Origin of the sequence: Streptomyces sp. NPDC048392, from assembly GCF_043200575.1 — a bacterium.
Taxonomy (GTDB): domain Bacteria; phylum Actinomycetota; class Actinomycetes; order Streptomycetales; family Streptomycetaceae; genus Streptomyces.
Genome location: NZ_JBICYB010000001.1, coordinates 718,597 through 775,699 on the forward strand (window position 1 = coordinate 718,597; position 57,103 = coordinate 775,699).

49 protein-coding genes and 2 pseudogenes (1 of these 51 cut by a window edge) are annotated in these 57,103 nt (G+C 72.1%); 28 read left to right on the forward strand and 23 right to left on the reverse strand.

The genetic code is table 11. The features are described from left to right. Positions 1-113: 113 nt before the first annotated feature. From ACGFYH_RS03120 to ACGFYH_RS03140, 5 genes are all read right to left on the reverse strand, one after another. Positions 114-1,352, reverse strand: coding sequence for a branched-chain amino acid ABC transporter substrate-binding protein (locus ACGFYH_RS03120; protein WP_393801374.1), 1,239 nt, complete (start codon positions 1,350-1,352; stop codon positions 114-116). 287 nt (positions 1,353-1,639) lie between these two features. Beyond that, a complete protein-coding gene (locus ACGFYH_RS03125; protein WP_393801375.1) occupies positions 1,640-2,239 on the reverse strand; it encodes a Tat pathway signal sequence domain protein in 600 nt (199 codons plus the stop codon). After that, positions 2,236-2,658, reverse strand: coding sequence for a hypothetical protein (locus ACGFYH_RS03130; protein ID WP_393801376.1), 423 nt, complete (start codon positions 2,656-2,658; stop codon positions 2,236-2,238). The genes ACGFYH_RS03125 and ACGFYH_RS03130 overlap by 4 nt, the downstream gene beginning before the upstream one ends. 123 nt (positions 2,659-2,781) lie before the next feature. Beyond that, entirely contained in the window at positions 2,782-3,270 is a 489-nt protein-coding gene (locus ACGFYH_RS03135; protein ID WP_393801377.1) for a PaaI family thioesterase, read from the reverse strand. A gap of 79 nt (positions 3,271-3,349) precedes the next feature. Further along, a complete protein-coding gene (locus ACGFYH_RS03140; RefSeq protein WP_393801378.1) occupies positions 3,350-5,629 on the reverse strand; it encodes an FdhF/YdeP family oxidoreductase in 2,280 nt (759 codons plus the stop codon). A gap of 211 nt (positions 5,630-5,840) precedes the next feature. Here ACGFYH_RS03140 and polA point away from each other — a divergent pair, with 211 nt between their 5' ends. Continuing rightward, positions 5,841-8,564: a DNA polymerase I gene (gene polA, locus ACGFYH_RS03145; RefSeq protein ID WP_393801379.1), complete on the forward strand. Its 2,724-nt coding sequence runs from the start codon at positions 5,841-5,843 to the stop codon at positions 8,562-8,564. Between the two features lie 487 nt (positions 8,565-9,051). After that, positions 9,052-9,399 carry a hypothetical protein gene (locus ACGFYH_RS03150; protein WP_393801380.1) on the forward strand — a complete coding sequence of 116 codons (348 nt, stop codon included), beginning with the start codon at positions 9,052-9,054 and terminating at the stop codon, positions 9,397-9,399. Here the strand turns inward: ACGFYH_RS03150 and ACGFYH_RS03155 are convergent. Further along, entirely contained in the window at positions 9,320-10,177 is an 858-nt protein-coding gene (locus ACGFYH_RS03155; protein WP_393801381.1) for a DUF4184 family protein, read from the reverse strand. The genes ACGFYH_RS03150 and ACGFYH_RS03155 overlap by 80 nt on opposite strands. Before the next feature lie 249 nt (positions 10,178-10,426). Between ACGFYH_RS03155 and ACGFYH_RS03160 the strand changes: the two genes are divergently transcribed. Then, positions 10,427-12,304, forward strand: coding sequence for a lytic murein transglycosylase (locus ACGFYH_RS03160; RefSeq protein ID WP_393801382.1), 1,878 nt, complete (start codon positions 10,427-10,429; stop codon positions 12,302-12,304). A 55-nt stretch (positions 12,305-12,359) separates the two neighbouring features. On the opposite strand, the gene ACGFYH_RS03165 is transcribed toward ACGFYH_RS03160, so the two are convergent. Beyond that, the gene (locus ACGFYH_RS03165) at positions 12,360-15,128 is read right to left on the reverse strand and encodes an ATP-dependent RNA helicase (RefSeq protein WP_393801383.1); all 2,769 of its coding nucleotides are present in this window, start codon (positions 15,126-15,128) and stop codon (positions 12,360-12,362) included. A gap of 82 nt (positions 15,129-15,210) precedes the next feature. Continuing rightward, positions 15,211-16,095: a class I SAM-dependent methyltransferase gene (locus tag ACGFYH_RS03170; protein WP_393801384.1), complete on the reverse strand. Its 885-nt coding sequence runs from the start codon at positions 16,093-16,095 to the stop codon at positions 15,211-15,213. A gap of 311 nt (positions 16,096-16,406) precedes the next feature. Here ACGFYH_RS03170 and rpsA point away from each other — a divergent pair, with 311 nt between their 5' ends. From rpsA to ACGFYH_RS03190, 4 genes are all read left to right on the forward strand, one after another. Beyond that, complete coding sequence (gene rpsA, locus ACGFYH_RS03175) at positions 16,407-17,927, forward strand: 30S ribosomal protein S1 (RefSeq protein ID WP_393801385.1); 1,521 nt, start codon at positions 16,407-16,409, stop codon at positions 17,925-17,927. A gap of 188 nt (positions 17,928-18,115) precedes the next feature. Beyond that, entirely contained in the window at positions 18,116-19,054 is a 939-nt protein-coding gene (locus ACGFYH_RS03180; RefSeq protein ID WP_393801386.1) for a PAC2 family protein, read from the forward strand. A 32-nt stretch (positions 19,055-19,086) separates the two neighbouring features. Then, entirely contained in the window at positions 19,087-19,689 is a 603-nt protein-coding gene (gene coaE / locus ACGFYH_RS03185; RefSeq protein ID WP_393801387.1) for a dephospho-CoA kinase, read from the forward strand. A 49-nt stretch (positions 19,690-19,738) separates the two neighbouring features. After that, positions 19,739-20,119, forward strand: a complete 381-nt coding sequence (locus tag ACGFYH_RS03190; RefSeq protein ID WP_393801388.1) for a tetratricopeptide repeat protein — start codon at positions 19,739-19,741, stop codon at positions 20,117-20,119. Between the two features lie 28 nt (positions 20,120-20,147). On the opposite strand, the gene ACGFYH_RS03195 is transcribed toward ACGFYH_RS03190, so the two are convergent. Beyond that, entirely contained in the window at positions 20,148-20,405 is a 258-nt protein-coding gene (locus tag ACGFYH_RS03195; RefSeq protein WP_393801389.1) for a DUF6343 family protein, read from the reverse strand. 194 nt (positions 20,406-20,599) lie between these two features. On the opposite strand from ACGFYH_RS03195, the pseudogene ACGFYH_RS03200 reads away from it, so the two are divergent. Further along, positions 20,600-20,686: pseudogene (locus tag ACGFYH_RS03200) on the forward strand (SAM-dependent methyltransferase); the annotation flags it as partial. A 273-nt stretch (positions 20,687-20,959) separates the two neighbouring features. On the opposite strand, the gene ACGFYH_RS03205 reads toward ACGFYH_RS03200, so the two are convergent. After that, positions 20,960-21,499 (reverse strand): RNA-binding S4 domain-containing protein, encoded by a 540-nt coding sequence (locus ACGFYH_RS03205; protein WP_393801390.1) that lies wholly within the window; start codon positions 21,497-21,499, stop codon positions 20,960-20,962. A gap of 126 nt (positions 21,500-21,625) precedes the next feature. On the opposite strand from ACGFYH_RS03205, the gene ACGFYH_RS03210 reads away from it, so the two are divergent. Both ACGFYH_RS03210 and pip read left to right on the forward strand, forming a co-directional pair. After that, complete coding sequence (locus ACGFYH_RS03210) at positions 21,626-22,339, forward strand: uracil-DNA glycosylase (protein WP_393801391.1); 714 nt, start codon at positions 21,626-21,628, stop codon at positions 22,337-22,339. Between the two features lie 54 nt (positions 22,340-22,393). Further along, on the forward strand, positions 22,394-23,359 hold the full coding sequence (pip, locus tag ACGFYH_RS03215; RefSeq protein ID WP_393801392.1) for a prolyl aminopeptidase: 966 nt from the start codon (positions 22,394-22,396) through the stop codon (positions 23,357-23,359). A 192-nt stretch (positions 23,360-23,551) separates the two neighbouring features. Here pip and ACGFYH_RS03220 read toward each other — a convergent pair whose 3' ends face one another. After that, the gene (locus ACGFYH_RS03220; protein ID WP_393801393.1) at positions 23,552-23,965 is read right to left on the reverse strand and encodes a RidA family protein; all 414 of its coding nucleotides are present in this window, start codon (positions 23,963-23,965) and stop codon (positions 23,552-23,554) included. A gap of 363 nt (positions 23,966-24,328) precedes the next feature. On the opposite strand from ACGFYH_RS03220, the gene ACGFYH_RS03225 reads away from it, so the two are divergent. The 3 genes from ACGFYH_RS03225 (at position 24,329) to ACGFYH_RS03235 (ending at position 27,539) form a co-directional block, all read left to right on the forward strand. Then, entirely contained in the window at positions 24,329-26,206 is a 1,878-nt protein-coding gene (locus ACGFYH_RS03225) for an FUSC family protein (RefSeq protein ID WP_393801394.1), read from the forward strand. Positions 26,207-26,508: 302 nt separating this feature from the next. After that, entirely contained in the window at positions 26,509-27,198 is a 690-nt protein-coding gene (locus ACGFYH_RS03230; RefSeq protein ID WP_393801395.1) for a DUF899 domain-containing protein, read from the forward strand. 155 nt (positions 27,199-27,353) lie between these two features. Further along, a complete protein-coding gene (locus tag ACGFYH_RS03235) occupies positions 27,354-27,539 on the forward strand; it encodes a hypothetical protein (protein ID WP_393801396.1) in 186 nt (61 codons plus the stop codon). A 30-nt stretch (positions 27,540-27,569) separates the two neighbouring features. On the opposite strand, the gene ACGFYH_RS03240 is transcribed toward ACGFYH_RS03235, so the two are convergent. The 3 genes from ACGFYH_RS03240 to ACGFYH_RS03250 all read right to left on the reverse strand — a co-directional run bounded on the left by ACGFYH_RS03240 (position 27,570) and on the right by ACGFYH_RS03250 (position 30,786). After that, positions 27,570-29,435 (reverse strand): ABC transporter ATP-binding protein, encoded by a 1,866-nt coding sequence (locus ACGFYH_RS03240; protein ID WP_393801525.1) that lies wholly within the window; start codon positions 29,433-29,435, stop codon positions 27,570-27,572. Between the two features lie 269 nt (positions 29,436-29,704). Continuing rightward, positions 29,705-30,145, reverse strand: a complete 441-nt coding sequence (locus ACGFYH_RS03245; RefSeq protein WP_393801397.1) for a hypothetical protein — start codon at positions 30,143-30,145, stop codon at positions 29,705-29,707. Continuing rightward, positions 30,136-30,786 (reverse strand): ATP-binding protein, encoded by a 651-nt coding sequence (locus ACGFYH_RS03250; RefSeq protein ID WP_393801398.1) that lies wholly within the window; start codon positions 30,784-30,786, stop codon positions 30,136-30,138. Before ACGFYH_RS03250 ends, ACGFYH_RS03245 begins: the two co-directional genes overlap by 10 nt. 268 nt (positions 30,787-31,054) lie before the next feature. Here ACGFYH_RS03250 and ACGFYH_RS03255 point away from each other — a divergent pair, with 268 nt between their 5' ends. The 3 genes from ACGFYH_RS03255 to ACGFYH_RS03265 all read left to right on the forward strand — a co-directional run bounded on the left by ACGFYH_RS03255 (position 31,055) and on the right by ACGFYH_RS03265 (position 33,087). After that, positions 31,055-31,915, forward strand: a complete 861-nt coding sequence (locus tag ACGFYH_RS03255; RefSeq protein ID WP_393801399.1) for a helix-turn-helix transcriptional regulator — start codon at positions 31,055-31,057, stop codon at positions 31,913-31,915. Further along, entirely contained in the window at positions 31,916-32,191 is a 276-nt protein-coding gene (locus ACGFYH_RS03260; protein WP_393801400.1) for a DUF397 domain-containing protein, read from the forward strand. Between the two features lie 89 nt (positions 32,192-32,280). After that, positions 32,281-33,087: an SAM-dependent methyltransferase gene (locus ACGFYH_RS03265; RefSeq protein ID WP_393801401.1), complete on the forward strand. Its 807-nt coding sequence runs from the start codon at positions 32,281-32,283 to the stop codon at positions 33,085-33,087. A gap of 277 nt (positions 33,088-33,364) precedes the next feature. Here the strand turns inward: ACGFYH_RS03265 and ACGFYH_RS03270 are convergent, their stop codons facing one another. Beyond that, positions 33,365-34,855, reverse strand: a complete 1,491-nt coding sequence (locus tag ACGFYH_RS03270; RefSeq protein ID WP_393801402.1) for a glutamate synthase subunit beta — start codon at positions 34,853-34,855, stop codon at positions 33,365-33,367. 520 nt (positions 34,856-35,375) lie between these two features. On the opposite strand from ACGFYH_RS03270, the gene ACGFYH_RS03275 reads away from it, so the two are divergent. Further along, positions 35,376-36,008 (forward strand): uridine kinase, encoded by a 633-nt coding sequence (locus ACGFYH_RS03275; protein ID WP_393801403.1) that lies wholly within the window; start codon positions 35,376-35,378, stop codon positions 36,006-36,008. 115 nt (positions 36,009-36,123) lie between these two features. On the opposite strand, the pseudogene ACGFYH_RS03280 reads toward ACGFYH_RS03275, so the two are convergent. Next, positions 36,124-36,324 (reverse strand): annotated as a pseudogene (locus ACGFYH_RS03280) (CorA family divalent cation transporter); the annotation flags it as partial. Between the two features lie 283 nt (positions 36,325-36,607). Here ACGFYH_RS03280 and ACGFYH_RS03285 point away from each other — a divergent pair. Further along, positions 36,608-37,402, forward strand: a complete 795-nt coding sequence (locus ACGFYH_RS03285) for a methyltransferase domain-containing protein (protein ID WP_393801404.1) — start codon at positions 36,608-36,610, stop codon at positions 37,400-37,402. 51 nt (positions 37,403-37,453) lie between these two features. Here the strand turns inward: ACGFYH_RS03285 and ACGFYH_RS03290 are convergent, their stop codons facing one another. After that, on the reverse strand, positions 37,454-38,389 hold the full coding sequence (locus ACGFYH_RS03290) for a carbohydrate kinase family protein (RefSeq protein ID WP_393801405.1): 936 nt from the start codon (positions 38,387-38,389) through the stop codon (positions 37,454-37,456). Continuing rightward, entirely contained in the window at positions 38,386-39,291 is a 906-nt protein-coding gene (locus ACGFYH_RS03295) for a pseudouridine-5'-phosphate glycosidase (RefSeq protein ID WP_393801406.1), read from the reverse strand. The genes ACGFYH_RS03290 and ACGFYH_RS03295 overlap by 4 nt, the downstream gene beginning before the upstream one ends. Positions 39,292-39,429: 138 nt before the next feature. Here ACGFYH_RS03295 and ACGFYH_RS03300 point away from each other — a divergent pair, with 138 nt between their 5' ends. Continuing rightward, positions 39,430-39,852, forward strand: a complete 423-nt coding sequence (locus ACGFYH_RS03300; protein WP_393801407.1) for a VOC family protein — start codon at positions 39,430-39,432, stop codon at positions 39,850-39,852. 20 nt (positions 39,853-39,872) lie between these two features. Here the strand turns inward: ACGFYH_RS03300 and ACGFYH_RS03305 are convergent, their stop codons facing one another. Both ACGFYH_RS03305 and ACGFYH_RS03310 read right to left on the reverse strand, forming a co-directional pair. Then, positions 39,873-40,427 carry a methylated-DNA--[protein]-cysteine S-methyltransferase gene (locus tag ACGFYH_RS03305; protein WP_393801408.1) on the reverse strand — a complete coding sequence of 185 codons (555 nt, stop codon included), beginning with the start codon at positions 40,425-40,427 and terminating at the stop codon, positions 39,873-39,875. Between the two features lie 37 nt (positions 40,428-40,464). Then, positions 40,465-41,334, reverse strand: a complete 870-nt coding sequence (locus ACGFYH_RS03310) for a glycerophosphodiester phosphodiesterase (RefSeq protein ID WP_393801409.1) — start codon at positions 41,332-41,334, stop codon at positions 40,465-40,467. Between the two features lie 291 nt (positions 41,335-41,625). On the opposite strand from ACGFYH_RS03310, the gene ACGFYH_RS03315 reads away from it, so the two are divergent. The 6 genes from ACGFYH_RS03315 to ACGFYH_RS03340 all read left to right on the forward strand — a co-directional run bounded on the left by ACGFYH_RS03315 (position 41,626) and on the right by ACGFYH_RS03340 (position 50,113). Then, positions 41,626-42,507, forward strand: coding sequence for an MHYT domain-containing protein (locus ACGFYH_RS03315; RefSeq protein WP_393801410.1), 882 nt, complete (start codon positions 41,626-41,628; stop codon positions 42,505-42,507). 40 nt (positions 42,508-42,547) lie between these two features. Then, a complete protein-coding gene (uvrB, locus tag ACGFYH_RS03320; RefSeq protein ID WP_393801411.1) occupies positions 42,548-44,686 on the forward strand; it encodes an excinuclease ABC subunit UvrB in 2,139 nt (712 codons plus the stop codon). Between the two features lie 141 nt (positions 44,687-44,827). Then, complete coding sequence (locus ACGFYH_RS03325; RefSeq protein WP_393801412.1) at positions 44,828-45,406, forward strand: TerD family protein; 579 nt, start codon at positions 44,828-44,830, stop codon at positions 45,404-45,406. A 109-nt stretch (positions 45,407-45,515) separates the two neighbouring features. After that, a complete protein-coding gene (locus tag ACGFYH_RS03330) occupies positions 45,516-47,558 on the forward strand; it encodes a TerD family protein (RefSeq protein ID WP_393801413.1) in 2,043 nt (680 codons plus the stop codon). A 253-nt stretch (positions 47,559-47,811) separates the two neighbouring features. Continuing rightward, positions 47,812-48,813 carry a TerC/Alx family metal homeostasis membrane protein gene (locus ACGFYH_RS03335; RefSeq protein ID WP_393801414.1) on the forward strand — a complete coding sequence of 334 codons (1,002 nt, stop codon included), beginning with the start codon at positions 47,812-47,814 and terminating at the stop codon, positions 48,811-48,813. 199 nt (positions 48,814-49,012) lie between these two features. Next, positions 49,013-50,113, forward strand: a complete 1,101-nt coding sequence (locus ACGFYH_RS03340; RefSeq protein WP_393801415.1) for a calcium:proton antiporter — start codon at positions 49,013-49,015, stop codon at positions 50,111-50,113. 12 nt (positions 50,114-50,125) lie between these two features. Here ACGFYH_RS03340 and ACGFYH_RS03345 read toward each other — a convergent pair whose 3' ends face one another. After that, positions 50,126-51,172, reverse strand: a complete 1,047-nt coding sequence (locus tag ACGFYH_RS03345) for a S66 peptidase family protein (protein WP_393801416.1) — start codon at positions 51,170-51,172, stop codon at positions 50,126-50,128. 104 nt (positions 51,173-51,276) lie between these two features. On the opposite strand from ACGFYH_RS03345, the gene aroQ reads away from it, so the two are divergent. Then, positions 51,277-51,750 carry a type II 3-dehydroquinate dehydratase gene (gene aroQ / locus ACGFYH_RS03350; RefSeq protein ID WP_393801417.1) on the forward strand — a complete coding sequence of 158 codons (474 nt, stop codon included), beginning with the start codon at positions 51,277-51,279 and terminating at the stop codon, positions 51,748-51,750. Between the two features lie 199 nt (positions 51,751-51,949). On the opposite strand, the gene ACGFYH_RS03355 is transcribed toward aroQ, so the two are convergent. Further along, a complete protein-coding gene (locus ACGFYH_RS03355; protein WP_393801418.1) occupies positions 51,950-52,606 on the reverse strand; it encodes an MBL fold metallo-hydrolase in 657 nt (218 codons plus the stop codon). 42 nt (positions 52,607-52,648) lie between these two features. Further along, complete coding sequence (locus tag ACGFYH_RS03360) at positions 52,649-53,335, reverse strand: maleylpyruvate isomerase family mycothiol-dependent enzyme (RefSeq protein ID WP_393801419.1); 687 nt, start codon at positions 53,333-53,335, stop codon at positions 52,649-52,651. A gap of 223 nt (positions 53,336-53,558) precedes the next feature. Between ACGFYH_RS03360 and uvrA the strand changes: the two genes are divergently transcribed. Then, positions 53,559-56,597 (forward strand): excinuclease ABC subunit UvrA, encoded by a 3,039-nt coding sequence (uvrA, locus tag ACGFYH_RS03365; RefSeq protein ID WP_393801420.1) that lies wholly within the window; start codon positions 53,559-53,561, stop codon positions 56,595-56,597. Positions 56,598-56,681: 84 nt separating this feature from the next. Further along, positions 56,682-57,103, forward strand: the 5' portion of a protein-coding gene (locus tag ACGFYH_RS03370; RefSeq protein WP_393801421.1) for a hypothetical protein. 61 nt of this gene lie beyond the right edge of the window; 422 of the gene's 483 nt are visible here — the first part of the coding sequence; the start codon lies at positions 56,682-56,684; its stop codon lies beyond the right edge, outside the window.

Consider the following 57,103-nt stretch of genomic DNA (forward strand, 5'->3'; position numbering starts at 1 on the left):
GTCGTCGGTGTGTTGGGGGGGGGGGGGGGGGGGGGGGGGGGGGGTGGGGGGGGGGGGGGCGGGGGGCCCCGCCCCCCCCGCGGCTCGTGGGCTGTGGTGCGGGAGGGGGAGTGTCAGTCGGTGAGGGTGCCGGACTTCACGGAGCCCCACGCACCGTTCTCGACGGCGTACACGGTGAGCTGCTTGTTGGTGGCGTCACCGAACTCGTCGAAGGAGACCTTGCCGGTCACACCGTCGAAGGAGACGTCCTGCATGGCGTCCACGACCTTGGCGCGGGCATCGCCGGGGAGCTTCCCGTCGTTGCCCTCGACGACCTTCTTGACGGCCTCGATGATCGCCCAGGCGGAGTCGTAGGAGTAGCCGCCGTAGGCCTCGTAGGCCTCCTTGTAACCCTCGGCCTTGTAGTTGGCGACGAACTCCTTGGCGGAGGGGAGTTCCTCGACCGGCGCGCCGACGGAGGTCGCGAGGTCGCCGGTGCCGCTGGCACCGGCCAGCTTGATGAAGTCCGCGCTGTAGATGCCGTCACCGCCGACCAGCGGGATCTTCGCACCGGCGGCCTTGATCTGCTTGCTGAGCGGACCGGCCTGCGGGTATTCGCCGCCGTAGTAGACGACGTCGGCGCCGGAGTTCTTGACCTTGGTGGCGACCGCGTTGAAGTCCTTGGTGTCCGGGTTGATGTGCTCGGTGCCGACGACCTTGCCGCCGAGCTTCTTGAACTCCTCGGTGAAGGTCTTGGCGAGGCCGGCGCCGTAGGTCTTCTTGTCGTCGATGACGAAGACCTTGCGCTTCTTGGAGTCGTTGTAGACGTACTGCGCGGCGAACGGGCCCTGGATGGCGTCCGTGGTCGCGGTGCGGAAGTACGACTTGTACGGCCGGACCTTCTTGGTCTGCCAGTCCACGCCCTGGGTCAGCGAGGGGTTGGTGTTGGCCGGGGAGACCTCGACCAGTTTGGCCGTGTCGAAGACCTTCTGCATGGACTCGCCGACCGAGGAGTTCAGCGGGCCGACGACGCCGAGAACCTCGTCGTCGGCGACGAGCTTGGTGGCGTTCTGCTGGCCCACGGAGGGCTGGCCCTGGTCGTCGAGAGCGTCGATCTTGAAGGTGACGCCGTCGACGAACTTCTCCTTGTTGGCCGTCTTGGCCGCGAGGTCCACCGAGTTCTTGATGCCGAGGCCGAGCGCGGACAGGTCGCCGGTCAGCGGGGCGTCGACGCCGATGACGACGGTGGTGCCACCACCGCCGCCGTTGCCGGAGTCCGAGCCGCCGTCGTCGTCGCGCGAGCCGCAGGCGGTGAGGGTGAGCGCTCCCGCCGCCAGAGCGGCGGTGATGGCGATGAGCGAACGTTGACGCACGATCAGTCCTTTCCCTGGCACGGCCGCTTCCCCGTGGAGGCGGTCGAGTCGAGCGCTGGGCCGAAGTGACAATCCGACGGCGCGGTGACTGGCCGTGACTCTAAGCGGGTGTGGGGAAGGTGGAGGAGAGTCTGACTCATGCTGTGACTCTCTTGTTATGACACCAGGTAATGCAGAGCGGTACTGGCTGGGAAGAAGGGCTGAATTCAGGCCGATTCGCCCTGTCCGCATGCTGAGAACCCGCAGGACCGACGGTACGCGTTCAGGCGTCTGGAGCGTTTTGGTGATTACCGGGAATCGTCGCCGCAGGCGAGCTCAAGAGCCTGGGAGAGGTCCTGCGCATAGCGCGTCCCCAGGATGAAACTGTGCCCTTGTATTGCGCGCGCATTACGCAGCGTTACATCCAGGAAAGGGAACCCGGGATTCCGGGGGGCTTTTTCACATTCCGTCACCCGGAGGGTGAGAATGATCTTGCGGGCGGAGTGTGATTCCGTCTGGAAAGGTGCCGCGGGGGAGGACGTGACCGACAGACCGTCGTAGGGCTGGGTCAGCCGCGTCACGGTGACGGGCGGGCCGGACCGCACGCTCAGCAGCACCGCGAAGCGGAAGCCGCCGGTCCGGGTTCCGGGTGCACCGGTGACAGGGGCCACGTAAACCAGGTCGACCGCCTGCGACGGGTAGGGCGGCGGGGGAGCGGGCGGCGGTTCCGGCCGGCTCGCGTACAGGTAGCCGCCACCCGCCAGTACGACGAGGGCCCCGGCGGACGCGAGGACGGCCCGGCGGTGGCGGCCGTAGCGCCGGGCGAGGCGCCCGCGCGGCCGGGGCCGCCGGGTGTCCCGGGCGTGGGTCTCCTCGCCCGGCTCGACGGGTCCGATGCCGCTCGTCACCGCCAGGGGCCGTCGCTCGGACCGCCGTCGCGGTATCCCTCGGCGCACGCCTGCCGCACCTGGCGGTCGATCGACGTCCCGGCGGCCCGGGCGCCTCGGTCCCGCTCCGTGGCACGCGCCGCGTCCAGGACCTCCCGCAGGACGCCGTACTGCCGGTCGGACAGCCCCATCGACTGATAGTCGCCGTAGGACTCCCGGCCGTCCAGCGTCTCGCGCGCCCAGTACCCGACGGCGCTCACGCACAACTGCTCGCCGGACACGGCTCGCGGTGGCGCGGACGTGCTGTGCGCCGCTCCGGAACCGCCCGCTCCGTCGCCGGAGCCCCCGCAGCCGACGGCCGCTGCGGCGATCAGCAGCGTCAGCACCAGCGCCGGTGTCGGCGCCGCCTGCGCCCGCCGAAGGGCCCCTCCCCGTCCCATGCCCCGACGTTAGGGGGCCGGGTGGCCGGGAGCAATGCCACGACGGACGGTGCCGTGGGCCGGGGAGGGCGGGACGCGCCCGGACGGGGCCCGGGGTGATGCCCTGCCCACGTGCGGGCCCGCTCAGCCCGCCGCGCCCGCCCGGGCTCCGTCGCCGGGGTCCACGTCCCGCAGCAGGCAGGTCAGCCGGGCGGTGCACACCCGCCGGTCCTGCTCGTCGCTGATCACGATCTCGTACGTCGCCGTCGACCGGCCCCGGTGCACCGGCGTGGCCACGCCGGTGACCAGACCGGAGCGGGCCCCGCGGTGGTGGGTGCAGTTCAGGTCGACGCCGACGGCGATCTTGGAGACACCGCCGTGCAGCATCGAACCGACCGACCCGAGCGTCTCGGCCAGCACGGCCGAGGCACCGCCGTGCAGCAGACCGTACGGCTGGGTGTTGCCCTCCACCGGCATGGTGCCGACGACCCTGTCGGCCGACGCCTCGACGATCTGGACGCCCATGCGGGTCCCCAGGTGCCCGGCCGAGAACAGCGCGGGCAGGTCGACGCCGAGCGCGGCGTACTCGTCGATGACCTCCTGCGGGAACTGCGCCTGCTGCTGCTCGCCCATGGGCCGGCTCCGTTTCGTCACTCCGTCTGCGTGGTCCGCCGGCCGGCCGCTGCGGCCGTCGGCTCCGCTGAGCAAACGCTCAGTCGGTCGCCGATTGTTCCAGACGGACCACCACGGACTTGCTGGCCGGGGTGTTGCTGGTGTCCGCGGTGGCGTCCAGCGGCACCAGGACGTTGGTCTCCGGGTAGTACGCCGCCGCGCAGCCCCGGGCCGTCGGATAGTGCACGACGCGGAAGCCGGGCGCCCGCCGCTCCACACCGTCCCGCCACTCACCGACCAGATCGACGTACGAACCGTCCTCCACCCCCAGCCTCCGTGCGTCCTCCGGGTTGACCAGGACGACCCGGCGGCCGTTCCTGATCCCCCGGTAGCGGTCGTCCAGGCCGTAGATCGTGGTGTTGTACTGGTCGTGCGAGCGCAGCGTCTGGAGCAGCAGCCGCCCCTCGGGCAGCTCGGGGTACTCCACCGGCGCGGCGGTGAAGTTGGCCTTGCCGGTGGCCGTCGGGAAGCGGCGCTCGTCGCGCGGGGCGTGCGGGAGGGCGAACCCCCCGGGGCGCGCCACCCGCGCGTTGAAGTCCTCGAAGCCCGGCACGACCCGCCCGATGCGGTCGCGGATCGTCGCGTAGTCCTTCTCGAACTCCTCCCACGGCGTGCGGCTGTCCTCGCCCAGCACCCGGCGCGCCAGCCGGCACACGATCGCCGGCTCGGACAGCAGCTGTGCGCTCGCGGGCTCCAGCCGGCCCCGGGAGGCGTGCACCATGCCCATCGAGTCCTCGACGGTGACGAACTGCTCGCCGCCGCCCTGGAGATCGCGCTCGGTGCGGCCCAGCGTCGGCAGGATCAGCGCCCGCGCGCCCGTGACGGCGTGCGAGCGGTTCAGCTTCGTCGACACGTGCACGGTGAGCCGCGCGCGGCGCACGGCCGCCTCGGTGACCTCCGTGTCGGGCGAGGCGGCCACGAAGTTGCCGCCCATGGCGAAGAAGACCTTCGCCTCCCCGTCGCGCAGCGCGCGGACGGCCCGTACGACGTCGTAGCCGTGCTCGCGCGGCGGGGCGAAGCCGAACTCCTTCTCCAGAGCGTCCAGGAAGGCGGGCGCGGGCCGCTCGAAGATGCCCATCGTGCGGTCGCCCTGCACGTTGGAATGGCCGCGCACCGGGCAGACACCCGCGCCCGGACGGCCGATGTTGCCGCGCAGCAGCAGGAAGTTGACGACCTCGCGGATGGTGGGCACCGAGTGCTTGTGCTGGGTCAGGCCCATCGCCCAGCACACGATGATGCGCTCGGAGGCGAGCACCATGCGCAGCGCTTCCTCGATCTCCGCGCGCGTGAGACCGGTCGCCGCGAGCGTCTCGCCCCAGTCGGCGGCGCGTGCGGCCTCGGCGAACTCCGCGTAGCCGTGCGTGTGCTCCCCGACGAAGGCCTCGTCGACCGCGCCCCCGGTCTCCAGGATCAGCTTGTTGAGAAGCCGGAACAGGGCCTGGTCGCCCCCGAGCCGGATCTGCAGGAACAGATCGGTGAGCGAGGCGCCCGCGGTGAGCCCCTTGGGGGTCTGCGGGTTCCTGAAGCGCTCCAGGCCGGCCTCGGGCAGCGGGTTGACGCTGATGATCCGCGCGCCGTTCGCCTTGGCCTTCTCCAGGGCGGAGAGCATCCGCGGGTGGTTGGTGCCCGGGTTCTGGCCTGCGACGATGATCAGGTCGGACTCGTAGAGGTCCTCCAGCAGGACGCTGCCCTTGCCGACGCCGATGGTCTCGGACAGTGCCGAGCCGGACGACTCGTGGCACATGTTGGAGCAGTCCGGCAGGTTGTTGGTACCCAGCTCGCGCGCGAAGAGCTGATAGAGGAACGCCGCCTCGTTGCTGGTGCGGCCCGAGGTGTAGAAGACCGACTCGTCGGGCGAGTCAAGCGCGGCGATCTCCTCGGCGACGATGTCGAAGGCGCGCTCCCAGGTCACCGGCTCGTAGTGCTCGCCACCCTCCGGCAGGTACACCGGGTGCGTCAGCCGGCCCTGCTGGCCCAGCCAGTAGCCACTGCGCGTCGCGAGGTCGGCCACGGAGTGCGCGGCGAAGAACTCCGGGGTGACGCGGCGCAGCGTGGCCTCCTCGGCCACGGCCTTCGCGCCGTTCTCGCAGAACTCCGCCCTGTGCCGGTGTTCCGGCTCCGGCCAGGCGCAGCCCGGGCAGTCGAAGCCGCCCTTCTGGTTGACGCTCAGCAGCGTCAGCGCCGTCCGCTTCACACCCATCTGCCGCTGCGCGATCCGCAGGGTGTGGCCGATCGCCGGGATGCCCGCCGCCGCGTGCCGGGGCTCCGAGACCTGCGGCGCGTCCTGAACCGGATCACCCTTGGGCGGCTTGGTCGCCATCGCGCGCTCCTTCGCTTACGCGTTGTGAAGTACGTCTCCGATCCTCGCACGCCCCGCCGACACCGAGGCCCGCCGGCCGGGGCGGAGACGGTGAACAAAGCTTGCGGGACCTGCGGCGTCGCCGCCGCGCGCCCGGCGCGGGACGGCGTGGAGGCCGCGGGACGGCGAGGGCGGGGCCGCACTGTCAGTGGCACGTGGCAGGATCGGGGTTGTGGCGAAGACAGCATCGAAGAAGACCGACAGCACCTCCGGCGGCCGACCGCGGCTGATGCTCATGGACGGGCACTCGCTGGCGTACCGCGCGTTCTTCGCGCTGCCCGCGGAGAACTTCACGACCGCGACGGGCCAGCCGACCAACGCGATCTACGGCTTCGCGTCGATGCTGGCCAACACCCTGCGTGACGAGGCGCCCACGCACTTCGCGGTGGCGTTCGACGTCTCCCGCAAGACCTGGCGGTCCCAGGAGTTCACCGAGTACAAGGCGAACCGCTCCAAGACCCCGGACGAGTTCAAGGGGCAGGTGGAGCTGATCGGCGAGCTGCTCGACTCCATGCACGTCCCCCGTTTCGCCGTCGACGGCTTCGAGGCGGACGACGTCATCGCCACACTGGCGACCCAGGCCGAGGCCGAGGGCTTCGACGTGCTGATCGTCACCGGCGACCGGGACTCCTTCCAGCTGGTCAGCGAGCACACCACGGTCCTCTATCCGACCAAGGGCGTCTCCGAGCTGACCCGCTTCACGCCCGAGAAGGTCTTCGAGAAGTACGGACTGACTCCCGCCCAGTACCCCGACTTCGCGGCGCTGCGCGGCGACCCGTCCGACAACCTGCCCGGCATCCCGGGCGTCGGCGAGAAGACGGCCGCGAAGTGGATCAACCAGTTCGGGTCGTTCGCGGAACTGGTCGAGCGCGTCGACGAGGTCAAGGGCAAGGCCGGGCAGAATCTGCGCGACCACCTGGAGGCCGTCAGGCTGAACCGCCGGCTCACCGAGCTGGAGCGGCGGGTGGAGCTGCCGAGGGCGGTCACCGACCTGGAGCGGACGGCGTACGACCGCAAGGGCGTCGCGGTGATCCTCGACAGCCTGGAGATCCGCAACCCCTCCCTGCGCGAGCGGCTCTACGCCGTCGACCCGGGCGCCGAGGAGGCCGAGACCACCCCGGTGGTGGCGGACGGCGTGGAGCTGGACGGCACGGTGCTGGGCACCGGCGAGCTGGCCGGCTGGCTCGCCGAGCATGGCGCCCGGCCGCTCGGCGTGGCCACGGTCGACACCTGGGCGCTGGGCACCGGCTCGGTCGCCGAGGTCGCGCTCGCCGCGTCCGACGGGAAGGCCGCCTGGTTCGACCCGACGGAGATCGACGAGGCCGACGAGACGGCGTTCACGACCTGGCTCTCCGACCCGGACCGGCCGAAAGTCCTCCACAACTCCAAGGGCGCGATGCGCGTTTTCGCCGAGCACGGCTGGAGCGTCGCCGGTGTGGGCATGGACACCGCCCTCGCCGCCTACCTCGTCAAGCCGGGCCGCCGCTCCTTCGACCTGGACGCGCTGTCCCTGGAATACCTGCACCGCGAGCTGGCCCCCGCCGCCGCGGCCGACGGCCAGCTGGCCTTCGGCGCGGACGAGGGCGCCGAGGCCGAGGTGCTGATGGTGCAGGCCCGCGCGATCCTCGACCTGGGCGACACCTTCGAGAGCCGTCTGGCGGACGTCGGCGCCGCGGACCTGCTGCGCGACATGGAGCTGCCCACGTCCGCGCTGCTGGCCCGCATGGAGCGGCACGGCATCGCGGCCGACCGGGAGCACCTCCAGGCCATGGAGCAGATGTTCGCCGGTGCCGTGCAGCAGGCGGTGAAGGAGGCGCACGCGGCGGCCGGACGCGAGTTCAACCTGGGCTCGCCCAAGCAGCTCCAGGAAGTCCTCTTCGGCGAGCTGAATCTTCCCAAGACCAAGAAGACCAAGACCGGCTACACCACCGACGCCGACGCCCTGGCCTGGCTCGCGGCCCAGACGGACAACGAACTGCCGGTCATCATGCTCCGCCACCGCGAGCAGGCCAAGCTGCGCGTCACGGTGGAGGGCCTGATCAAGGCGATCGCCGCCGACGGCCGCATCCACACCACGTTCAACCAGACGGTCGCCGCCACCGGCCGCCTCTCCTCCACGGACCCGAACCTGCAGAACATCCCGGTCCGCACCGACGAGGGCCGCGCGATCCGCCGCGGCTTCGTGGTCGGCGAGGGCTTCGAGTCCCTGATGACGGCCGACTACAGCCAGATCGAGCTGCGCGTGATGGCCCACCTGTCCGAGGACGCGGGCCTGACCGAGGCGTTCACGTCCGGCGAGGACCTGCACACCACCGCCGCCGCCCAGGTCTTCTCCGTCGAGCAGTCGGCCGTGGACGCGGAGATGCGCCGCAAGATCAAGGCCATGTCCTACGGTCTGGCGTACGGGCTGTCGGCCTTCGGCCTCTCCCAGCAGCTGAACATCGAGGCGGCCGAGGCCCGCGGCCTGATGGACGCCTACTTCGAGCGGTTCGGCGGCGTACGGGACTATCTGCGCCGGGTCGTCGACGAGGCGCGGGCCACGGGCTACACGGCGACTCTCTTCGGCCGCCGCCGCTACCTGCCCGACCTCAACAGCGACAACCGGCAGCGCCGCGAGGCGGCCGAGCGCATGGCCCTGAACGCGCCGATCCAGGGCACGGCGGCCGACATCGTCAAGATCGCCATGCTCAACGTGGACAAGGCGCTGCGCGAGGCCGGCCTCGGATCCCGCATGCTGCTCCAGGTCCACGACGAAATCGTCCTGGAGATCGCGCCGGGCGAGCGCGCGGCGGCGGAGGAACTCGTCCGCCGCGAAATGGCGAACGCGGTACGGCTCAGGGTACCCCTGGGCGTCTCGGTGGGCGCGGGCCCGGACTGGGAGTCGGCAGCGCACTAGCCTCCGGCGGTCGGCGGTCGGCGGTCGGCGGTCGGCGGTCGGCGGTCGGCGGTGCTGGGCGCGGGGGTGCGGGGTGCGAGGGCCGGGGGTGCGACGGTCGGCGGGGCGGGGGCGGGCGTGCAGCGGGCGACGAGCACGTCCGTCCGCCGGCACGCGGCCTGCCGGTCCGCCCGGGCCCCGGCGGGCTCAAGGCGCCCGCGGACCCGCGCTCTCTGGAGGGCGTGGGCCCGCCCCCGCCGTGAGGGCTTCGGCCCTGCGGCGGGAGGCGCGCTCGTCCTTCCGTCCCGGGCGGGGGCGAGGGGAGAAGCCGGGTGGCGGCGCTACGGCATCCGCCCGTCCCCGCCCGCCTGCCCGCAGGGCCCGTCACTCCGGTGGCCCCCGCGAAAACGCCCCGGTCCCGGTCTCCCGTGAGGATGCGGGCATGGGTATACGCATGCTCCACCACCGGACGACACCGGCACGGGCAAGCACACACGGACCCGCCCGCGTGCCACTCCTCCCGGTCCCGGTCTTCGCACCGGGCGCAAGTACCGGCCGCATCCCCGCCACCCTCGCGACGGCCCTGCGCCGTACCGCGACGGACCTCCACCGCAGACTCACCCACCGGTTCCCGGGGGCCGCCGCCCCGCACGCGACGCCTCCCTGGCGCCAGTGGGCCGAGATGGCCCGCGGTTACCTCGCGCTGGTTCTCGCCCTGCTGCCGCGCCCACGGCCCGCCCACACCTTCACCGTGTTCGTAGCGGCCGCCGACACCGTCAGCGCGCGACCCGCCGGTCCGGCTCCGTACCGGCGCTCCACCGGCTGGTGGGAACCGGGGCCGGACGCCGCACCCTGACCGCCACGGCGTACAGCAGCAGCGCTGGGAGAAGACCCGCGCCCGCCCCGAAGCACACCGTCGGGATCAGCTCCCAGGGCCTCGCGGCGTCCCCCCGGCGGCCCCACCACGGGGCCGCCCGGCGCACCGCCCCGGCCACCGCGCAGCCGCCGAGGACCGCCCCGGCACACCACCGGTCCCGTACCGAGAGGACCGGGACGCCCGGCGGCCCGGCCCTCCGGGGCGCCAGCCGCAGCACCCGCGCCAGGAACACGGCGATCACCACCGCGGCCACCGCCGAACCGCCGTACTGCAGGTACCAGTACAGCGGTGAGCCCGCGATCTCGCGCCCCAGGACGGGCAGCACCCGCGTCCCCCAGCGGTCGAGGTGTGTGAACGCGTCCCACACCACGTGCGTCAGCGCCCCCAGCGCCGCCGACACGTACCACCGCACCACCGGGGACGGCGCCACGCGCGCGCGTGGCGCCCCGCAGCGCAGCAGGGCGGCGACGCGGCCCTGCCCGGCCCCCGGCAGCAGCGCCACCAGCGGCTCGCGCACCAGCAGCCACAGCCCCACCAGTGCCCAGGCGATGATCACATCGACGGTGAAGACGCCCGGGAAGGAGTGCGTGACGCGCCCGAACTCCATCGCGCCGGGCAGAAAACTCGCTGCGTAGTAGGTCAGGTCGGGCGCGAACGAACCCGCCACCAGCACGGCCGGTACCAGCCGTCCGCGGCCGGTACCGTCGCCCCGCACCGCCGGCAGCACGGCGGCCGCATGACTGAGGGTGAACGGCAACAGAACTCCTCATATGGCCAACCGGTGAATATCGGGAACGAACGGGTGCCCGTGCAAAGCAAGTTGTCGTAGGGTCGCCTGCGGCACCGTACTGGTCGAACAGACGAACATCGTGCCCGGGAAGTCGCGGTGCGACCGTCGGCACGGATTTGTCGTCACAACAGGGCGGGCACGGCAGGCAACAGGCGAGTACGGCAGCCGGAGACGGACGGAGACGGACGCGTGAGCGTCCACGGGAGGGGTTTCTCTATGGCGGCGCATTTCGACAGGAGGCTCCGCAAGGCGGCGGTCACCACCACCGTGGCGGCGGTGGCGGTCGCAGCCCTGTCCGCGTCCCGGCCCCCCGAGGTGACGGCGGACGGCAACGGCAGACAGACCGCTGCCGACAACGTCCCGACGTCCGACACGCCCTCCGAGAACAGCGCCACCGGCAACTCGCCGTACTACACCGACCTGCCGCCGCTCAACAGCCCCAGCCCCGCGCCGACCATCGGCACCCCCGCCTCCCGGGGCCCGGCCGAGGCCGGCATCCCCGCGACCGTCCTCGACGCCTACAGGAAGGCCGAGTCGGAGCTGCGCGGGTCCAAGCCGGGCTGCAACCTGCCGTGGCAACTGCTCGCCGCCATCGGCAAGGTGGAGTCCGGTCAGGCCCGCGGCGGCCGCGTCGACGCGGGCGGCACCACCATCGGCCGCATCATCGGCCCGCAGCTCGACGGCAACGGCTTCGCCCTCATCAAGGACACCGACAACGGTGTCTACGACGGCAACAGCAGCTATGACAACGCCGTCGGCCCCATGCAGTTCATCCCTTCCACCTGGGCGTGGGCCGGCCGCGACGGCAACGGCGACGGCAAGGAAGACCCCAACAACGTCTACGACGCCGCGCTCGCCGCCGGCCACTACCTGTGCCGCAACGGCTGGGACCTGTCCGACCAGGCCGACCTCAACCGCGCGGTCCTCAGCTACAACAACTCGCAGGACTACCTGAACACGGTCCTGTCGTGGCTGGAGCACTACCGCAGGGGCAGCCACGAGATCCCGGACGGCACCGGCAGCCTCCCCGTCGGCCGCAGTGACGACACGTCCGGCTCGGGCACAGGCACCTCTCCGGGCAGGACGGGTGCGAGCACCCCGCCCCGGGCTCCCGGCACGGCCACGCCCAGCCCGGCCCCGAGCCCGGCGAAACCGTCGGAGCCGTCGGAGCCGTCGGAGCCGGGCAAGCCCACCAGCCCCGGGACCCCGAACCCCAAGCCTCCGGCCGACCCGGAGCCCCCCACCGGGACGCCGCCCCCGAAGCCCACCCCCACCGACACGGTCCACCACCTGGAGAACGCCGGCACCACGGGGCTCACCGCGATCGCGGGCGACACGTTCGCCGAGAAGATCAGCGCCCGCGCCGAGACCAGGGCCGGAGAGGCCGTCGGCAAGGTACGCATCCGCTTCACCGTCCTCGGCGACACGGACGCCACGTTCACCGGCGGCGAGAAGGTCGCCGCGGTCACCACCGACGCCTCCGGCGTGGCCGTCGCGCCCGCGCTGGTGGCGGGCGAACGGACCGGCGAGTTCACCGTCCGCGCCACCGTGATCGGCCGTACCGTCGGTGGCCTCGACTACGAGGCCACCGTCACCGAGCGCGTCGCCGATGCCCTCACCCGCACCGGCGGGGCCGACCTGACGTGCACGCCCGGCGGCGAGTTCGCCGACCGGGTCGAGGTGAAGGCCACGCACAAGGGCGCCGCCGCGGACAAGGTCGCCGTCACCGCCACGCTCGTCAAGTCGGCTCTCGACCCGACGGAGAACGACAAGGGCCCCTACTTCAAGGGGGACGCCGACGGAAAGACCGTCCGTACACTGAGCCTGAAGACCGACGCCAAGGGCCTGTTGAAGCTGCCGGAGCTGTACGCCGACGACGCCGAGGGCTCGTACATCCTCCGCCTCACCACGGCGGGTGGCGCCGCGCTCGACGTCACGCTGAAGGTGGCCGGGGCGGCCGGACCGACGGCGGAACCGTCGACCGGACCTTCGGCGGAACCGTCGACCGGACCTTCGGCCGAACCGTCGACCGGACCTTCGGCCGAACCGTCAGGGAGCCCCTCCGCCGAGCCGTCGACCGAACCGGAGGCGTAGGCATTGTCCCGCCCGGCTGGGCGTCCTCCGTCCCCTTCCCCGTCGCCCGCCGCCGTCATGTCCCGAGCCGCGCCTTCGTGTACCGGGTCGGCTCCGCCGTGGCCGGGTCCTCGGGCCACGGATGCTTCGGATACCGGCCGCGCAGCTCCGCCCGTACGCCCTTGTAGCCCTCCTTCCAGAAAGAGGCCAGGTCGGCGGTGACCGCGGCGGGACGGCCGGCCGGGGAGAGCAGATGGACCAGGAGCGGCACCCCGGCGATCTCCGGCGACCGCTGGAGCCCGAACATCTCCTGCAACTTCACCGCCAGCACCGGCTGCTCGGGGTCGCCGTAGTCGATCCGGATCCGGGACCCACTGGGGACCACGATCCGCTCGGGGGCCAGCTCGTCCAGCCGCGTCGCCTCCCCGCAGGCCCAGGGCAGCAGCCGCGCCAGCGCCTCCCCGGCGTCGATCCGCCCGAGGTCGGCGCGTCGCCGGGCCCGGCTCAGCTCGGGTTCGAGCCATTCGTCCACGCGTGCGAACAGTGCGTCGTCGGTGACGTCCGGCCAGGGCTCGCCGAGATGCCGCCGCAGGAACGCGAGCCGCTTGCGCAGTACGTCCGCCTCGGCCGCCCGGCGCAGTAGCGCCAACCCCTCCCGCCGCAGCCCCTCCAGCAGCGCGCCCCGTACGAGACCGGGGCCGGCGTCCGCGAGCGGCCGCACCGTCAGTTCCACCGCCCCGAGCCGCTCGACCCGCCGGGCCACCACGTCACCGTCGGCCCAGTGCACCTCGTCCCGCTCCGTCAGCAGCGCCCCCGCCGCGAGCCGGGCCGTCCCCTCGTCGATCACCGCGCCGAGCTGCACGCGCGCGTGCCCCTTTCCCACGGGCCGGTCGGCCACGGCGACGGCGATCCACGGTGCCCCGCGCAGCGCGGACGCCTCCGGCAGTTCGGCCCGGGTGCCCGAGACCATCAGATACGACCCGCCGTCCTTCCTTGCCACCCGCTCGGGAAACGCCAGAGCGGCCACCAGTCCGGCGAGGGCGTCCTCGGCGACCCGCTGCGCCCGTCCGCCGCCCCCGGGCTCCACGGCGGCCCGCAGCCGCCGCACCTCGGCCCGCCACCGCGCTCCGTAGGCGTCTCCGCCGCGCCGTGCGGTCCGCAGTACGGACACCAGGTCGTCCCCGTACTCACGCGGCGCCTCCTCACTCAGCAGTCCGACCACCTCGGCGACCACTGCCGGCCCGCCGCGCCCGGAGCGGTCCGTCCCGGAGCCGCCCGTTCCGGAGGTGTCCGTCTTGGAGCCGCCCGTTCCGGAGGTGCCCGCTCCGGTGCGGCCCGCATCCGGCGCCCCCGTGCCGGAGGCGGCCGGTCGTGCGGTGCCACCACTGGGGTGCGGTGTGTCCGAGGCCGGCGCTGCCGAAGGACGGGCCCGGGGCCCCGCTCCGGTGCGGCCCGCTTCCGGCGCCCCCGTGCCGGAGGCGGCCGGCAGCGAAACCTCCGCGTCCGGTTCCCCCGCGTCCAGCAGCGCCCGGCCCAGCCGGGGGTGCAGCCCGAGGCGGGCCAGGCGTGCACCGCGGTCGGTGGCCCGGCCCGCGGAGTCCACCGCGCCGACCGCGGTCAGCACCGACCGCGCGGCCGTCATCGCCCCGCCCGGCGGCGGATCGAGCAACGCCAGACCGGACGCGTCCGGATCGCCCCAGCAGGCCGCCTGCAGCGCGAACGCCGTCAGGTCGGCCACCTTGATCTCCGGCGCGGGGAACCGCGGCAGACGGGCATCCTCCGCCTCCGCCCAGCAGCGGTACACCGCCCCCGGTGCCTCACGTCCGGCCCGGCCCGCCCGCTGGCGCGCCGCGGCCCGCGAGGCCCGTACCGTCGTCAGCGCGCTCAGCCCCCGCGCGTGGTCAACCCGCGGTTCCCGGGCCAGCCCCGCGTCCACGACCACCCGTACGCCCGGAACCGTCAGCGACGACTCGGCGACCGAGGTCGCCAGCACCACCCGGCGCCGCGCCCCGGGCACCAGCACCGCGTCCTGCACGGCCGACGGCGCCCGACCGTGCACCTGGAGCACGTCCACGTCGCCGAGGCCCCCCAACTGCCCGGCGACCCGGGCGATCTCCCCGACCCCAGGCAGGAAGCACAGCACGTCCCCGTCACGCTCGGCCAGCGCCCGCCGCACCACCGACGCCACCTGCGTGAGCAGCGCCGGATCCACCCGCATCCCGTGCGGCGGCCGCACCGGCCGCGCCGGTGGTGCCCACACGACCTCCACGGGGTACGACACGCCCCGCGCCTCGACGACCGGCGCCCCGCCCAGCAGCCCGGACCAGCCCTCGGCGTCGGTCGTGGCCGACGCGGCCACCAGCCGCAGCTCCGGCCGCAGGGTCTGCCGCACGTCCCACAGGAACGCCGCCGTCGTGTCCGCGTCCAGATGCCGCTCGTGGCACTCGTCGAGCACCACCACGTCGACGCCCGGAAGCTCCTGGTCCCGCTGGAGCCGCTGCAGCAGCACGCCGGTCGTGACGACCTCCACGCGCGCGTGACGCCCGACCACCCGCTCGCCGCGAACGGTGTACCCGATACTCGCGCCCGGCCTCTCACCCAGCAGCCACGCCATGCGCCGGGCCGCCGCCCGCGCGGCGATCCGCCGCGGCTCGGCCACGACCACACGCCGCGCGGGAGCCCGAGCCCCACTCAGCAGCCCGGCCAGGGCCAGCGGCACCAGCGTCGTCTTTCCGGTGCCGGGCGGTGCGACCAGCACCGCCGTGCCGTGCCCCTCCAGGGCGTCGTGCAGAGCGGGCAGGGCACCGCGCACGGGCAGCGCGTCCAGAGCGTCGTAACGGATCACGCCCCCAGTGTCGTACGCCCGCGTGTGTCGTACGCCCGCGTGCCCTCCCACGCGCGCGTGGACCCGCGCCCCCGGCAGGGCTTCAGTCGCGCTCGCAGACGAAGATCGCCGTCCCCGGGACCAGATGCCCGCGCAGCGGCGACCAGCCGCCCCACTCGGAGGTGTTCCAGTCCGGCCACTCCGGCTCCACGAGGTCCAGCAGCCGGAACCCCGACGTCACCACGTCCCGCACGCGGTCCCCGAGCGTCCTGTGGTGCTCGACGTACACCGCCAGGCCCTCGTCGTCCTGCTCCACGTACGGCGTGCGGTCGAAGTAGGAAGCGGACACCGTCAGCCCCTCGGGCCCCGGCTCGTCCGGGAACGCCCAGCGCAGCGGGTGCGTGACGGAGAAGACGAAGCGGCCGCCGGGCCGCAGCACCCGGCGCACCTCCCGCAGTACCAGCCGCGGGTCGGCGACGAAGGGCAGCGCCCCGTACGCCGAGCACGCCAGGTCGAACGAGCCGTCCGCGAAGGGCAGCACAGCCGCGTCCGCGCAGACCAGGGGGAAGGAGGAGCCGATGCGCAGGGCGTGCTGAAGCTGTCGGTGGGAGAGGTCCAGGGCCACCGGACGGGCCCCCCGGGCGGTCAGCCAGCGCGAGCACTGGGCCGCGCCGGCCCCGATCTCCAGGACGTCCTTGCCCTTCAGGTCCTCCTGCGGGCCGAGCAGCTCGGCCTCCACCTCGTCCAGTCCCTCGGGACACCACACGAAGCGGTCGTCGCCGAGGAAGGTGCCGTGCTCGGTCTGGTACCCGTCAGCGTTCCGGTCCCACCAGCCGCGGTTGGCGCGGGAACTCTCCGTGACCCCGGCGGCACGCCGGGTGGCCTCGGGCTCGACTCCTTCGGCCTCGGACGTTTCGGGCTCTTGGATGACCGGCTCCCTCGTACTAGTCTGCGGGCTCTTCCGTGCCGCCTGTCCCGTGTCGCGCAAGGGGCGTCCGGGTTCCACGTGGCCTCGGGAGACGGCTCTTGTGCCGGGTATGCGACGATCCGCCCCGGGTGTGCGGCTTCGCGCATTGACCCTGCCCGGCCGCCCCCGTATGCTACAAGTTGCGCTGCGGGCCTGCGCACCTCAGACGTAGCAGGTCGCGCTCGCATCTGTTGTATGTCCCCTCGGTTCACGAGGCGTCACCTCCGGTTTGGGTGACGCTTCCTAGGCTGTCCGGCTTCGGCAGAGCGAAACGGGCTCCCGGCGTAAGCAGTACCTACGACTTCAATGTCCGTACCGGAGCCCTTTCCCACATGACGAGCAGCACCGAGACCACCGCCACCACCCCGCAGGTTGCGGTCAACGACATCGGTAACGAGGAAGCCTTCCTCGCCGCGATCGACGAGACGATCAAGTACTTCAACGACGGCGACATCGTCGACGGCGTCATCGTGAAGGTCGACCGGGACGAGGTCCTGCTCGACATCGGTTACAAGACCGAAGGTGTCATCCCGAGCCGCGAGCTCTCGATCAAGCACGACGTCGACCCCAACGAGGTCGTCGCCGTCGGTGACGAGATCGAGGCCCTTGTTCTCCAGAAGGAGGACAAGGAAGGCCGCCTGATTCTCTCGAAGAAGCGTGCCCAGTACGAGCGGGCCTGGGGCACCATCGAGAAGATCAAGGAAGAGGACGGCATCGTCACCGGTACCGTCATCGAGGTCGTCAAGGGTGGTCTCATCCTCGACATCGGCCTCCGTGGCTTCCTCCCGGCCTCCCTGGTCGAGATGCGCCGCGTCCGCGACCTCCAGCCCTACGTGGGCAAGGAGCTCGAGGCGAAGATCATCGAGCTGGACAAGAACCGCAACAACGTGGTCCTGTCCCGCCGTGCCTGGCTGGAGCAGACCCAGTCCGAGGTCCGCCAGACGTTCCTCACCACCCTCCAGAAGGGGCAGGTCCGTTCCGGCGTCGTCTCCTCGATCGTCAACTTCGGTGCCTTCGTGGACCTGGGTGGCGTCGACGGTCTGGTCCACGTCTCCGAGCTGTCCTGGAAGCACATCGACCACCCGTCCGAGGTTGTCGAGGTCGGCCAGGAGGTCACCGTCGAGGTCCTCGACGTCGACATGGACCGCGAGCGTGTCTCCCTGTCGCTGAAGGCGACCCAGGAAGACCCGTGGCAGCAGTTCGCCCGCACCCACCAGATCGGCCAGGTCGTGCCCGGCAAGGTCACGAAGCTGGTGCCGTTCGGTGCGTTCGTCCGCGTGGACGAGGGCATCGAGGGTCTGGTCCACATCTCCGAGCTGGCCGAGCGTCACGTGGAGATCCCGGAGCAGGTCGTCCAGGTCAACGACGAGATCTTCGTCAAGGTCATCGACATCGACCTCGAGCGCCGCCGCATCAGCCTCTCGCTGAAGCAGGCCAACGAGGCCTTCGGTGCCGACCCGTCGGTGGTCGAGTTCGACCCGACCCTGTACGGCATGGCCGCGTCCTACGACGACCAGGGCAACTACATCTACCCCGAGGGCTTCGACCCCGAGACCAACGACTGGCTCGAGGGCTACGAGACCCAGCGCGAGGCCTGGGAGACGCAGTACGCCGAGGCCCAGCAGCGCTTCGAGCAGCACCAGGCGCAGGTCATCAAGTCCCGCGAGGCGGACGAGAAGGCCGCTGCCGAGGGTGTCGACACCGCGGGTGCGGCTCCGGCCGCGTCCGGTGGCGGTGGCGGCGGTGGCGGCGGCGGCTCGTACTCCTCCGAGGGCGGCGACAACTCCGGCGCCCTGGCGTCGGACGAGGCGCTGGCCGCGCTGCGCGAGAAGCTGGCCGGCGGCCAGAGCTGAACGACGGCCGCTGAAGCACGGCGGTTGACCGACAGCGGATGACTGAGGGGCCGTACCTTTCGAGGTGCGGCCCCTCAGCCGTTCCGGGGCGCCGGTCCACGACGTCGAGATCACGGCCTCCCCCTCCGGGAATGCCCCACCCCGTAAGGGCGTTATGAGGTGGGAACACGAGGAGGGGAGCGGTCACTGTGCTTGATCCGCAGGACCTGTACGCATGGGAGCCGAAGGGCCTGGCCGTCGTCGACATGGCACTCGCCCAGGAGTCGGCCGGACTGGTCATGCTGTACCACTTCGACGGATACATCGACGCCGGCGAGACCGGCGACCAGATCGTCGACCAGGTGCTGGACTCGCTGCCCCACCAGGTCGTCGCCCGCTTCGACCACGACCGGCTCGTCGACTACCGCGCGCGTCGGCCGCTGCTGACCTTCAAGCGGGACACCTGGACGGACTACGAGGAGCCCACCATCGAGGTGCGGCTCGTCCAGGACGCCACCGGGGCGCCCTTCCTGCTGCTGTCGGGCCCCGAGCCGGACGTCGAGTGGGAGCGCTTCGCGGCCGCCGTGGGGCAGATCGTGGAGCGGCTGGGCGTCCGCCTGGCGGTGAGCTTCCACGGCATTCCCATGGGCGTCCCGCACACCCGCCCGGTCGGCATCACCCCGCACGGCAACCGCACCGACCTCGTGCCGGGTCACGGCAGCCCCTTCGAGGAGGCGCAGGTCCCCGGCAGCGCGGAGGCGCTCGTCGAGTACCGGCTCGCGCAGGCCGGCCACGACGTGCTCGGCGTCGCCGCGCACGTCCCGCACTACATCGCCCGCTCCGCCTATCCGGACGCGGCGCTCACCGTCCTGGAGGCGATCACCGGGGCGACCGGCCTGGTCCTGCCGGGCATCGCGCACTCCCTGCGCACGGACGCCCACCGGACCCAGACGGAGATCGACCGGCAGATCCAGGAGGGCGACGAGGAACTCACCGCCCTCGTCCAGGGCCTCGAGCACCAGTACGACGCCGCCGCGGGCGCCGAGAGCCGGGGCAACATGCTCGCCGAGCCCGTCGAGATCCCGTCGGCGGACGAGATCGGCCGCGAGTTCGAACGGTTCCTGGCGGAGCGGGAGGGCGACAACTGACGCCGTAACCGGCAGGCCCTAAGCTTCCGCTCATGCTGAAGGTGGGCCTGACCGGCGGGATCGGCGCCGGCAAGAGCGAGGTGGCGCGGCTGCTCGTCGAGCACGGCGCAGTACTGATCGACGCGGACCGGATCGCACGCGAGGTCGTCGCGCCGGGCACCCCGGGGCTCGCCGCGGTCGTGGCGGCGTTCGGTGCGGAGGTCCTCGCCGAGGACGGCAGCCTGGACCGGCCGAAACTGGGTGCGATCGTGTTCGCCGACCCGGAGAGGCTGGCCGTCCTGAACGGGATCGTGCACCCTCTGGTCGGTGAGCGCTCCCGCGCCCTCGAAGAGGCCGCCCCCGAGGACGCCGTCGTCGTCCACGATGTCCCCCTGCTCACGGAGAACGGCCTGGCGCCGCTGTACGACGTCGTGGTCGTCGTGGACGCCGACCCCGCCACCCAGCTCGACCGGTTGGTGCGGCTGCGCGGCATGACCGAGCAGGACGCACGAGCCCGTATGGCGGCCCAGGCCACGCGCGAGCAGCGCCGGAAGAGCGCGGACGTGGTGGTCGACAACGACGTGCCGCTGGACGAGCTGCGGCGCCGCGTGAAAGAGGTGTGGGCCGAACTGGTGCGCAGGGCGCGCACGGAATAGCGGCTCCCGCGCGCGCGTTGATCCGTTCCAGTGAGGGAAGGACTCTGCCGTGCCCGAGACCAGCGGTTCGACCGGACGTACTCCGGAGACGGATGTCATCGACTTCCGTGCCGCCGAGCAACTGCTCGCGGCGCGGGACCCGCGCGGCGCGGTGAAACTCCTCGACGGGGTCATCGGCGCCCATCCCGAGAACACCGCGGCGCGGCTGCTGCGCGCACGTGCCTTCTTCGCGGCGGCGCAACTGCGACCGGCCGAGCTGGAATTCACCATCGTCCTCGAGCGCGAGCCGGACAACGCCTTCGCGCACTTCGCGCTCGCCCGCACCTACGAGCGCCGCGGCTGCCCCGACCAGGCCCGGCGCCACTTCCGGCTGGCGGCGGCTCTGGACCCGAACCCGGAATACCTGCAGCAGGCGCGGTTCGACTGCTGACGGTCGGCGCCGTGGCGTTCCAGGACCGTCAGCGCTTCGGCGGCGAGTACGGCGGGACGTCCCGTCCCGGCTGGTAGTGCGGGCCTTGGCGGATGCGCCGGAGGATCACGGTCAGGTCGACCGTGACGACGAGCCACAGCACTCCGCAGGCGAGCGCCCATCCGAAGCGCCCGGTGAGCGCGAAGGCCGCCGTGCCGAAGACCGCCCAGACCAGCCCCCACAGGCTCAGCCAGAGACGCGCCCGCAGGGCACTGCGCGCGGTGGCCGGTTCACTGCCTGTACGCATCGGTTCACGACTCCTGCAACGAACGTACTCCGGCAGCTCGCGAGGGGGAAACGAGGCGTACCGCCGCACCGGACGAACCCGGTCGCACCGCCGACCGGTAGTACCGGTCCTACCGCGGACCAGGCGCGTTCACTTGGTCGGGTGAATCGGTATCGAGTGGGAACGGCTGTGCGAGGACGGGCCGTTGGAAGGGCATGGAGCTGAAGATGCGAGAGGGCTATCAGGGGACGGGTCCCGGGGCCATCACCCCGGACGGCTGCGCGGTAGAGCTCTACGCACGGGACGTGGGTGAGGGCCGTACCCGCACGGCGGAGCGAGCGACAGAGGCAGAGATAGCGGCTCGGTGGCGGCGACGGCACTGAGCGCGCTGATGACGGGCACGTTCGTCGTCCAGCACACCTGCTTCGACGGGGGCGAACGCGGCGACACCGCTCCTCCTGACGGTGCCCCTCCTGATCTCGTGGCCCGGACCCGCCGCGGGCACAGCGAGGAGCCGCGCCGACTGGTACGAGTCCGGAGCGGCTGATCGGGCACGACCGCCCCGCGGGACGGACTCAGGGCCTGGTCCCGGCGTCCCTCCGGGAGCTGCTCAGGCCCTCCAGCCCGCGCAGCCGGTCCATCTCGCGGCGGTCGCGCTTGGTCGGGCGCCCCGCGCCGCGGTCACGGATACCGGCCGGGGCGACGGCCTCGCGGGGCGGGGGCGGCGGGGAGTTGTCGACGTAGCACTGGACGGCGACCGGCGCACCGACGCGCTTGCGGATCAGCCGCTTCACGACGACGACGCGTTCCCGGCCCTCTTGCCGCAGGCGCACCTCGTCGCCGACGCGCAGGGAGTACGCGGGCTTCACACGCTCGCCGTTCACCCGGACATGGCCGCCGCGGCAGGCGGTCGCGCCCAGCGAGCGGGTCTTGACGAGGCGGACGGCCCAGATCCAGCTGTCCACCCGGACGCTCTCGCCGTTCTGCGGCCCGGCCGCCTCGGCCGCGGCGACCGCCGCGGCGGTCTTCGGGTCCGGCGCCCCGGCGGCGGCAGCGGCGCCGTCCCGCGGTTCGGCCACCCGGCCGTCCCTGCCTTCGTCATGCTCGGAAGCCATGGCTCGACCTTAACCGCCCGGCACAGTGGAACGGGGCGCGATTCCCGCGGCCGGCCGACGGGCCCGGTCGAGCCCCTGGAAACCCTCCCGGCCCGGGGCTGTCCTCCAAGGCCCTACGGTGGACGCATGGACACCGGCGGACTCTCCGATCTCGACCGGCGGATCGCGGGGTGCCGGGCCTGCCCGAGGCTGGTCGAGTGGCGGGAGGAGGTGGCCCGTACCAAGCGGGCGGCCTTCTCCGACTGGACGTACTGGGGCCGGCCGGTGCCGGGCTTCGGCCCGCCGGACGCCCGCCTCCTGATCGTCGGGCTGGCCCCCGCGGCCCACGGCGGCAACCGCACCGGCCGGATGTTCACCGGCGACCGCTCCGGAGACGTGCTGTACCAGGCGTTGTACGACGTGGGCCTCGCCTCCCAGCCCACCGCGGTCCGTGCCGACGACGGCCTGGAGCTGTACGGCGTGCGCATCACCTCGCCCGTGCACTGCGCCCCACCCGCCAACAAGCCGACCCCCGCCGAACGCGACACCTGCCGCCCCTGGCTCGTACAGGAGCTGGAACTGCTGCGGCCCGCGCTGCGGGCGGTGGTCGTCCTCGGCGCCTTCGGCTGGCAGGCCACGCTGCCCGCGTTCGCCGGGGCGGGCTGGACCGTGCCCCGCCCCCGTCCGGCCTTCGCGCACGGCGGACACGTGACGCTGGACGCCGCCGAGGGACCCGGCCTGGATCTCTTCGGCTGCTTCCACGTCAGCCAGCGCAACACCTTCACCGGCCGGCTCACCCCCGAGATGCTCCGGGACGTGCTGCGCACGGCGGCGCGGACGGCGGGCCTGCCCGTCCGGTGAGGCCGTCCGGTAAAGGGGAGGAACCCACCGGGTCGGCGCGACTACGGTGCTCCGATGGGCCTGTATCCGGAGACCGAACCGTACGACCACGGCATGCTCGACGTCGGCGACGGCAATCACGTGTACTGGGAGACGAGCGGCAACCCGCACGGCAAGCCCGCGCTGGTGCTGCACGGTGGACCGGGATCCCGCACAAGTCCGGGACACAGGAGGTACTTCGATCCCGCCGCCTACCGGATCGTCCTCGTCGACCAGCGCGGCGCCGGACGTTCGCTGCCCCGCGCGAGCGCCTACGGCACCGACATGAGCGTCAACACGACCGCTCACGTCATGGGGGACCTGGAGCGGCTGCGCGCCCACCTGGGCATCGCGCGCTGGCTGGTGTGGGGCGTGTCGTGGGGCTCCGTCCTGGGACTGCGGTACGCGCAGACGCACCCCGGGGTGGTGACCGAGCTGGTGCTGACCGGGGTCGCGACCGGCTCCGACGCCGAGGTGGACCTCCTGACCCGCGGGCTGGGAAAGATCTTCCCCGAGGCGCACGAGCGGTTCCTCGCCGAGCTGCCCCCGGACGAGCGCGACGGCAACCTGCCCGCCGCCTACAACCGGCTGCTGGAGTCGCCGGACGCCGCGGTCCGCGAGCGCGCCGCGCGTGCCTGGACGGACTGGGAGACGGCGACCATCCCGGCGCCGCCCGGCTCGGTCGCCCGGTTCCGGGATCCGGAGTTCCGCATGGGCTTCGCCCGCACTGTCACGCACTACTGGGGCAACGGCCACTTCCTCGGCGACGGCAACGACGAGGGCGTGGTGCTCAGGAACGCCCACCTGCTGAAGGGCATCCCCGGCACCCTGGTCCAGGGCAGCCTCGACTTCGGCAACCTTCTCGGCATCGTCTGGCGGCTCCACCACGCCTGGCCGGACAGCGAGCTGGTGGTCGTGGACGAGGCCGGGCACGACGCGGGGGCGACCGGGGACGAGGCTCTGCTGGCGGCGACGGACAGGTACGCCCGCGGCGACGCCTGACCCGGCCGACAGCGAGGAACCAGGAACCGGGCACCAGGAACCGGTACCGGGAACCGGGAACTGGCACCGGGAACCGGGAACCAGGAACTGGCACCGAGAACCGAGAACCGGGAACTGGCACCGGGAACCGGGAACCGGGAACCAAGGTTCAGGGCCGCCACACGTAACGCACGTGCGGCTCCCGCTCCTCGTTCACGGGCGGCTCGCCTCCGGCACGGCCGCGGTCGCCGTGATCTCCACCAGCTGCCCCGTGTACCCGAGGCAGCTGACGCCGAGCAGCGTCGAGGAGTGCGGACCGGTACTGAGCCCCGAGGCCTCGACGACGTCCCAGACGGCGGACAGGGTGGCGGTGCCGGTGCTCACGACGTACACGGCGGTCGACAGCACGTGCTCGAGCCCGCTGCCGACGGCGCGCAACTGCTCGGTGAGGTTCGCGATCACCTGCTCGGCCTGACGCACCGGATCGCCATCGCCGACCAGCTTCCCCTCCGCGTCGAGCGGAACGGACCCGGCGAGGAACGCGAGCCTGGTCCCGGCCTCGACGACGGAGGCGTGGGAGTAGGCGGGCGGCGGGAACAGACCGGGCACGGTGACGCGCTGGATCACGTGAACTCCTGGAAGGCGGGCGGACCACCTCCCGATCGTCCGTTCTCCGCCCGCGCCGCGCACCCGGATTTCGCTCGCTGCCCGCACCCCGGCCGTCCACGCTCCCCGGCGTCCGCCCCGCCCCGCGGTGGTGAGCCCGCACCCAGCGCCCACGCCGGGCGTTCCCTCCGGTGGCCGGCCGCACGCCGCAGGCGTGGGTGGCCTTCGCCACCGCTGTGCTCGACGGCCGTCATCTCCCCGAAACCGGCCCGTTTCCACGACCTCGGGAAACCGTCGTACGCTTGGCGGCGCACCACCCAGCCCGGCCACCGTCGCCCGAAGGCCCACCCCCGCCCTCGACCGGACGACAGGAGCCCCGCACCCGTGTTCCGTACCGCTCGCCGCGCCGCCCAGACGCTTCCGCCCTGGCTCGCGCATGCCCTGAGCGCCCAGCGCGGCCCCGTCCCATGGAACGCGGTGCTCCGGGGCGCGCTGGCCGGCGGGCCGCTGCTGCTCGCCGCGCTGCTCGCCGGGCGGGCCTCCCTCGGTGTCGTCGCCGCGATCGCGGCCATGCTGGCCGGCATCAACGACCGGCCCGGCAGCCGCCGTACCTCCGTACGGCGGATCGGCGTACCCGCGCTCGCGGGGGCGGTCGGGCTGCTCGTCGGGACGTACGCCGGGCAGGACCTCGGCGCCGTGTCGCTGACTCTGGTGCTGACCGGGCTCGGGCTGCTCGCCGGAGGCATCAGCGCCGTGGGGCCCGTGGCGTCCGGGACGGGGACGCAGGTGCTGGTCACCGCCGCCGTGGGCGCCGGGATGCCGCTGCCCGACCCCGGGTGGCAGAGCGCGCTCGCCTTTCTCGGCGGCGCCGGCTGGCTGCTCGCGCTGCGACTGGTCCTGCCCACGCCCGGATCCCTCACCGGCGACCTCCGCCGCGACTTCCGCTTCGACGGGGAGCGGGCGGCCGTCGCCGACGTCTACGAGGCCGTCGCCACGCTGCTGGACGCGGTCGGCACGGAGCACGCCGTCGCCCGGCGGGCCGCGCTCACCGCCGCGCTCGACCACGCACAGGACGCACTCGCCGGACCCCGGCTGCGACGCCGTGCCTCGACCGCGGCCGAACGCCGGCTGCACGCCCAGTACGCCGCCGCACTGCCCCTCGGCGAGGCCGTGACCGCGCTCGCCTGGGCGGAGCGGGCCGTGCCCGCGCGAGCCGCCGAAGGGCCACGGCGGCTCGCGGCGGCCGTCCGCGGCAACACCCACGCCGGTCCGCTGCCCGCCCCCAGCCGCACCGATCCCGCCCTGCGTGCCCTGGACGACGCCTTGCTGCACGCCGCGGTGGCCTTCGACCGGGGCGGGGGAGGAGACCTGCACACCCGCAGGCGGTCGCCCCGTTCCCTGGCGCGTGCCGTGCTCGGTGCCGGCGGGCGGGAGTACGGGCTGCGGGTCGGGCTGTGCTTCGGCGCCAGTGCCGCCGCCGCCCAGGCACTGCACCACGGCCACTGGTACGGCTCCCACCAGCACTGGTACTGGCTGCCCGCCACCGCGGTCTTCCTCGTCAAGCCCGACCTCGGCCCGCTCGTGTCCCGAGTGCTGTGCCGGGCGGCCGGGACCGTGCTCGGGGCGCTGCTGTTCGCCGGGTTCGCCGCCGTGCTGCCCCGGCCGGAGGGGCTCGTCCTGCTCGTCGCCGTCTGCGGTGCCCTGGTGCCGGTCGCCGCGCGGCACTTCGCAGCCCAGACCACCGTCGTCACCGTCCTCGTACTCGCCCTGGTCATGGTGGGCGGCGAACCCCAGGCCTCCGCAGGCCGCATCGGGGAGACGCTGCTCGCCTGCGCGATCGTGCTGGTCGTCGGGCATCTGCCGATGCCGGGGCAGCGGGCCGCCGGCATCCGGGCCCGTATCGACGCCGCCGACGCCGCCGCGCACGCCTACCTCACGCACGTACTGAGCGAGTCCGACGACCGTGCCACCCGGTGGACGCTGCGCCGCGAGGCGTACCGCACCCTCGCCGAGGCCCGCGCCGCCATCGCCAGGGCCGCCGCCGAACTGCCCGCCCTCGCCCGGCACTCCGAGGGCACCGACGAGGTCGCCGCGGTCCTCGAACGGCTCGTCGACACCACCACCGCGTGCGCCGTACACCTGGACGACACCGGCGGGCTCACCCCGCGCCACACGGAACGGCTCGCTGCCCTGCGCGGCGAACTCGCCGAGCGGCGCGGCCGCGTGGACCCGCGCCACTCCGAACTGCCGCTCGCGCGGTGAGCGACCGCGCCGGACCGGAGCCGTACGGCCCGCCGCGCCGTACTTTTGCCCGATGACGCCCTTCTTCGCACGAGCGGACCGCCGGCTCCGCCGGGAAGCCCGCCGATCTCGTGACCGACCGTGGACACGGTCGGCGCATCCAGGAGTACGACATCTGAAGGACCTGGTCAGCGGCTTTTCGGCAGCCTCCTGAAAAGAATGTCCGCCGGGCAGCGATGAGTTCCGTTCCACCCTTGGGTCACCACCCCGGCGGGCCGTCGGGCCGTCGGAGCGGGACACGTCGCACACAGGAGGCCGGAGCCATGTCGCTGCCCGAGATCGTCACCCGCGCGGACTGGCGCGGGGCGCGCGAGGCCCTACTGGTGAAGGAGAAGGCGGCCACCCGCGCGCGTGACGCCCTCAACGCCGAACGGCGCGGGCTGCCCATGGTGGAGATCGACCAGGAGTACGTGTTCGAGGGCGGCGACGGCAAGGCCACGCTGCTCGACCTCTTCGAGGGCCGGGACCAGCTCGTCGTCCACCACTTCATGTTCGCGCCCGAGTGGGACGCCGGCTGCAGCGGCTGCTCGGCGTTCCTGGACCAGATCGGGCACCTCGCGCACCTGAGGGCGCGCGGTACGTCGTTCGCGGCCGTCTCCCGGGCGCCGTATCCGAGGCTCCTGCCGTTCAAGGCGCGGATGGGCTGGACCCTGCCCTGGTACTCGTCGTACGTCAGCGACTTCAACACCGACTTCGAGGTCACCTTCGAGCACGAGGGCGAGCTGGTGGAGCGGCCGGGGCTCAGCTGCTTCCTGCGGGAGGGCGAGCGGGTCTTCCACACCTACTCGACCTACGAGCGCGGTCTCGACGGGCTCGGCTCGACCACCAGCCTGCTCGACCTGACCGCGCTCGGCCGGCAGGAGCCCTGGGAGAAACCCGAGGGACGTGCGTCGGCTCTCGGTGCGCCCGCGGGCAGCGGGAGAGTCCGCTACCACGACGAGTACGAGGACTGAGACGCTCCGTAGCGAAAACGGCCGAACGGCTGAGCCGCGGATCACACTTTGCGGTGAACGGGTGTCAACTATGTCTCAGTACCGTCACCGCGCGAGGCGTTCGCTCCATGGTTGGCGTTTAACTCTACGAGTACAGCGCTACATGGAGGTGCGGAGTGAGCGGGCGAACGGTGCTCGAACGCTTTCCCGCCGGTGGACCGCGAGGATCGTGGCCGGCGGAGGAGTTCGCCCAGGCGCGGCGTCTGGAAGGCCTGCCCGCCGAGGTCGTCATGGACCTCGCCACGGACATGTTCCTGGTCGTCGTGCGCCGCGGTGACGCCGCGGGTGACGCGGCGGCCTGACGCGCCCCCGAACGCGGCCGGGCGTCGCCGTCAGCGCGCCTCCGGGGCCGGCACCGGAGCCTTCGTGAACTGTTCCGCCTGGAGCGAGTACAGCTCCGCGTAGACCCCACCGGAGGCCAGCAGCTCGTCCGGGGTCCCGGACTCCACGAGCCGGCCCTGGTCCAGGACGTGCACCAGGTCGGCGTGGCGTACCGACGCCAGCCGGTGGGTGATGAGGACGACCGTCTGTCCGCTGCCGGCCAGGGCGCGGATCTTCTCGAAGACCTCCAGTTCCGCGCGGGCGTCCAGGGCCGCCGTCGGTTCGTCCACGATGAGGATGTGGCCCTGCCGGTACGCCGCCCTGGCGATCCCGACCCGCTGCCACTGGCCGCCGGACAGCTCGTGGCCGCCGCTGAAGTCGCGGGCCAGCAGCGTGTCCAGGCCGCGCGGCAGATCGGCGACCACCTCCTCGGCCCCGGCCTCGGCGACTGCGGCGGCCACCCGTTCCTCGCCGAGCGGTGCCGAGGAGCGGCCCACGGCGACGTTCACCCGCGCGGTGAACGGCCAGCGTTTGAAGTCCTGGGCCACCATCGCGACCCGTTCGGCCAGGGCGTGCCGGTCCGCCGTCGCCGCGTCGATGCCGTCCCAGGTGATGCGGCCCCGGTCCGGTGTGTACAGCCCGGCGAGCAGCTTGACCAGCGTCGTCTTGCCCGAGCCGTTCTCACCGACGAGTGCCACGATCCGGCCCAGGGGCAGGGAGAGCGTCACGTCGTCGAGCGCCGGGCGGGTGGCGTCGCCCGGGTAGCGGAAGGTGACGTTCTCGAAGCGGATCTGCTTCGGGTCGTCCGGCAGTGCGGCGCCGCCCACCGGGATGGCCCGCTCGGCCGCCTCCACGTGCAGCCGGTCGAGGTCGCCGACGAACAGGGCCTCCTCGTGGAGCGCGTTGACCTCCACGACCAGGGTGCCGAGGCTCTGCGAGCCGGTGCGGATCGCGATCACGGCCGTACCCGCGACGGACAGGGCCATCGCGCCGCCCAGCAGCAGCCCGCCGAGAGTCGCGTACGTCGCCGCCGTCGCCAGCCCCGTCCACGCCGCCGCGATCAGTCCGGTACGGGCCGCCAGCCGGGCCAGCCGTGCCTGCTCCGCCTCGGCGGTCTCCGACATGGCGCGGAAGTGCCGAAGCAGGAAGGGGCCCACTCCGTGCACCCGTATCTCGGGGGCCGCGGCCGGTTCGATGAGCAGACCGGCCAACAGCCGTCCCGCCCGCTCGTGCTGTACCCAGGCGTGGAAGGACTCGTACCGGCGGCGGGCCAGGGTCAGCGCGCTCCAGGCGCTCGGCAGGGTCATCGTCACCAGCAGGGGCAGCAGCGCCGGATGCAGCACCGTGAGGACGCCGGCCGCCGCGATCAGCGAGATCATCGCGTTCACCACGCGCGTGCCGAACGAGATCATGCGCCGCGCGGAGGCCGCGCCGTACTGCGCGGTGTCCAGGAGCTTGTGGAAGGCGTGGTCCTCGATCGCCGACAGCTCCACGGCCGCGGCCCGCTCCAGGTACCGCTCCGTGGCCACCCGTTCCACCTTGGGCTCCAGCCGCCCGGTCGCGTACGTCGACGCCGCCCGTAGCAGGGCCGCGACCATCATCACGGCGGCGACGGTGACCAGCGCGGGGACGGCGTCGCGCAGACGGTGCTCGACCGGCCCGTCGGCCATCAGCCCCGCCAGCACACTGTTGACCGCCAGGAGACTGACCGCCTGCGCGAGGCCCCGGCCCACCTCGGCCGTGAGCACCGTCCGCGCGGCCTGCGGGTCGGCCTGCCGGGCGAGGCGGAGGCTGGACGCGAGCAGGGACGGCAGCCGGGTCAGCATCGCCCGGAACCCCAGCTCCAGGAAGGCGTCGGCGTGCTGGTTCCAGCCCATGTCGTAGCGCAGGGGGCCGCCGAAGAGCAGCCGTTCGGACTCCGAGACCCCGGCCGGTGTCGTGCCGCCCTTCCTGCGCACCCTCTGCCTCCCCCGAATGTGGACGGACGGCCACTATCGCGGGCGCGGGACGCCCACGGGCAGGGCGTGAGCCGGGGAGGCCGGAGCGCGCGGGCGCACCCCGGGCCGGTCGGGCGGCGGAAGGGGGCGTGCGAGGCGCGGCGGGGGCCGGGGAGGGAGACCGGCGGAGCGCGGGGTCGCGCGGGCGCCTACGCGCTGACCGGGCGTGACCAGGTGGGCGTCGTGTCCGTCAGGCGGCACAGGGCCAGGTACAGCGGGATGGGCGGCGTGTAGGGGACCGTGCCGTCCGAGCGGTGGATGAGGCCGGGCAGGGCCGTGGCCCCGGGTACCGCCGCACCGGTGGCGTAGCGCGCGGGCGCGGGCCACTCCAGGGCGTAGTCGGAGTCGGACGGAACGATCCACCACCAGTGCGCCTCATCGGCGTAGATGCACCCCACGCGTGGCAGCCGGGGCAGCACCTGCTGAGCGAGGCGGGCGGGCATCGCCACCGCGTCGCAGCCCAGCGGTGCCGTCATGCCGTCCGGCACGGGCAGCCTCAGGGGTGTCCCGGGAGCGGGTCGGCCGCGCTGGATGCGGACCATCGTGTCCAGACCCAGAGGTCGGACGCCGGACGCAGCCCTCATAGCCATTCGGTCCCCGTTCCGCGGCATGTCTCTCGGCTTTCCCGGCGGCGCGATTCCGCCTCGCCCTCGTCCCCCGTGCCGTCCGCGGGCCCGGGCTTCGGACGGGCGCCCCAGCCCAGGTCGTTGTGGGGCACCGACGGGTCGAGCGGTTCGTCGGCCTCGCGCGGCAGCTCGGCCCAGACCAGCAGTCCGGGGCCGTGCTCGTGGGCGCCCCAGGCGTCGCACAGGGCGTCGACCAGCAGCAGACCCCTGCCGTGCTCGTCCTCGGGCTGCTGATCGGCCGAGGGGTGTGGCTGGCCGGGGGCGCAGCCCTCGTCGCGCACGGCTATGCGGACCAGGTCGTCGGCGTCGTGCAGCTCGCACACTATGTGTCTGCTCGCCGTGTGCACGATCGCGTTGGTCACCAGCTCGGAGACCACCAGGGCCGCGGTGTCGCAGGTGTCCTCGCACACCGCCCAGCCGTTCAGCCGAGCTCGTGTCAGGCGTCTGGCCTGCGCGGGGGAGCCCGGGTGTGCGGCCAGCTCGAAACGGAACCGGCGCTCGGCGGCGACGGCCTCCGAGGAGTCGGCTCCCATGGCGGCACCGAGGCCCAGAGAGCCCGCGGCGGCGTCTGTTCCTAAGGGCGCGGACGGAATCACGCTTGCCACTATCTCCCCGCCGTGAACACTTGGCAAGTGTCACTCTGAAAAATGCAGAGTGCTGTGTGACGTTCTGGACGGCCGTGGCACACTGCTCGCAACAGCACGTCGAGCGGCGCCACTTCAGGCCCTCGAAGACCTGCCCCAGGCCTTCGAACAGGTCTTCGAATGGCGCCGCCGGGCTGTCCGCACCAGGACATGCCGGGGCTCGCCGGGGCTGTCCGTACAAGGGAACAGGGACGCAAGGACTCTTTCGGGACTCTTCAGGAGGTGGGCGGTGAGCGAGCCGCGGTCCGCGCCGACGGTCGGCCAGGTCGTACTCGGCCGGCGCCTGCTGGACCTGCGGGAACGTGCCGGCCTCAAGCGCGAGGAGGCCGCCCGCATCCTGCGCGTCGCCCCCGCCACGGTCCGCCGCATGGAGATGGCCGAGGTCGCCCTCAAGATCCCGTACCTCCAGCTCCTGCTGAAGGCCTACGGCGTCGGCGACGAGGAGGCCGACGCCTTCGTCCGGCTCGCCGAGGACGCCAACAAGCCGGGGTGGTGGCAGCGCTTCCACGACATCCTGCCCGGCTGGTTCTCGCTGTACGTCAGCCTGGAGGGCGCGGCCGCCGTGATCCGCTCCTACGAGCCCCACTTCGTCCCCGGAGTGCTGCAGACCGAGGACTACGCGCGCGGGGTACTGCGCTCGGGCGCCATCGGACAGACCCGGCCCGACGACATCGAGCGCCATGTCGACCTGCGCATGCGGCGCCAGGAACTGCTCACCCGTAAGGACGCGCCCCGGTTGTGGGTCGTGATGGACGAAACCGCGCTGCGCCGCCCCGTAGGGGGCCCGGAGGTGATGCGTGCCCAGATCGACAGGCTGCTCGAGGCCACGGAGCTGCCCAACGTGACGCTGCAGGTCGCCCCGTTCTCCAGCGGGCCGCACCCCGGTACGTACGGGCCCTTCGTGCTGTTCCGATTCGCCATGCCGGAACTCCCGGACATGGTCTACAGCGAGTACCTGACCGGTGCCGTCTATCTCGACGCGCGCGCCGAGGTGGCGACCCACCTCGAGGTCATGGACCGCATGGCGGCGCAGGCCGCCACGGCACATCGCACGAAGGAGATCCTCCGGGATCTCCGCAAGGAGTTGTGAATGAATCGCATCAAGCCCCAGCGCTCGCCACTCAGCCGCACCAAGCGGATCTACAACGGCATGCCCGCCCGCGAACTGGGCAGCGAGGGCTGGCACAAGCCGTGGAGCGGCGGTAACGGAGGCAACTGCCTGGAGGCGATGAAGCTCGCCGACGGGCGGATCGCGGTACGGCAGTCCACCGACCCGGACGGGCCGGCGCTGATCTACACCTCGGCCGAGATGACGGCCTTCATAGAGGGAGCGAAGGCGGGAGAGGCGGACTTCCTGCTGTCCTGAAACGTGCGCCCTGTTGATTGTTGTTTTCTAAGCTGTTTGGCATTGAGTTGATCATCCCTCGCGACGAGAACCCAACACTGGAGTGCGCCATGACCGGGCAGCACCGCACCGCCGAGATCGACACGAGCAGGCCGCACCCCGCGCGGATGTACGACTGGTATCTCGGCGGAAAGGACAACTACCCGGTCGACGAGGCGATGGGCCGGCAGATGCTGACCCTCGACCCGAGGGTGCCGGTGATGGCACGGGTCAACCGCGCTTTCATGCACCGCGCCACCCGGTGGCTGGCGGGCCACGGCATACGCCAGTTCCTGGACGTCGGCACCGGAATCCCGACCGAGCCCAATCTGCACCGGGTCGCCCAGGAGATCGCGCCCGACGCCCGCGTCGTCTACTGCGACAACGACCCCATCGTGCTGGCCCACGCCGCCGCCCTGTTGCGTGGCACGCCCGAGGGTGTGACCGAGTACCTCCAGGCCGACGTCCGGGATCCGGACGCCGTCCTGGAGGGGGCCAGGAAGATCCTGGACTTCGACCGGCCCGTCGCGCTGTCCCTGGTCGCGCTGCTGCACTTCGTCTCCGACGAGGACCGGGCGCACGACCTGGTCGGCCGGCTGCTGGCCGAGCTGCCCTCCGGCAGCCACCTGGTGATGACCTACGCGACGGCCGACTTCACGCCCGAGGAGTCGCGGGCGGCCACCGAGAAGCTCCGGGCCGCCGGGGTCACCCTGGCCCTGCGCTCCCGCGAGCGGTTCACCCGCTTCTTCGACGGCCTCGACCTGGTCGAGCCCGGCGTCGTGGTGCCGCACCTGTGGCACCCCGAACTGGGCGAGCCGGTCGCCGGACAGGAGGACGGAGTCATTCCGGGGTACGGGGCGGTGGCCCGCAAGCCGTGAACCGCATGAACCGCAGGCCGTGAACCGCAGGCCGCGTGGCGCGAGCAGCGAGCCGCAGGCTGTGAGCTTATGCCGCGTGCCGCAGGCTGTGAGCTGCTGTCGCGTGCCGCGTGCCGCGTGCCGCGTGCCGCGTGCCGCAGGCTGTGAGCTGCGAGCTGCAGTCGAGTGCCGCGGGTTGTGAGCTGTGTGCCGCGTGCACCGGGCCGTGAGTGGTGGGCCGGCGACCGGCCCGTTGCCGCGCGGGACCCGGGCGGTCCGGTACCGCCGGCGACGGCACTCAGGCCGTCATCGGCCGGTCGTACGGGCCGACGGGGGCCGGCAGGCGGGTGCTGCCGCCGGACAGGTGGCGGTCGACGGCCGCCGCCACCGCCCGGCCCTCCGCGATCGCCCAGACGACGAGCGACTGCCCGCGTGCCGCGTCCCCGGCGGCGAACACCCCCGGGACGTTGGTCGCGAAGTCCCGGTCCCGGGCGATCGTGCCACGGGGCTCCGTCTCCAGGCCCAGCCCGTCGACGAGACCGTCCTCCCGGTCGGGCCCCGAGAAACCGAGGGCGAGCAGGACCAGGTCCGCGGGAAGCGACCGCTCGGTGCCGGGCAGCGGACGGCGTCCGGCGTCCACCCCGACCAGGTGCAGCGAACGCACATGTCCCTGCGTGTCGCCGCTGAAGCGGAGCGTGGATGCCGCGAACAACCGCGCGTCCGCGTCCGCCGCCGGCGCGGACCGCAGGTCGCGCGCCTCCTCGTGCGCCACCGACAGCCGGTACAGCCGCGGATACGTCGGCCAGGGCTCGGCCTCCTCGTCGCGCTCCGCGCCCGGCTGAGCGTAGATGTCCAACTGCGTGACTGACGCCGCCCGCTCCCGCACCGCCGTACCGAGACAGTCCGCGCCCGTGTCGCCGCCCCCGACGATGACGACGTGCCTCCCGGCGGCGGACAACGGAGAGCACTCGAGGTCGCCCTCGCACACCCGGTTGGCCAGCGGCAGGTACTCCATCGCCTGATGAATCCCCGCCAGCTCCCGGCCGGGCGTGGTCAGCTCGCGCCACGCGGTCGCCCCGGTGGCGATGACCACCGCGTCGTAGCGGGTCCGCAGCTCGGCGGCGCCCACGTCCCGCCCGACCGCCGTGGACGTGCGGAACCTCGTCCCCTCGGCCCGCATCTGACCGACGCGCCGCTCCAGGTGCCGTTTCTCCATCTTGAACTCGGGGATGCCGTAGCGCAGCAGCCCGCCGATCCGGTCGTTCCGCTCGTACACGGCGACAGTGTGCCCGGCCCGGGTCAGCTGCTGCGCCGCCGCGAGACCCGCGGGCCCCGAGCCGATCACCGCCACCGTTCTCCCGGAGAGCCGGTCCGGTGGCCGCGGCGGGACGAAGCCCTCCTGCCAGGCCATGTCGGCGATCGCGCACTCGACGTTCTTGATGGTGACGGCGGGCTGGTTGATGGCTAGCACACAGCCCGCCTCGCACGGTGCCGGGCACAACCGGCCGGTGAACTCCGGGAAGTTGTTCGTGGCGTGCAGGCGTTCGCTCGCCGCCCGCCAGTCCGACCGGGAGACGAGGTCGTTCCACTCCGGGATCAGGTTGCCCAGCGGGCAGGCCTCGTGGCAGAAGGGGACTCCGCAGTCCATGCACCGGTCGGCCTGCCGAGCGACGATCGGCAGCAGCCCGCCCGGAACGTACACCTCGTTCCAGTCCCGGACCCGCTCCCCGGCCGGTCTGCGGGGCCATTCCTCGCGGGGCGTCGTCAGGAAACCCTTGGGGTCGGCCATGGCCGTCTTCCTTGCGCGCGGGGTGGCTGGCCGTGCGGCGTCGGTCGGCGCTCTCGGAGTCCACGATACGACCGGGCCGCGCCGTGCGCAGAGCACGGGACGGCCCCCCGGCCTGGGCATCACCCGCCGGGGCCGCGCCTCCGTCCTCCCTCGGACGACTCAGGCCGGCGCCAGCACGTACGCCACCGCCGCGGCGGCCGAGGCACCCGTACGCGACCCCCTGCGCGGGCGGCAGGGCGGCGAGTCCCCGCGTGACGAAGGTGGAGAAGGCGCAGAAGACACCGGCCGTCGGACCGGCCCCGAGCACGCCCAGCACCGTCAGCACGACGTACGGTCCGTCGATCATGTCGTGTCACGCCCACCCGTCGAATGGATGCCGGCCCGGTGCCGCCAGTCGTCGATCACCCCGAGTCAACCCGCGCACCGGCGCGGTGACCATGGCCGAGCGACGCGAGCCCATGCGCGAGCGTCCCGGCCGGCGAGGCGGCGACTGGGGCGTGAACTGACGCATCATGGGCAGGTGCGACTGGAAGCGATCACCTGGGACCGGCTCGGCGACCGGCTCGCCGAGCGACTGCTCGACCTGGCGCCCACCGACGGCAGCGCCTGGACGCGCGTCGCCCTCGACGGCGCCCCGGCCGCCCGCCCCGGCGACCTCGCCGAACGGGTCTCCGAGGCACTGCGCGTGCGCGGCCGCCCCTCCCTCGTCGTCGGCACGGAGGGCTTCCTGCGACCCGCCTCGCTCCGTCTGGAGTACGGGCACCGGGACGTCGATTCCTACTACACCGGCTGGTACGACACCGGCGCCCTGTGGCGGGAGGTCTTCGACCCCCTCGGGCCCGACGGCAACGGGCGGGTCCTGCCCGACCTGTGGGACCCGGTCACCGACCGCGCCACCCGCAGCCCCTACGCACAACTCCCTCCCGGCGGTGCGCTGCTGCTGCACGGTCCCTTTCTGCTGCGCCACTGGTTCCCCCTCGATCTGAGTGTCCATCTCGTCCTCACCCCCGGCGCCCTGCGACGCCGCACCCCCGACACCGAGCACTGGACCCTGCCCGCCTTCGAGCGTTACGACGAGGAGACCGACCCCTCGGGCACGGCCGACGTCCTGGTGCGCGCCGACGATCCACGGCATCCCGCGTGGAACGGCTGACTCGCCCGGTGGACCGGCCGGTCCACCGCCTCTCGCGACGGACGCTCCCTGGCGACGTACGCACCCTCGCGGTGTACGTCCTCTCGCGTACGGCAGATGCCCGGCGTGCGGCGTCTCAGAGCCGGCCGTTGCGCCGGAAGCCCCGGTACAGCGCCGGGCAGCAGACGGCTACCACCCCCGTGACCAGGCCGTAGCCGTACCGCCGGCCCAGTTCCGGCATGTGGTCGAAGTTCATGCCGTACACCCCGCAGACCATCGTGGGCACGGCGACGATCGCGGCCCGGGCCGTGATCGTCCGCATGTTTTCGGAGGCCGCCCGCCCTTCCCGGCCCCGAGACCTTCCGCAGACTGCCTGCCATGGTCATCCGCATCTCCTCGCGTGGGTCCCCTCGCGCCGTGCGTCCCGCGCCTCGGCACGCCAGTTTGCCAGGCCGGCGAGGGCGGCGAACCGGCCTGTGGAAACGGAGGATTCCGCTTGCTTCCGGCCTGTGGACGAACCGCTCGGTTCCGCATACACCGCGACCCGGCCGGCTCGGAGCGCCCCTCGCACCGGAGCGTCGCCCCCTTCCGGCGAGCCGGACAACTGGGATGATCGCGGCATGACGCGAACCGACGGATACCTCCTCGACAACGGGCGGTCCGAGGCGGCGGAGCGCTTCGACGCCTTCGCCACGCTCTTCGACCCCACGACGTTCCGGCACCTCGAGACGCTCGGCGTCGGCCCCGGCTGGCGCTGCTGGGAGGTGGGGGCCGGAGGCACCTCCGTGGTGTCGTGGCTGGCCAGGCGGGTGGGACCGACCGGCAAGGTCGTCGCGACGGACATCGACACCTCGCGGGTGGCTCCGGCCGCCCGCGCGCCGGTCGAGGTGCGGGTGCACGACGTGGGTACGGAGGAGCCGCCCGGAGAGGGCTTCGACCTGGTGCACGCGAGGCTCGTACTCGTCCATGTCCCCGACCGGGAAAGGGCGTTGCGGTCGATGATCAAGGCCCTGCGTCCCGGCGGCCGCCTCCTGGTCGAGGACGCCGACCCGGCGCTCCAACCGCTGCTCTGCCCCGACGAGCACGGCCCCGAGCAGCAGCTGGCGAACACGCTTCGGCACGGTTTCCGCCAGCTGCTGTCCCGTCGTGGCGCCGATCTCTCCTACGGCCGCCGGCTGCCCCGTCTGCTCCGGGAGGCGGGACTGCGCCGAGTGGAGGCCGACGCCTACTTCCCTGTCACCTCACCCGCGTGCGCCGCCCTTGAGTCCGCGACGGTACGGCAGATCCGCGACCAGCTGGTCACCGCCGGGGTCGCCTCCCACGACGACATCGACCGCCACCTCGCGAACGTCGCGTCCGGCGGGATGGATCTCGCGACGGCTCCGATGATCTCGGCGTGGGGGCGCAAGGGGTAGGGAGACCGCGCGGGAGTGCGTGCCGATCACCTCGTCCGGCTTCCGCCGCATCTACCCGTCGGCCGGTCGTCGGCCGGCCGTCCGTGGAGGTCTCCCGCCCACCCGTTCGACCGCCGTTGCTCCCGCCCGGCACCCCGCGGCCGCCGCCTCCCCGGGTTCCGCGCCCCCGAGCAGCGTGGCGAGGAACGTGCCGGTGAAGGCATCACCGGCGCCCGTGCTGTCCCGTGGTGACGCCGTGACGGCGGCGACCCGCGCGCTCACGGCTCCGGACCGGGCCACCAACGCTCCCTCCGCCCCCTGCTTGACGATCACCAGCGGAACGTGCCGGCTGAGCTTCGCGGCCGCGTCGGCCGCGTCGGGCAGCCCGGTGAGCAGGCACGCCTCGTCACGGCTGGGCAGCAGGACGTCCACGCCCTCGACCAGGCCGAGGAAACGGTCGACACCCAGCTCGGTGAGGAACCCGGCCGACGCCGGGTCCAGGCTGACCGGCACCCCACGCGCGCGGGCCGCCGCCAGGGCGACGGAGACCAGAGCGCGGCTCGGCTCCGAGAAGAGGAGGTAGCCCGAGAGATGCAGCCGGCCCACGCCGTCGAGCAGCGTGTCCGACCAGTCGCCCGGCCCGATCCGCAAGGACGCCCCGCTGTCCGTCAGGAACGTCCGCTCGGCCGAGTCGGCCGTGTCGACCAGACAGATCACCGTCCCGGTGGGTGCCGCCGCGTCGACGACCAGAAGCGGACGCACACCGTGCGCCGCCAGCTCCCGCTCGTGCCATACGGAGGCGTCGCCACCCACCCGGCCCAGCAGCCGTACGTCTCCGCACCCTCCGTACGCGGCCCAGCAGGCCACGTTGGCACCCGCACCGCCGGGCAGCCGCCGGATCGAGGCGGCGGTGTCCGTGCCGACGGCCAGCGGTCCCCGGTGACGGGCGACGACGTCCGTGACGACATCCCCGACGACCAGCAGCGCGCCGTCCGGCTCCGCGGTCATGCCCCGGTCCAGGCCGTCGCGATCCGGGCCGCCAGCCGCCCGTTCCCGCGCACCGCGGCGAGGTTCGCGCTCAGCGAGGCACCGTCGGTGAGCCGCACCAGGCGGTCGAGGAGGAACGGCGTCACCGCCTGGCCCGTGACCCCCTCCGCCTCGCACGCGTGCAGCGCGTCGGCGAGCACACGCGCGTGGAGCGCGGGATCGAGCTGCTCCTCCTCGGCCACGGGGTTGGCTACCACCAGTGCCGACTCAGGCCCGCCCAGCGCGTCCTGGGCCCGCATGACCGCCGCCACCTGCTCCGGGCCGTCCAGCGTCCAGTCCACCGGATGTCCCGAGTCGGACAGGTAGAAGCCGGGGAAGCGGTCCGTGCCGTAGCCGGCCACCGCGACCCCCAGTGTCTCGAGCCGTTGCAAGGTCGCCGGCACGTCCAGGATGGACTTCACACCCGCGCAGACCACCGTGATCCTGGTGCGCGCCAGAAGCCCCAGGTCGGCCGACTCGTCCTGCGTCGCCGTCCACTCCCGGTGGACGCCGCCCAGCCCGCCGGTCGCGAACACCCGTACGCCCGCCAGTGCCGCCAGCAGGGCGGTCGCCGACACGGTGGTCGCCCCGCTCGCGCCGGCGGCCACCGCGAGCGGCAGGTCCCGGTGCCCCAGCTTGCGGATGCCGTCCTCGTTGGCGACCCGCTCCAGCTGCTGCTTGTCCAGGCCGACACGAGGCAGGCCGTCCAGCACGGCGATCGTCGCCGGTACGGCACCCTCCCGCCGCACCGCCTCCTCCAGCTCCCGTGCGACCAGCAGATTGCGCGGGCGCGGCAAACCGTGCGCGATGATCGTGGACTCCAGGGCCACCACGGGGCGACGCGTCCCGACCGCCTCCCTTACCTCTTCCGACACCATCAGCATCACGCGCGTGCCTCCTGTCCGACGGTTCTCCCCCGGCTCCGGTCTCCTCATCTCTGGCGGGCGGGGGACCGGGCCAAACCCCGACGGTGACGGAACGGGCCCTTGCGGCTCTCGGCACGGACCATGAGCCTGGGAAGCATGACGGACAACACGACACGTCTCGACCACGTCGTCCTGTGGGTGCGCGACCCGGTCGCCGCGGCCGGCTTCTACGAGAGGAACCTCGGGCTGGAGCCCCTGCGGGTCACCGAGTACGCCGCGGGGACCGTGGGCTTCCCCTCCGTGCGCCTCAACGACGAGACCATCCTCGACCTCGCACCGCACTCCATGGCGGCACGCATGCGGGTGGTCCCCGGCGCCGGCGGGGGGCATCCCGTCAACCACGTCTGCCTGGCCCTGGCTCCGCACGACTTCGACGCGCTGCGCGCCCGCCTGGAGGAGCAGTCGGTCCCCGTCTCGGAACTCTCGTACGACTCCTACGGCGCCCGCGGCATGGCCAGGCGGAGCTTCTACTTCGGGGACCCGGACGGCAACATCATCGAGGCCCGGCACTACGCATAGCCTCCGGCCGGTGCCGCCTCTCAGAACAACGGCTCGGGCAGCACGCCCTCAAGCGCGAGCAGCCGCCGCTTCGTGTCCACCCCGCCGCCGAACCCGCCGATGCCGCCGTCACTCCCGACGACCCGGTGGCACGGCACCACGACCGGCAGCGGGTTGGCCCCCATGGCCAGGCCCACGGCCTGGGCAGCGCCCGGCTGGCCCACCCGGCCTGCCAGGTCTCCGTAGCCGACGACCGAGCCGTGGGGGACGCCGGATGCCAGCTCGCGCAGCACCTGGCGGTTGAAGCCCGAGATCAGCGACCAGTCCAACGGCAGGTCGAAGTCGCGCCTCGTGCCCGCGAAGTACGCCTCCACCTGGCGTATCGCCTCGGCCAGCAGCGGGGAGCCGGGCGTCTCGACGGGACGCGTGCCCAGCCGGGCCGCGAGCCTTTCGAGCGCCCGCTCCCGTGCGGCGTCGGTGGCGTGGAACACGACGTTGACCAGGCCGTCGCGGGTGGCGGCCAGCAGCAGCGGACCGATGCGGGTGTCGACGACGGTCCACACGACCTGCTGTTCGTACTGCCCGGGGCTGTCCATGCGCCCACGGTACGGCCGGCCACTGACAAGGCCCGGGTCAGTCCACGGCGTCCCGCACCACGTCGGGCTTGTTGGTGATGATGCCGTCGACGTCGTACTTGGCGACCCGGCGTGCGGTGTCCGCGTCGTTCACCGTCCAGGTGAGGACCTCGACAGGCCGGCCGTGCGGTCCCGTGAACGCGTGGACCGAGGACACGTAGCTCATGGAGAGCGTGCCGTACGACGGGTTGATCTGGTCGGCGAACTCGGCGTAGTTCGGCAGCTCCGACACGGCCGGGGTACCGAGGAACCCGGTCTTGACGGCGGGCTTGAGGTCGTGGACCGTCCGGATGCTGTCGGCGTCGAAACTCTGCACGACAAGACGCGCCGCCACATGCCGCCGGTCGAGCCAGCCCTCGTTGGCCAGAACCTTGAGTGTCTGCTGCTCGATGCCCGGGTACAGCCCGGGGCTCTTCAGCTCCAGCAGCAGCTTCTGGTGGTTGTGCTCCAACCGGTGCACGTACTGCTTCAGTGTCGGCACGCGCGCGCCCGCGTACTCCGGCCCGAACCAGCTTCCCGCGTCCAGCCGCGCGATCTCCGCGGCGGTGAAGTCCTTCACCATCCAGGGCGACCGGTCCGGGAAGACCTCCTCCACGTCGGTCGTCCGCTTCAGGCTCTCGTCGTGGAGGACGACCAGTTCGCCGTCCCGGGTGCGCTGGACGTCGTTCTCCACCCAGCGGACACCCAGTTCGGCCGCCCGGTCGACGGCGGCCAGCGTGTTCTCCGGCGCGTACCCGGAAGCGCCCCGGTGGGCGACGACCGCGGGGCCGTCGTCGTCGGCCTCGTCGGCCCGGGCATGCGAGAGGGGAGCCGTGAGGGCGAGTCCCAGAAGGGCGGTGGTCGTGACGGCAACTGCGCGCACGTGCATGCGTACTCCTCGCGTCGAACGATCACGGACAGCACCACTGTGACATCAGAGAGTCAACGGAAGAGGGCCGCGGAGTGGCCACAGGCCGAATGAAGTCGTTCAACTACCCTCACAGGGGCGGCACAACTGGGGCGGGACCGTGTTTCTTTGCCGGAGAATCGTTCGGCCATTCCGGTGGAAGTCATACTCTCTGCCTCGACCCTGATCGTTCGCGCGGTCCTGGGAGGGGGCGCACATCAGGAGAATCCGGGACACGAACCGGGGCGTAAGCAGGCGGAAGGGCAGCCGCACATGCAAGACACGGTCGACGGATTCAGCTACGGACTCGTCACCCCGCTGGTGGCCTACCTCATGGCCTGCCTCGGCGGCGCGCTCGGCCTGCGCTGCACCACCAGGGCCATGCTGGTCACCCGCTCCTGGCGCCCCGGATGGCTCGCCCTCGGCTCGGCGTCGATCGGCTCGGGCATCTGGACCATGCACTTCATCGCGATGATGGGGTTCACGATCGAGCACACCCCGATCCGCTACGACTGGCTGACGACCTTCGCCGGCCTGGCCGTAGCCATCGTCATGGTGGGCGTCGGGATCCTCATCGTCGGCCACCGGGGCGCGCGGCGGGGGACGGCCCTGTTCACCGGCGGCACCCTCACCGGTCTGGGCATCGCCTCGATGCACTACCTGGGGATGGCCGGGATGCATCTGGACGGGCAGCTGACGTACAACACGTTCACCGTCGCCGTGTCCGTCGTCATAGCCATGGCCGCCGCCACCGCGGCCCTGTGGGCGGCCGGACAGGTCCGGGGCTTCCTGTGGAGCGTGGGCGCCGCCCTGGTCATGGGACTGGCCGTCACCGGCATGCACTACACGGGGATGGCCGCCCTCGACGTCCATCTCGTCGGCACGTCCGAGCCCTCCGTCGGCGGATCGCCCGCCGAACTGCTCGCGCCCATGCTGATCGGCCCCCTCGCCTTCCTCCTCCTCGCCGGCGTCGTCGTCGTGTACGACCCGCTGACGGTCATGGGAAAGCCCGCCGTGGTCCCCGCCGAGCGGAAGCCGGGCATCCCCGCCCACACGGAGATTCCGCGCGCGATCCGCCACCCGGCGCACCATCCCGCGCAGCGCACGCGCCGTCGCCTCGTCCACCGGCGCTCCCGCACCCCGCAGAACCGCTGACCGGGACCCGTTGTCAGTGCGGGGTCGTACGGTGGAACCCATGCGGCCCGTTTCCCAGATCGAACGCACGGTGGCGCCCTTCGAGGTCGTCAGCCCCTACCAGCCGAACGGCGACCAGCCGGCGGCCATCGCCGAGCTGGCCCGGCGCGTCGAAGCAGGCGAGAAGGACGTCGTCCTGCTCGGCGCCACCGGCACCGGCAAGTCAGCCACCACCGCGTGGATGATCGAGAAGCTCCAGCGCCCCACTCTCGTGATGGCGCCGAACAAGACCCTGGCCGCCCAGCTGGCGAACGAGTTCCGCGAGCTCCTGCCGAACAACGCCGTCGAGTACTTCGTCTCGTACTACGACTACTACCAGCCCGAGGCATACGTCCCCCAGTCGGACACCTACATCGAGAAGGACTCCTCGATCAACGAGGAGGTGGAGCGCCTGCGCCACTCCGCCACCAACTCGCTGCTCACCCGCCGTGACGTCGTCGTGGTCGCCTCCGTCTCCTGCATCTACGGCCTCGGCACCCCGCAGGAGTACGTGGACCGCATGGTCCCCCTCCGGGTCGGCGAGGAGCACGACCGGGACGAACTGCTGCGCCGCTTCGTCGACATCCAGTACACGCGCAACGACATGGCCTTCGCCCGCGGCACCTTCCGGGTGCGCGGCGACACCATCGAGATCTTCCCGGTCTACGAGGAGCTGGCCGTCCGCATCGAGATGTTCGGCGACGAGATCGAGGCCCTGTCCACACTCCACCCGGTCACCGGCGAGATCATCAGCGACGACGAGCATCTGTACGTCTTCCCTGCCTCCCACTACGTCGCCGGGCCCGAGCGCCTTGAGCGGGCCGCGGGCGACATCGAGAAGGAGCTGGCGGAGCGCCTCACCGAGCTGGAGAAGCAGGGCAAGCTCCTGGAGGCCCAGCGACTGCGGATGCGCACGACGTACGACCTGGAGATGCTCCGCCAGATCGGCTCCTGCTCCGGTGTCGAGAACTACTCGATGCACTTCGACGGCCGGCTTCCCGGCTCCCCGCCGAACACCCTCCTCGACTACTTCCCGGACGACTTCCTGCTCGTCATCGACGAGTCGCACGTCACCGTGCCGCAGATCGGCGCCATGTACGAGGGCGACGCCTCCCGCAAGCGGACCCTGGTCGACCACGGCTTCCGGCTGCCCTCGGCGCTCGACAACCGCCCGCTGAAGTGGGAGGAGTTCCAGGAACGCATCGGGCAGACGGTGTACCTGTCGGCGACCCCGGGCGCCTACGAGCTCTCCCGTTCGGACGGCGCAGTCGAGCAGATCATCCGCCCCACCGGCCTGGTCGACCCGGAGGTGGTCGTCAAGCCCACCGAGGGCCAGATCGACGACCTGGTGCACGAGATCCGCAAGCGGACCGAGAAGGACGAGCGCGTCCTGGTCACCACCCTCACCAAGAAGATGGCCGAGGACCTCACCGACTACTTCCTGGAGCTCGGCATCCAGGTCCGCTATCTCCACAGCGACGTCGACACGCTGCGCCGCGTCGAGCTGCTGCGTGAGCTGCGCGCCGGTGAGTACGACGTCCTGGTCGGCATCAACCTGCTGCGCGAGGGTCTCGATCTGCCCGAGGTGTCCCTGGTGGCGATCCTCGACGCCGACAAGGAGGGCTTCCTGCGCTCCGGGACCTCTCTGATCCAGACCATCGGCCGCGCGGCGCGCAACGTCTCCGGCCAGGTCCACATGTACGCGGACAAGATCACACCGGCGATGGAGAAGGCCATCGACGAGACCAACCGCCGCCGCGAGAAGCAGGTCGCCTTCAACAAGGCGAACGGTGTCGACCCTCAGCCGCTGCGCAAGAAGATCAACGACATCGTCGCGCAGATCGCCCGGGAGGACGTCGACACCGAGCAGCTCCTCGGTTCGGGCTACCGGCAGGCGAAGGACGGCAAGGGCGCCAAGGCTCCCGTGCCCGCGCTGGGCGGCCAGGCGACGGGCGGTTCCAAGGCGGCCAGGGGCAGGGCCAGGGAGACGGCGGTGACCGACCGCCCGGCGGCGGAACTCGCCGGACAGATCGAGGACCTCACCACCCGGATGCGGGCGGCCGCGGCCGATCTCCAGTTCGAGATCGCTGCCCGGCTGCGCGACGAGGTCTCCGAGATGAAGAAGGAACTGCGCCAGATGAAGGAGGCGGGCCTGGCCTGACGGTCCACCGCCGGCACGCGCTGTGTTGCAGGACCGACACAAAGTGCGAACCGGGGTGGGGCGCTGTCAGTGCCCCTGCGTAGGGTTCTGGTCAACCGCGGGTCCGCGGCAACAGGGGACAGTTCGAGAGGGGATCAGCGCGTGACCGTCAACATGACCAAAGGTCAGGCCATCAGTCTGCAGAAGAGCGACGGCGGCAGCCTGACGTCGGTGCGCATGGGTCTCGGCTGGCAGGCGGCACCGCGGCGCGGCCTGTTCGGTTCGCGCACCCGGGAGATCGACCTGGACGCCTCCGCGGTCCTCTTCGCGGACAAGCAGCCGGTCGACGTCGTCTTCTTCCGCCACCTGGTGAGCGACGACGGCTCGGTACGTCACACCGGTGACAACCTCGTCGGCGGTGTCGGCCAGGGCGGCGACGACGAGGCGATCCTCGTCGACCTGCAGCGCGTTCCGGTCCACATCGACCAGATCGTCTTCACGGTGAACTCCTTCACCGGCCAGACCTTCCAGGAGGTGCAGAACGCCTTCTGCCGCCTGGTCGACGAGACCAACGGCCAGGAACTGTCCCGCTACACGCTGGCCGGCGGCGGCGCCTTCACGGCGCAGATCATGGCCAAGGTGCACCGCGCGGGCCAGGGCTGGGCCATGACCGCCGTCGGCACCCCGGCCAACGGCCGCACCTTCCAGGACCTGATGCCGGCGATCCTGCCGGTCCTGTAGCGGTCCGACCCGTAGCAGTCCGACACGAACCGGCCGGTCCCGCGCGCGGGAGCGGTGAGACCTGCGCGACGACTCGCGGGTGACGCACGAACGACACAGGGGGAAGGCGATGACGGCCGAGCTGACGCGGGGACAGAACCACCCGCTCCCCCGGGCCCGTCTCGAGATACGGATCTCGGCCGGCACGCCGGTCGTGGCCGGGGCCACGCTCGGCGACGAGGACGGCACCGTCCACGGCGTCGAATGGGTGGCCCACCCGGGCGCACCCACCCTGCCGGGCCTGGAGGTCTCCCGACAGGCAGCCGCCGACCACCGCCTCGCGGTGGACCTGGACGCCGTGCCGGACGCCGTACACCGCGTCAGTGTGCTGCTCGCCCTGCCCGTCGGCGGGACGGGCCCGGCCAGGTTCGGCACCGTCGCCGCCCCCTTCGTCGCCGTCACGGGCATCGGGGGCGACGAAGTCGCGAGCTACACCGTCACCGGTCTGGAGGCCGAGTCCGCCGTCGTCGCCCTGGAGCTCTACCGGCGACAGGGCGCCTGGAAAGTGCGGGCCGTCGGCCAGGGTTACGCGGGCGGCCTCGCCGAGCTCCTCGCCGACCAGCGGCTGTCCGGGGCCCGCCGGCTCGCGGGGAGCATCCACGAGGCGGTGGCGAGCGGGCTGGCCCGTTCGGTGCCGGTCCCTCCGGCACGCACCGCGGACGGCGACCGCGGTCGCCCGGCCGCCGCCCCGGCGCACGGACCGGACCACGGCGCCGCGTCCCAGGACGGTCCCGGCGGCCCCGTGCCGTCGGCGTCTCCGTACGACCCCCAGGGCGTTCGCGGCCCGCAGGCGCCTCAGGGGCCGGGACAGCACGGGACACAGCAGCCGCATCCCGGCGGGCCGGCGGAGCCCGCCACCGCCGGCCAGTCGTCCGCGCCCGCCCCAGGCGCACCGATCGACTACAGCCACCCCCGTCGGCAGCACGCGGCGCCGCCTCCGCCGCCGCCGACCGCGCCCCCGGCGGATCCAGGGCAGCCGGCCCGGCCCGTCGCCGGTGACGCCAACGGCTGGTCCATGGAGGAGCGGCTCTACAACCAGGTGTGGGGCATGTTCGAGGACCTGGCCCGCACCACGGCCGCCTACCGCAGTGCGGTCGACTTCGCCGACTCCCGCATGGAGAGGGAACTCGACCAGGTGTTGTCCGACCCGCGCGGCCGGATCGGCGGACAGGGTGACGCCGCCCGGGAAGCGGCGCGTGCCCGGCACGGCCGGCTGGTGTCCCAGGCCAGAGAGGCCCTGGACCGGGACGTCGCTCAGCTCGTCGCGGAGGCCGAGGTCGTCGAGCCCGCCCTGCCGGCGGCCTTCGCGCGCTGGGACAACCCCGTCTGGCACGCCTACCGCGTCCCCATGGAGATCCCGATGGCCCTGCGGCTGGGCGATCTCCATCTGCCCGAGGCCGAGCACATACGTGTCCCGATGCTGATCCGGCTGCCGTTCGAGCGCGGCCTGTGGATCGACAGCGGGCGCTCCGCATCGCCCGACGGCTCGTTCGCGGACTCCCAGGACATGCGTCGCCTGGGCCTGGAGACAGCCGTCGCCCACGCCGCCCGGCTGCTCGCCGTCTACCCGGCGGGCGAGTTCGCCGTGCACGTCATCGATCCGGCCGGATCCGGGACACGGGCACTGGCGCCGCTGGTGCGGAGCGGAGTGCTCGCCGCGCCGCCCGCTCTCGGTGCCGCGGGGGCGGCGGATGTGCTCGCCCGTCTCACCCAGCGCGTCGACCTGGTGCAGATGGCGTTGCGCGGAGGTGCCTCCGACGCGCTCCCGCCCGGCCTCGACACCTCACAGCAACTGCTGATCGTCAACGAGTTCCCGCACGGCTTCGACGACCGGGCGGTCAACCAGCTGCGCTACCTCGCCGACGAGGGGCCTGCCGTCGGCGTCCACCTGATGATGGTCGCCGACCGCGAGGAGTCCGCCGGGTTCGGACCGCTGCTCGACCCGCTGTGGCGCTCGCTGCTGCGGCTGACACCGGTTGCCGACGACCATCTCGCCGATCCGTGGGTGGGGCACGCCTGGACGTACGAGCCCCCGCTCGTGCCGCCCGGCAGCCAGGTGCTCCATGAGGTGCTCGACCGGGTTGCCGCCGCCCGCCGCTCATGGGAGCGGTGACCCCTCCCAAGCTGCCTTTTGAGCTTAATTTGCAAATCTCTTTACCTCCCCTTGGGGATTGGGGTACTGTCATCCGTACGGAGGGGAGTACTCCCTGTCTGCTGCGGCGTACCCGTCAATACGGATCAGGCCAGATCCCGGGGCGTCGGCCCGTGGCTTCCGGACGCGGCACGCGTTCCGGCGACCCGGGTGGAAGAGACCTCCGGCAGCGACGACGCTGACATCTGCCGTGTGACGTACTGCCGGAGGCATAGTGGAAGTTTCCGTGACCCTGTGGGTCCTGACCATCGTGGGCCTTGCCGCCCTCATCGCGGTCGATTTCTTCATCGGCCGCAAGCCGCACGACGTATCGATCAAGGAAGCCGGCATCTGGACCGGCGTCTGGATCGCCCTGGCGGGCCTCTTCGGGCTCGGCCTGCTCTTCTTCGGCGGCGGTGAGCCCGCCGGGGAGTTCTTCGCGGGCTTCATCACCGAGAAGTCGCTGAGCGTGGACAACCTCTTCGTCTTCGTCCTGATCATGGCGAAGTTCGCGGTGCCCTCGCAGTACCAGCAGCGGGTCCTGCTCATCGGTGTGCTCATAGCCCTGGTGCTCAGGGCCATCTTCATCGCCGCGGGCGCCGCGATCCTCGCCAGCTTCACCTGGGTGTTCTACCTCTTCGGCGCTTTCCTGATCTGGACCGCCTGGAAGCTCGTCCAGGAGGCCCGGGCCGACGAGGAGGACGAGGAGTTCGAGGAGAACAAGCTCCTCAAGGCCGCCGAGCGCCGCTTCGGTGTCGCCGACCGGTACCACGGCACCAAGCTGTGGATCGAGGAGAACGGCAAGCGGATCATGACCCCGATGCTGGTCGTGATGCTCGCCATCGGCACCACCGACGTGCTCTTCGCCCTCGACTCCATCCCGGCGATCTTCGGTCTGACCCAGGACCCGTACATCGTGTTCACCGCCAACGCGTTCGCCCTGATGGGCCTGCGGCAGCTGTACTTCCTCATCGGCGGTCTGCTGAAGAAGCTGGTGCACCTCTCCTACGGTCTGTCCGTGATCCTGGGCTTCATCGGCGTCAAGCTGGTCCTGCATGCCCTGCACGAGTCCGGCGTCCACGTCCCCGAGATCAGCATTCCGGTCTCGCTCGGCGTGATCTGCTCCGTCCTGATCGTCACCACGCTCACCAGCCTCCGTGCCTCCAAGAAGCAGGCCGAGGCGGAAGCGGCGGCAGCCGGCAGCGACGACGCCTCGAAGGACAGCGTCGGGGCCTGACCGAGTACGTCCCGGTCGGGCGGGTGAGTCCGGCTCCGGGAGCGGCGAGCGGCGAACAGCCGTGTGCCGCTCCCGGCACGACCGCAGGAGAGGCTCGGAGGACGGCACAGCCAGGGCCGCGCGTCGGACGGCTGAACGCGTCCGCAGGTTCGCCTGACACGGAATGCGGGGGCCCCTCGCCCTCTGCGACGATCGCCGCATGGTCACCGGTCCCAGGGCGTTCCTCACACAGTGGACGACCCTCGCGCCCGTGATCGCGGTGGTGCTGCTGGCGTTCACCTGGGGCCGTTCGCTGCCCGGCGTGGTCGTCGCGCTGCTCACGATCGTCCTGGCGGCGTCCGTCCTGGCCGCGGTGCACCATGCCGAGGTGGTCGCCCACCGGGTCGGGGAGCCCTTCGGCTCCCTGGTCCTCGCGGTCGCCGTCACGGTCATCGAGGTCGCGCTCATCGTGACCCTGATGGCGGACGGCGGCGACAAGGGCGCGACCCTGGCCAGGGACACGGTCTTCGCGGCCGTCATGATCACCTGCAACGGGGTCGTCGGCCTCAGTCTCCTGGTCGCCTCGCTGCGGCACGGGATCGCCGTGTTCAACCCCGAGGGCACCGGAGCCGCCCTTGCCACGGTGGCGACCCTGGCGACACTCAGCCTGGTCCTGCCGTCCTTCACCACCAGCGCGCCCGGTCCGGAGTTCTCCACCGTGCAGCTGACCTTCGCGGCGCTGTCCTCCCTCATCCTCTACGGCCTGTTCATCGCGACCCTGACCGTGCGGCACCGCGACTACTTCCTGCCGATCACCCGGCAGGGCGAGGTGATCACTGTCGAGGAGCACGCCCACGCACCGTCCTCCCGTACGGCCCTGATGAGCCTCGGGATGCTGGGCCTGGCGCTGATCGGCGTCGTCGGCCTGGCGAAAGGGGTGTCGCCGACCATCGAGGACGGGGTGGAGGCCGCCGGGCTCCATCACGCCGTCGTCGGCGTCGTCATCGCCCTGCTGGTCCTGCTCCCCGAGACGATCGCCGCCGTGCGTTCCGCGCGCCGCGACCGGGTGCAGACCAGCCTGAACCTCGCGCTCGGCTCGGCCATGGCCAGCATCGGCCTGACCATCCCGGCGGTCGCCCTGGCCTCCGTATGGCTCTCCGGTCCGCTGGTCCTCGGCCTCAGCTCCATCCACATGGTGCTGCTCGCCCTGACCGTGGTGGTGGCCTCGCTGACGGTCGTGCCGGGCCGGGCCACGCCCTTGCAGGGAGGCGTCCACCTGGTGCTGTTCGCGGCCTATCTGGAGCTCGCCATCAACCCGTAGACGCCCGACGCGTCAGTAGGTCACGGTGACACGCCGGGCGGGTCCGTCGATCCGCACGGTGCCTCCGTACGGGACGACCACCTGCGGATCGGTGTGGCCGAGGTCCACATCGAAGACGATCATGGTTTCGGGAGCATAGGCCCGCATCGCACGGAGTACCGCCGCACGCTGGTCCGCCGCGTACCGGGCGGCCTCCTCCGGGCTGTTGGGGCGCTCGAAGGACCACGTCTTCGGGCGGCCCATCAGGAGTGCGGAGAAGCGGCCGAGCAGCCCGCGCTCGCCCATGTTGCGCAGGGTGCGGAACACTTCCTCGGCGCTCGGCAGTTCCTCGGACGTCTCCAGGAACAGCACGTCACCGTCGTACTCCGCAGGATCGCGCGCGATCTCGCGGTCGGCCATCAGCAGCCAGCCGAGGATCTCCAGGCACCCGCCCCAGCCGCGTCCCTCGACCACCCGGTCGGCGTTCACCCAGGACCAGCCCGCCCCGGGCCGCATCTCCGGCTCGGCGTCGAAGGTCGCGGGGTCGGCCCAGTCGCGGCCGACGTCGTTCCAGTGCTCGGCGGGCCGCACCTCGTAGGGGCCCGAGGTGAACAGCGCCGCGCGCAGGGACGCGGCGGTCTGCGGGTGCATGGCGACGGGACGTCCCAGTTGAACCATGACGCTACCGCCGTGATAGCCGACGATGCCCGTGTTGCGCAGGTAGGCGAGCAGGTTGGTGTTGTCGCTCATGCCGAAGAACGGCTTCGGGTTGGCCCGGATCAGCTCCCGGTCCAGCAACGGCAGGACGGTGATCTGGTCGTCGCCGCCGATCGAGGCGAACACCGCCTTGATGCCGGGATCGGCGAAGGCCGCGTGGAGGTCGGCGGCACGTTCGGCGGGCGTCGAACCCGTCTTCCGGGTGGCCGGGTACTCGACGGGCTCCAGTCCGTACTCCTTGCGCAGTCGCTCCAGGCCCAACTCGTAGGGGAGTGGGAGGAGTCCAGGCAACCCGGAAGAGGGGGACAGCACCGCGACGCGATCGCCGGGCGAGGGCTTGGGCGGGTACGCGATCATCGTCATGCGCGGAGGGTACGGCCGCCCGGCGGGTCGGCGCACCGTGATAAACCGGGGACCGAGCAGCGGTCGCGCAAGAACCGCCGCCCCTCTCCCGGACCGGAGGAACCGTGCCCCGCACCCTGGCCAACGCCCCGATCATGATCCTCAACGGCCCCAACCTGAACCTGCTGGGCCAGCGCCAGCCGGAGATCTACGGCTCCGACACCCTCGCCGACGTCGAGGCCCTGTGCGTGAAGGCGGCGGCCGCGCACGGCGGCACGGTGGACTTCCGGCAGTCCAATCACGAGGGCGAACTGGTCGACTGGATCCACGAGGCCCGGCTGAGCCACTGCGGAATCGTGATCAACCCCGCCGCTTACTCGCACACGTCCGTCGCCATCCTGGATGCGCTCAACACCTGCGACGGGCTGCCCGTGGTGGAGGTCCACATCTCCAACATCCACCAGCGTGAACCGTTCCGCCACCACTCCTACGTCTCGCAGCGTGCCGACGGTGTCGTCGCGGGATGCGGAGTGCAGGGATACGTGTTCGGCGTGGAGCGGATCGCGGCCCTGGCCGGGGCAGGGTCGGCCAGGACCTGAGGCGCCGGCCGAGGGCGGGGATCGGGAGGCCGGCGGCCCGCGCCGCCCAGGAGCCGTCGTCCTGCGCGGGGCCATGTCCAGTCGACCGCGCCGCACCGGTGCGCCGGGAGCGCGCGCGGCCCGCGGGAGTGTGCGAACGCTTCACACGGGGCGCGTACGGAGGTGCGGGGGCGCGGGCTCGTACCTCCCGCACGACCCGTCACCAGCCGCGCGCCCGCCACTCGGGCAGGTGCGGCCGCTCCGTGCCGAGCGCGGTGTCGTCGCCGTGCCCGGGGTAGACCCAGGTCTCGTCGGGGAGCACGTCGAAGACCTTGGTCTCCACGTCGTGGATCAGGCTCGCGAACGCCTTCGGATCCTTGTGGGTGTTGCCCACACCGCCAGGGAAGAGACAGTCCCCGGTGAACACATGGGGATGTCCGTGCGGATCGTCGTAGACCAGGACGATGGAGCCAGGCGTGTGGCCGACCAGGTGACGCGCGGTGAGCTCCACCTGCCCCACCCGGATCGTGTCGCCGTCGTCGACCAGGACGTCGGTCGGCACGGGGATGCCCTCGGCGTCGTGCCGGCCGGCGTGGGTACGGGCGCCGGTGGCCGCGACGACCTCGGCGAGCGCCTGCCAGTGGTCGCCGTGCCGATGGGTGGTGACGACGGACGCGATGCCGTCGTCACCGATCGTGCCGAGCAGTGTGTGCGCGTCGTTCGCGGCGTCGATGAGCAGCTGCTCGTCGGTGGCCCGGCAGCGCAGCAGATAGGCGTTGTTGTCCATCGGACCGACCGCGACCTTGGTGATCATCAGGTCTTTGAGTTCGTGCACGTCGGCGGGGCCGCCGACCCTGACCTCTCCGCTGTACGTCATGACGGCCAGCCTAGCCGCGGACGGCCGTCCACCGCCCAGGGGTCACAGGGGCGGCGGCGCAGGGAGCGGGCCGCCCGCCACCGTGAGCGCGGAGCCCTCGCGCCGACCGGCGAGCCAGCCGAGGAGATCGGCCGGGGGACCGGTGACGGTCACCTCGGGGGCATCGGCCTCCCGCCCCGTGCGCCACACGCGCGTGCCGTCCGTGAGCCGGGTGGGCGGCACACCGGGGTCCCCGGCGAACCGGGCGGCGAGGAAGCCGGTCTCCCGTTCGGTGAACTCCGCCGGAAGATCCTCCAGCTCGTACCCGATGCCCAGGTCCACGTGGTGCAGTTCCACCTCGGCCCACCGCCGGAACGGCACCCGGGAGGCCGAGTCGGTGACCCCGTTGCGCAGCTCCACCGTGCGGGACCAGTCCGCGGGTGACGCTCCCGTCTCCTGGAACCGGGCCGCGCTCTCGCGCACGTCGGCGAGCTGGGCGTCGAGGGGGCGCGAGGCGTCCCGCTCGATGTCGCTGTCCCGGTCCTCGGCGGAGACGTACATGGGGCGTCCTTCGAGGACGTTCACGAGGGCGTCGGCGTTTCGGGCGAGGTGGGCGAGGACGTGGCCGCGACTCCAGCGGGGAAGCCGTGACGACTCCGTCACGGACGCGTTGTCCAGTTTCCCGACCGCGGTGAGCAGCCGCTCGGTCGCGTCCCGTACATACACCAGGTCATGGGCGTGATCAATCATGCCGCCGACCCTAGACCGGGCCACACCTTCGAGTGAAGGCCGTGGACGGCCTCCGCAATTCGAATGCGCGTGCTATAAGGTCGGTGGCGGCGTCGGGCATGCTGGGGAGTCGGGGTTTGTTGACAACCGGTGAACCCGACCGGCGTTGTCAGTGGCTCCCCCTAGTCTGAGAATGACGGGGGCCCCGCCCCTGTCACTTCTCTCAAGAAAGGTGCGGACCGGCGTGGCCGACCGTCTCATCGTCCGTGGCGCGCGCGAGCACAACCTGAAGAACGTCTCGCTCGACCTGCCTCGTGACTCGCTCATCGTCTTCACGGGCCTGTCCGGGTCGGGCAAGTCCTCCCTGGCCTTCGACACCATCTTCGCCGAGGGCCAGCGGCGCTACGTGGAGTCGCTCTCCTCCTACGCCCGGCAGTTCCTCGGCCAGATGGACAAGCCGGACGTCGACTTCATCGAGGGCCTCTCCCCGGCGGTCTCCATCGACCAGAAGTCGACCTCGCGCAACCCGCGCTCCACGGTCGGCACCATCACCGAGGTCTACGACTACCTGCGCCTGCTCTTCGCCCGCATCGGCAAGCCGCACTGTCCCGAGTGCTCCCGGCCGATCTCGCGTCAGTCGCCGCAGGCCATCGTGGACAAGGTCCTGGAGCTCCCGGAGGGCAGCCGGTTCCAGGTGCTGTCGCCGCTGGTGCGCGAGCGAAAGGGCGAGTTCGTCGACCTCTTCGCCGACCTCCAGACCAAGGGCTACTCCCGCGCGCGGGTGGACGGCGAGACCGTCCAGCTGTCCAACCCGCCCACGCTGAAGAAGCAGGAGAAGCACACCATCGAGGTGGTCGTCGACCGCCTCACGGTGAAGGACTCCGCCAAGCGCCGCCTCACCGACTCCGTGGAGACTGCGCTCGGCCTGGCCGGCGGCATGGTCGTGCTCGACTTCGTCGACCTCCCCCAGGACGACCCCGAGCGCGAGCGCATGTACTCGGAGCACCTGTACTGCCCGTACGACGACCTGTCCTTCGAGGAGCTGGAGCCCCGCTCCTTCTCCTTCAACTCGCCCTTCGGCGCCTGCCCCGACTGCTCCGGCATCGGCACGCGCATGGAGGTCGACCCGGAGCTGATCGTCCCCGACGAGGACAAGTCCCTCGACGAGGGCGCCATCCACCCCTGGTCGCACGGGCACACCAAGGACTACTTCGGCCGCCTGATCGGCGCCCTCGCGGACGCGCTCGGCTTCCGGACGGACATCCCCTTCGCGGGCCTGCCGCTGCGCGCCCGCAAGGCCCTGCTGAACGGCCACAAGACCCAGGTCGAGGTCCGCTACCGCAACCGGTACGGCCGCGAGCGCCGGTACACCACCGCGTTCGAGGGTGCGATCCCCTTCGTCAAGCGCCGGCACAGCGAGGCGGAGAGCGACTCGAGCCGCGAGCGCTTCGAGGGCTACATGCGCGAGGTGCCCTGCCCCACCTGTGCGGGCACCCGGCTCAAGCCCCTCGTCCTCGCGGTCACCGTCATGGGCAAGTCCATCGCCGAGGTCTCGGCGATGTCCATCAGCGACTGCGCGGACTTCCTGGGCGAGCTGAAACTCAACGCCCGCGACAAGAAGATCGCCGAGCGCGTGCTCAAGGAGGTCAACGAGCGGCTGCGGTTCCTGGTCGACGTCGGCCTGGACTACCTCTCGCTGAACCGCGCGGCGGGCACCCTCTCCGGCGGTGAGGCCCAGCGCATCCGCCTGGCCACCCAGATCGGCTCCGGACTCGTCGGCGTGCTGTACGTCCTCGACGAGCCGTCCATCGGCCTCCACCAGCGCGACAACCACCGGCTGATCGAGACCCTCGTCCGGCTCCGCGACATGGGCAACACGCTCATCGTCGTCGAGCACGACGAGGACACCATCAAGGTCGCCGACTGGATCGTCGACATCGGCCCCGGCGCGGGCGAGCACGGCGGCAAGGTGGTGCACAGCGGCTCCCTCAAGGAGCTGCTCGACAACGCCGAGTCGCAGACCGGCCAGTACCTGTCCGGCAGGAAGGCCATCCCGCTGCCCGACATCCGGCGCCCGCACGACCCCTCCCGGCGCCTCACCGTGCACGGCGCCCGTGAGAACAACCTCCAGGACATCGACGTGTCCTTCCCGCTGGGCGTGTTCACGGCCGTCACCGGCGTCTCCGGCTCCGGCAAGTCGACTCTGGTCAACGACATCCTCTACACGCACCTGGCCCGCGAGCTGAACGGCGCCAGGAACGTCCCCGGCAGGCACACGCGCGTGGACGGCGACGACCTCGTCGACAAGGTCGTCCACGTCGACCAGTCACCCATCGGCCGCACCCCGCGGTCGAACCCGGCGACGTACACCGGCGTCTTCGACCACATCCGCAAGCTGTTCGCCGAGACGACGGAGGCGAAGGTCCGCGGCTACCTGCCCGGCCGGTTCTCCTTCAACGTCAAGGGCGGTCGCTGCGAGAACTGCGCGGGCGACGGCACCATCAAGATCGAGATGAACTTCCTCCCGGACGTCTACGTCCCGTGCGAGGTGTGCCACGGCGCCCGGTACAACCGGGAGACCCTGGAGGTCCATTACAAGGGCAAATCCATCGCCGACGTCCTGAACATGCCGATCGAGGAGGCGACCGACTTCTTCGAGGCGGTCCCCGCCATCTCCCGGCACATGAAGACCCTGAAGGACGTCGGCCTCGGCTACGTCCGGCTCGGCCAGTCCGCGACCACCCTGTCCGGCGGCGAGGCACAGCGCGTGAAGCTCGCCAGCGAGCTGCAGCGCCGCTCCACCGGACGCACCGTCTACGTCCTGGACGAGCCGACCACCGGTCTGCACTTCGAGGACATCAGCAAGTTGCTGACGGTCCTCGGGGGCTTGGTCGACAAGGGCAACACGGTCATCGTCATCGAGCACAACCTCGACGTGATCAAGACCGCCGACTGGGTCGTCGACATGGGCCCCGAGGGCGGCGCCGGCGGCGGCCTGGTGGTCGCCGAGGGCACCCCCGAGCAGGTCGCGGGCGTCCCCGCCAGCCACACCGGCAAGTTCCTCCAGGACGTCCTCGGCGCCGACCGGGTCAGCGACGCGGCGGCCTCGGTCACCAGGCCGCGCAGGGCGGCGGCGAAGACGGTCGCGACCAAGGCAACCGCCAAGAAGACCGCCACCCAGGCGGTCACCGGCACCACCGCGAGGAAGACGAGCGCCGCCAAGACGGCCAAGAAGGCCGTCAAGCCCGCCGCGAAGAAGACCACGCGGACGAGCAAGGCCTGAGTCCGGACAGCGCCGGGCCCCACGGGGGATCCTGGGTTCTAACGGTCCTCGCAACACCCGCGGTCTGTGGGAGTTGTGAGGACCGTGGGCGTTGAGCGTGGTTCTGCGGGGCTGCGGGAGCGTTCCTTCCCCGGCTGGATGCCGAGCTGGATCTTCACGACCGAGCGGCCCAACCTGCTTCGGTACCTGTTCAGCGACGGGCGTGCCCGCGTCGCCGACCCGGACTGGGACCGCGTGGCCGACGACCTAGTCGCGCAGCTCCGGCACGAGGCACCGCTGCGGGACCCGTACGTGACCGACCTGGCCGACGAACTGACGCTGACGGCGGGGGCGGCCTTCACCGACCGGTTCGCCGGCCTCGGCGTGGCGGCCCGGCGCGTCGGCACCCAGCTCATCGAGCACCCCGAGGCCGGGCCGCCAAGGCTGCAGTACGAGACGCCGGCACTGGTCGAGGAGGGGCAGCGGATCGTCGCGCACCTGCCCGCGGACGACGCCACGGCCGCCTC

What these genes read in the sequence shown, in the direction of transcription:
- ACGFYH_RS03160 (WP_393801382.1), top strand. Translation starts at nt 10,427, where the DNA reads ATGGCGGCGCATTTCGACAGGAGGCTCCGCAAGGCGGCGGTCACCACC.
- ACGFYH_RS03140 (WP_393801378.1), bottom strand. Translation starts at nt 5,629, where the DNA reads ATGGCGACCAAGCCGCCCAAGGGTGATCCGGTTCAGGACGCGCCGCAG.
- ACGFYH_RS03295 (WP_393801406.1), bottom strand. Translation starts at nt 39,291, where the DNA reads ATGCTGATGGTGTCGGAAGAGGTAAGGGAGGCGGTCGGGACGCGTCGC.
- ACGFYH_RS03230 (WP_393801395.1), top strand. Translation starts at nt 26,509, where the DNA reads ATGTCGCTGCCCGAGATCGTCACCCGCGCGGACTGGCGCGGGGCGCGC.
- ACGFYH_RS03300 (WP_393801407.1), top strand. Translation starts at nt 39,430, where the DNA reads ATGACGGACAACACGACACGTCTCGACCACGTCGTCCTGTGGGTGCGC.
- ACGFYH_RS03345 (WP_393801416.1), bottom strand. Translation starts at nt 51,172, where the DNA reads ATGACGATGATCGCGTACCCGCCCAAGCCCTCGCCCGGCGATCGCGTC.
- rpsA (WP_393801385.1), top strand. Translation starts at nt 16,407, where the DNA reads ATGACGAGCAGCACCGAGACCACCGCCACCACCCCGCAGGTTGCGGTC.
- ACGFYH_RS03330 (WP_393801413.1), top strand. Translation starts at nt 45,516, where the DNA reads ATGACGGCCGAGCTGACGCGGGGACAGAACCACCCGCTCCCCCGGGCC.
- ACGFYH_RS03245 (WP_393801397.1), bottom strand. Translation starts at nt 30,145, where the DNA reads ATGGCTATGAGGGCTGCGTCCGGCGTCCGACCTCTGGGTCTGGACACG.
- ACGFYH_RS03260 (WP_393801400.1), top strand. Translation starts at nt 31,916, where the DNA reads ATGAATCGCATCAAGCCCCAGCGCTCGCCACTCAGCCGCACCAAGCGG.
- ACGFYH_RS03285 (WP_393801404.1), top strand. Translation starts at nt 36,608, where the DNA reads ATGACGCGAACCGACGGATACCTCCTCGACAACGGGCGGTCCGAGGCG.
- ACGFYH_RS03205 (WP_393801390.1), bottom strand. Translation starts at nt 21,499, where the DNA reads ATGGCTTCCGAGCATGACGAAGGCAGGGACGGCCGGGTGGCCGAACCG.
- ACGFYH_RS03290 (WP_393801405.1), bottom strand. Translation starts at nt 38,389, where the DNA reads ATGACCGCGGAGCCGGACGGCGCGCTGCTGGTCGTCGGGGATGTCGTC.
- ACGFYH_RS03135 (WP_393801377.1), bottom strand. Translation starts at nt 3,270, where the DNA reads ATGGGCGAGCAGCAGCAGGCGCAGTTCCCGCAGGAGGTCATCGACGAG.
- ACGFYH_RS03315 (WP_393801410.1), top strand. Translation starts at nt 41,626, where the DNA reads ATGCAAGACACGGTCGACGGATTCAGCTACGGACTCGTCACCCCGCTG.
- pip (WP_393801392.1), top strand. Translation starts at nt 22,394, where the DNA reads ATGGGCCTGTATCCGGAGACCGAACCGTACGACCACGGCATGCTCGAC.
- ACGFYH_RS03355 (WP_393801418.1), bottom strand. Translation starts at nt 52,606, where the DNA reads ATGACGTACAGCGGAGAGGTCAGGGTCGGCGGCCCCGCCGACGTGCAC.
- ACGFYH_RS03305 (WP_393801408.1), bottom strand. Translation starts at nt 40,427, where the DNA reads ATGGACAGCCCCGGGCAGTACGAACAGCAGGTCGTGTGGACCGTCGTC.
- ACGFYH_RS03240 (WP_393801525.1), bottom strand. Translation starts at nt 29,435, where the DNA reads ATGGGCTGGAACCAGCACGCCGACGCCTTCCTGGAGCTGGGGTTCCGG.
- ACGFYH_RS03340 (WP_393801415.1), top strand. Translation starts at nt 49,013, where the DNA reads ATGGTCACCGGTCCCAGGGCGTTCCTCACACAGTGGACGACCCTCGCG.
- ACGFYH_RS03210 (WP_393801391.1), top strand. Translation starts at nt 21,626, where the DNA reads ATGGACACCGGCGGACTCTCCGATCTCGACCGGCGGATCGCGGGGTGC.
- ACGFYH_RS03270 (WP_393801402.1), bottom strand. Translation starts at nt 34,855, where the DNA reads ATGGCCGACCCCAAGGGTTTCCTGACGACGCCCCGCGAGGAATGGCCC.
- ACGFYH_RS03130 (WP_393801376.1), bottom strand. Translation starts at nt 2,658, where the DNA reads ATGGGACGGGGAGGGGCCCTTCGGCGGGCGCAGGCGGCGCCGACACCG.
- ACGFYH_RS03310 (WP_393801409.1), bottom strand. Translation starts at nt 41,334, where the DNA reads ATGCACGTGCGCGCAGTTGCCGTCACGACCACCGCCCTTCTGGGACTC.
- ACGFYH_RS03195 (WP_393801389.1), bottom strand. Translation starts at nt 20,405, where the DNA reads ATGCGTACAGGCAGTGAACCGGCCACCGCGCGCAGTGCCCTGCGGGCG.
- coaE (WP_393801387.1), top strand. Translation starts at nt 19,087, where the DNA reads ATGCTGAAGGTGGGCCTGACCGGCGGGATCGGCGCCGGCAAGAGCGAG.
- ACGFYH_RS03360 (WP_393801419.1), bottom strand. Translation starts at nt 53,335, where the DNA reads ATGATTGATCACGCCCATGACCTGGTGTATGTACGGGACGCGACCGAG.
- uvrB (WP_393801411.1), top strand. Translation starts at nt 42,548, where the DNA reads ATGCGGCCCGTTTCCCAGATCGAACGCACGGTGGCGCCCTTCGAGGTC.
- ACGFYH_RS03265 (WP_393801401.1), top strand. Translation starts at nt 32,281, where the DNA reads ATGACCGGGCAGCACCGCACCGCCGAGATCGACACGAGCAGGCCGCAC.